This is a genomic window from Croceibacterium sp. TMG7-5b_MA50 (genome assembly GCF_039830145.1).
GTDB lineage: Bacteria > Pseudomonadota > Alphaproteobacteria > Sphingomonadales > Sphingomonadaceae > Croceibacterium.
Genome location: NZ_CP156082.1, coordinates 134,508 through 189,925 on the forward strand (window position 1 = coordinate 134,508; position 55,418 = coordinate 189,925).

Annotated in this window: 56 protein-coding genes and 1 tRNA gene (2 of these 57 cut by a window edge); 38 read left to right on the forward strand and 19 right to left on the reverse strand. The window is 68.2% G+C overall.

Going from position 1 to position 55,418, the window contains the following annotated elements:
• The 5 genes from V5740_RS00715 to V5740_RS00735 form a co-directional block, all read left to right on the forward strand.
• Positions 1-152, forward strand: the final stretch of a protein-coding gene (locus V5740_RS00715; protein ID WP_347303177.1) for a cytochrome c oxidase subunit 3. Its footprint begins 670 nt before the window's first position; 152 of the gene's 822 nt are visible here — the last part of the coding sequence; its start codon lies off the left edge, out of view; its stop codon occupies positions 150-152.
• Positions 152-760, forward strand: coding sequence for an SURF1 family protein (locus V5740_RS00720; RefSeq protein WP_347303178.1), 609 nt, complete (start codon positions 152-154; stop codon positions 758-760). The genes V5740_RS00715 and V5740_RS00720 overlap by 1 nt, the downstream gene beginning before the upstream one ends.
• Positions 761-773: 13 nt before the next feature.
• Positions 774-2,174 (forward strand): threonine synthase, encoded by a 1,401-nt coding sequence (gene thrC, locus V5740_RS00725; RefSeq protein ID WP_347303179.1) that lies wholly within the window; start codon positions 774-776, stop codon positions 2,172-2,174.
• A gap of 12 nt (positions 2,175-2,186) precedes the next feature.
• Entirely contained in the window at positions 2,187-3,071 is an 885-nt protein-coding gene (locus V5740_RS00730; RefSeq protein WP_347303180.1) for a class I SAM-dependent methyltransferase, read from the forward strand.
• A gap of 81 nt (positions 3,072-3,152) precedes the next feature.
• Complete coding sequence (locus tag V5740_RS00735) at positions 3,153-4,568, forward strand: glycoside hydrolase family 28 protein (RefSeq protein ID WP_347303181.1); 1,416 nt, start codon at positions 3,153-3,155, stop codon at positions 4,566-4,568.
• Here V5740_RS00735 and V5740_RS00740 read toward each other — a convergent pair.
• A complete protein-coding gene (locus V5740_RS00740; protein ID WP_347303182.1) occupies positions 4,547-5,623 on the reverse strand; it encodes an acyltransferase in 1,077 nt (358 codons plus the stop codon). The genes V5740_RS00735 and V5740_RS00740 overlap by 22 nt on opposite strands.
• A 97-nt stretch (positions 5,624-5,720) precedes the next feature.
• On the opposite strand from V5740_RS00740, the gene V5740_RS00745 reads away from it, so the two are divergent.
• Together V5740_RS00745 and V5740_RS00750 are read left to right on the forward strand one after the other, a co-directional pair.
• Positions 5,721-6,092, forward strand: coding sequence for a dihydroneopterin aldolase (locus V5740_RS00745; protein WP_347303183.1), 372 nt, complete (start codon positions 5,721-5,723; stop codon positions 6,090-6,092).
• Complete coding sequence (locus tag V5740_RS00750) at positions 6,092-6,412, forward strand: Rossmann fold domain-containing protein (RefSeq protein WP_347303184.1); 321 nt, start codon at positions 6,092-6,094, stop codon at positions 6,410-6,412. The genes V5740_RS00745 and V5740_RS00750 overlap by 1 nt, the downstream gene beginning before the upstream one ends.
• A 199-nt stretch (positions 6,413-6,611) precedes the next feature.
• Here V5740_RS00750 and V5740_RS00755 read toward each other — a convergent pair whose 3' ends face one another.
• The 6 genes from V5740_RS00755 to tsaD all read right to left on the reverse strand — a co-directional run bounded on the left by V5740_RS00755 (position 6,612) and on the right by tsaD (position 12,184).
• Entirely contained in the window at positions 6,612-7,436 is an 825-nt protein-coding gene (locus V5740_RS00755; protein WP_347303185.1) for a hypothetical protein, read from the reverse strand.
• Between the two features lie 60 nt (positions 7,437-7,496).
• Positions 7,497-7,880, reverse strand: a complete 384-nt coding sequence (locus tag V5740_RS00760) for a response regulator (RefSeq protein WP_347303186.1) — start codon at positions 7,878-7,880, stop codon at positions 7,497-7,499.
• Between the two features lie 94 nt (positions 7,881-7,974).
• On the reverse strand, positions 7,975-8,526 hold the full coding sequence (locus tag V5740_RS00765) for a hypothetical protein (RefSeq protein ID WP_347303187.1): 552 nt from the start codon (positions 8,524-8,526) through the stop codon (positions 7,975-7,977).
• Between the two features lie 39 nt (positions 8,527-8,565).
• Entirely contained in the window at positions 8,566-10,137 is a 1,572-nt protein-coding gene (locus tag V5740_RS00770; protein ID WP_347303188.1) for an oligosaccharide flippase family protein, read from the reverse strand.
• Positions 10,134-11,153 (reverse strand): NAD(P)H-dependent glycerol-3-phosphate dehydrogenase, encoded by a 1,020-nt coding sequence (locus tag V5740_RS00775; RefSeq protein WP_347303189.1) that lies wholly within the window; start codon positions 11,151-11,153, stop codon positions 10,134-10,136. The genes V5740_RS00770 and V5740_RS00775 overlap by 4 nt, the downstream gene beginning before the upstream one ends.
• Positions 11,150-12,184, reverse strand: a complete 1,035-nt coding sequence (gene tsaD, locus V5740_RS00780; RefSeq protein ID WP_347303190.1) for a tRNA (adenosine(37)-N6)-threonylcarbamoyltransferase complex transferase subunit TsaD — start codon at positions 12,182-12,184, stop codon at positions 11,150-11,152. The genes V5740_RS00775 and tsaD overlap by 4 nt, the downstream gene beginning before the upstream one ends.
• A 50-nt stretch (positions 12,185-12,234) precedes the next feature.
• On the opposite strand from tsaD, the gene hemC reads away from it, so the two are divergent.
• From hemC to V5740_RS00795, 3 genes are read left to right on the forward strand one after another with little or no spacing between them, the layout of a single operon-like run.
• Positions 12,235-13,131 (forward strand): hydroxymethylbilane synthase, encoded by an 897-nt coding sequence (gene hemC / locus V5740_RS00785; protein ID WP_347303191.1) that lies wholly within the window; start codon positions 12,235-12,237, stop codon positions 13,129-13,131.
• Positions 13,128-13,805 carry a uroporphyrinogen-III synthase gene (locus V5740_RS00790; protein WP_347303192.1) on the forward strand — a complete coding sequence of 226 codons (678 nt, stop codon included), beginning with the start codon at positions 13,128-13,130 and terminating at the stop codon, positions 13,803-13,805. The genes hemC and V5740_RS00790 overlap by 4 nt, the downstream gene beginning before the upstream one ends.
• Positions 13,805-14,698, forward strand: coding sequence for a hypothetical protein (locus V5740_RS00795; RefSeq protein ID WP_347303193.1), 894 nt, complete (start codon positions 13,805-13,807; stop codon positions 14,696-14,698). The genes V5740_RS00790 and V5740_RS00795 overlap by 1 nt, the downstream gene beginning before the upstream one ends.
• Here the strand turns inward: V5740_RS00795 and V5740_RS00800 are convergent.
• Positions 14,684-15,898, reverse strand: coding sequence for an FAD-dependent monooxygenase (locus tag V5740_RS00800; RefSeq protein ID WP_347303194.1), 1,215 nt, complete (start codon positions 15,896-15,898; stop codon positions 14,684-14,686). The two genes, V5740_RS00795 and V5740_RS00800, sit on opposite strands and share 15 nt — an antisense overlap.
• A gap of 25 nt (positions 15,899-15,923) precedes the next feature.
• Between V5740_RS00800 and V5740_RS00805 the strand changes: the two genes are divergently transcribed.
• Entirely contained in the window at positions 15,924-17,948 is a 2,025-nt protein-coding gene (locus V5740_RS00805) for a protein-disulfide reductase DsbD domain-containing protein (RefSeq protein WP_347303195.1), read from the forward strand.
• Between the two features lie 41 nt (positions 17,949-17,989).
• On the opposite strand, the gene V5740_RS00810 is transcribed toward V5740_RS00805, so the two are convergent.
• Entirely contained in the window at positions 17,990-18,574 is a 585-nt protein-coding gene (locus tag V5740_RS00810) for a hypothetical protein (RefSeq protein WP_347303196.1), read from the reverse strand.
• A gap of 75 nt (positions 18,575-18,649) precedes the next feature.
• On the opposite strand from V5740_RS00810, the gene V5740_RS00815 reads away from it, so the two are divergent.
• Both V5740_RS00815 and V5740_RS00820 read left to right on the forward strand, forming a co-directional pair.
• Positions 18,650-19,663 carry an alpha/beta hydrolase gene (locus V5740_RS00815; RefSeq protein ID WP_347303197.1) on the forward strand — a complete coding sequence of 338 codons (1,014 nt, stop codon included), beginning with the start codon at positions 18,650-18,652 and terminating at the stop codon, positions 19,661-19,663.
• 10 nt (positions 19,664-19,673) lie between these two features.
• Positions 19,674-20,114, forward strand: coding sequence for a c-type cytochrome (locus tag V5740_RS00820; RefSeq protein ID WP_347303198.1), 441 nt, complete (start codon positions 19,674-19,676; stop codon positions 20,112-20,114).
• Positions 20,115-20,127: 13 nt separating this feature from the next.
• Here the strand turns inward: V5740_RS00820 and uvrB are convergent, their stop codons facing one another.
• A complete protein-coding gene (gene uvrB, locus V5740_RS00825) occupies positions 20,128-22,314 on the reverse strand; it encodes an excinuclease ABC subunit UvrB (RefSeq protein ID WP_347303199.1) in 2,187 nt (728 codons plus the stop codon).
• Between the two features lie 117 nt (positions 22,315-22,431).
• Here uvrB and V5740_RS00830 point away from each other — a divergent pair, with 117 nt between their 5' ends.
• The 6 genes from V5740_RS00830 (at position 22,432) to V5740_RS00855 (ending at position 28,248) form a co-directional block, all read left to right on the forward strand.
• Complete coding sequence (locus tag V5740_RS00830) at positions 22,432-23,214, forward strand: alpha/beta fold hydrolase (protein ID WP_347303200.1); 783 nt, start codon at positions 22,432-22,434, stop codon at positions 23,212-23,214.
• Between the two features lie 79 nt (positions 23,215-23,293).
• Positions 23,294-24,724, forward strand: coding sequence for a circularly permuted type 2 ATP-grasp protein (locus tag V5740_RS00835; protein WP_347303201.1), 1,431 nt, complete (start codon positions 23,294-23,296; stop codon positions 24,722-24,724).
• A gap of 61 nt (positions 24,725-24,785) precedes the next feature.
• Entirely contained in the window at positions 24,786-25,730 is a 945-nt protein-coding gene (locus tag V5740_RS00840; RefSeq protein WP_347304412.1) for an alpha-E domain-containing protein, read from the forward strand.
• A gap of 15 nt (positions 25,731-25,745) precedes the next feature.
• The gene (locus tag V5740_RS00845) at positions 25,746-26,567 is read left to right on the forward strand and encodes a transglutaminase family protein (RefSeq protein ID WP_347303202.1); all 822 of its coding nucleotides are present in this window, start codon (positions 25,746-25,748) and stop codon (positions 26,565-26,567) included.
• A 13-nt stretch (positions 26,568-26,580) separates the two neighbouring features.
• A complete protein-coding gene (locus V5740_RS00850) occupies positions 26,581-27,333 on the forward strand; it encodes a proteasome-type protease (RefSeq protein ID WP_347303203.1) in 753 nt (250 codons plus the stop codon).
• Positions 27,334-27,525: 192 nt separating this feature from the next.
• On the forward strand, positions 27,526-28,248 hold the full coding sequence (locus tag V5740_RS00855; protein ID WP_347303204.1) for a LuxR C-terminal-related transcriptional regulator: 723 nt from the start codon (positions 27,526-27,528) through the stop codon (positions 28,246-28,248).
• On the opposite strand, the gene V5740_RS00860 is transcribed toward V5740_RS00855, so the two are convergent.
• Positions 28,245-28,919: an extensin family protein gene (locus tag V5740_RS00860; protein ID WP_347303205.1), complete on the reverse strand. Its 675-nt coding sequence runs from the start codon at positions 28,917-28,919 to the stop codon at positions 28,245-28,247. The two genes, V5740_RS00855 and V5740_RS00860, sit on opposite strands and share 4 nt — an antisense overlap.
• A 132-nt stretch (positions 28,920-29,051) precedes the next feature.
• Here V5740_RS00860 and V5740_RS00865 point away from each other — a divergent pair, with 132 nt between their 5' ends.
• The 3 genes from V5740_RS00865 to V5740_RS00875 all read left to right on the forward strand — a co-directional run bounded on the left by V5740_RS00865 (position 29,052) and on the right by V5740_RS00875 (position 33,057).
• Positions 29,052-30,203 (forward strand): phosphoserine transaminase, encoded by a 1,152-nt coding sequence (locus tag V5740_RS00865; RefSeq protein WP_347303206.1) that lies wholly within the window; start codon positions 29,052-29,054, stop codon positions 30,201-30,203.
• 94 nt (positions 30,204-30,297) lie between these two features.
• Positions 30,298-31,881: a phosphoglycerate dehydrogenase gene (serA, locus tag V5740_RS00870; protein ID WP_347303207.1), complete on the forward strand. Its 1,584-nt coding sequence runs from the start codon at positions 30,298-30,300 to the stop codon at positions 31,879-31,881.
• Positions 31,882-31,950: 69 nt separating this feature from the next.
• Entirely contained in the window at positions 31,951-33,057 is a 1,107-nt protein-coding gene (locus V5740_RS00875; RefSeq protein WP_347303208.1) for an ATP phosphoribosyltransferase regulatory subunit, read from the forward strand.
• Here V5740_RS00875 and V5740_RS00880 read toward each other — a convergent pair.
• The gene (locus V5740_RS00880; protein WP_347303209.1) at positions 33,052-33,441 is read right to left on the reverse strand and encodes a response regulator; all 390 of its coding nucleotides are present in this window, start codon (positions 33,439-33,441) and stop codon (positions 33,052-33,054) included. The two genes, V5740_RS00875 and V5740_RS00880, sit on opposite strands and share 6 nt — an antisense overlap.
• Complete coding sequence (locus tag V5740_RS00885) at positions 33,438-34,517, reverse strand: PAS domain-containing protein (protein ID WP_347303210.1); 1,080 nt, start codon at positions 34,515-34,517, stop codon at positions 33,438-33,440. The genes V5740_RS00880 and V5740_RS00885 overlap by 4 nt, the downstream gene beginning before the upstream one ends.
• Before the next feature lie 140 nt (positions 34,518-34,657).
• Between V5740_RS00885 and V5740_RS00890 the strand changes: the two genes are divergently transcribed.
• Complete coding sequence (locus tag V5740_RS00890) at positions 34,658-35,950, forward strand: adenylosuccinate synthase (RefSeq protein ID WP_347303211.1); 1,293 nt, start codon at positions 34,658-34,660, stop codon at positions 35,948-35,950.
• A gap of 46 nt (positions 35,951-35,996) precedes the next feature.
• Positions 35,997-36,072 (forward strand) — tRNA-Val (locus tag V5740_RS00895).
• Positions 36,073-36,126: 54 nt separating this feature from the next.
• On the opposite strand, the gene V5740_RS00900 is transcribed toward V5740_RS00895, so the two are convergent.
• The 3 genes from V5740_RS00900 to V5740_RS00910 all read right to left on the reverse strand — a co-directional run bounded on the left by V5740_RS00900 (position 36,127) and on the right by V5740_RS00910 (position 38,004).
• A complete protein-coding gene (locus V5740_RS00900) occupies positions 36,127-36,684 on the reverse strand; it encodes a DUF4142 domain-containing protein (protein ID WP_347303212.1) in 558 nt (185 codons plus the stop codon).
• Between the two features lie 141 nt (positions 36,685-36,825).
• Positions 36,826-37,392 carry a twin-arginine translocation pathway signal protein gene (locus tag V5740_RS00905; RefSeq protein WP_347303213.1) on the reverse strand — a complete coding sequence of 189 codons (567 nt, stop codon included), beginning with the start codon at positions 37,390-37,392 and terminating at the stop codon, positions 36,826-36,828.
• Positions 37,393-38,004, reverse strand: coding sequence for a TlpA disulfide reductase family protein (locus tag V5740_RS00910; RefSeq protein WP_347303214.1), 612 nt, complete (start codon positions 38,002-38,004; stop codon positions 37,393-37,395).
• Positions 38,005-38,023: 19 nt separating this feature from the next.
• Here V5740_RS00910 and argH point away from each other — a divergent pair, with 19 nt between their 5' ends.
• The 9 genes from argH to V5740_RS00955 all read left to right on the forward strand — a co-directional run bounded on the left by argH (position 38,024) and on the right by V5740_RS00955 (position 47,294).
• Positions 38,024-39,400 carry an argininosuccinate lyase gene (gene argH, locus V5740_RS00915; RefSeq protein ID WP_347304413.1) on the forward strand — a complete coding sequence of 459 codons (1,377 nt, stop codon included), beginning with the start codon at positions 38,024-38,026 and terminating at the stop codon, positions 39,398-39,400.
• Positions 39,397-39,642, forward strand: coding sequence for a hypothetical protein (locus V5740_RS00920; protein WP_347303215.1), 246 nt, complete (start codon positions 39,397-39,399; stop codon positions 39,640-39,642). Before argH ends, V5740_RS00920 begins: the two co-directional genes overlap by 4 nt.
• A gap of 6 nt (positions 39,643-39,648) precedes the next feature.
• The gene (gene lysA / locus V5740_RS00925) at positions 39,649-40,911 is read left to right on the forward strand and encodes a diaminopimelate decarboxylase (protein ID WP_347303216.1); all 1,263 of its coding nucleotides are present in this window, start codon (positions 39,649-39,651) and stop codon (positions 40,909-40,911) included.
• Positions 40,912-41,697 carry an NAD(P)-dependent oxidoreductase gene (locus tag V5740_RS00930; RefSeq protein WP_347303217.1) on the forward strand — a complete coding sequence of 262 codons (786 nt, stop codon included), beginning with the start codon at positions 40,912-40,914 and terminating at the stop codon, positions 41,695-41,697. It abuts the gene before it with no gap.
• A 122-nt stretch (positions 41,698-41,819) separates the two neighbouring features.
• Entirely contained in the window at positions 41,820-41,960 is a 141-nt protein-coding gene (locus tag V5740_RS00935) for a hypothetical protein (RefSeq protein ID WP_347303218.1), read from the forward strand.
• Between the two features lie 32 nt (positions 41,961-41,992).
• On the forward strand, positions 41,993-42,961 hold the full coding sequence (locus tag V5740_RS00940; protein ID WP_347303219.1) for a hypothetical protein: 969 nt from the start codon (positions 41,993-41,995) through the stop codon (positions 42,959-42,961).
• A complete protein-coding gene (locus tag V5740_RS00945) occupies positions 42,949-43,881 on the forward strand; it encodes a transposase (protein WP_347303220.1) in 933 nt (310 codons plus the stop codon). Before V5740_RS00940 ends, V5740_RS00945 begins: the two co-directional genes overlap by 13 nt.
• A 112-nt stretch (positions 43,882-43,993) precedes the next feature.
• Positions 43,994-44,851 (forward strand): manganese catalase family protein, encoded by an 858-nt coding sequence (locus V5740_RS00950; RefSeq protein ID WP_347303221.1) that lies wholly within the window; start codon positions 43,994-43,996, stop codon positions 44,849-44,851.
• Between the two features lie 184 nt (positions 44,852-45,035).
• Complete coding sequence (locus V5740_RS00955; RefSeq protein WP_347303222.1) at positions 45,036-47,294, forward strand: FepA family TonB-dependent siderophore receptor; 2,259 nt, start codon at positions 45,036-45,038, stop codon at positions 47,292-47,294.
• A gap of 50 nt (positions 47,295-47,344) precedes the next feature.
• On the opposite strand, the gene V5740_RS00960 is transcribed toward V5740_RS00955, so the two are convergent.
• Entirely contained in the window at positions 47,345-47,626 is a 282-nt protein-coding gene (locus V5740_RS00960; protein ID WP_347303223.1) for a BolA family protein, read from the reverse strand.
• Between the two features lie 56 nt (positions 47,627-47,682).
• On the opposite strand from V5740_RS00960, the gene V5740_RS00965 reads away from it, so the two are divergent.
• The 3 genes from V5740_RS00965 to V5740_RS00975 are packed head-to-tail and all read left to right on the forward strand — an operon-like array spanning position 47,683 to position 52,477.
• Positions 47,683-48,267 (forward strand): J domain-containing protein, encoded by a 585-nt coding sequence (locus tag V5740_RS00965; protein ID WP_347303224.1) that lies wholly within the window; start codon positions 47,683-47,685, stop codon positions 48,265-48,267.
• 30 nt (positions 48,268-48,297) lie between these two features.
• A complete protein-coding gene (locus V5740_RS00970) occupies positions 48,298-51,147 on the forward strand; it encodes a pitrilysin family protein (RefSeq protein WP_347303225.1) in 2,850 nt (949 codons plus the stop codon).
• 40 nt (positions 51,148-51,187) lie between these two features.
• The gene (locus tag V5740_RS00975) at positions 51,188-52,477 is read left to right on the forward strand and encodes a cation:proton antiporter (RefSeq protein ID WP_347303226.1); all 1,290 of its coding nucleotides are present in this window, start codon (positions 51,188-51,190) and stop codon (positions 52,475-52,477) included.
• On the opposite strand, the gene V5740_RS00980 is transcribed toward V5740_RS00975, so the two are convergent.
• On the reverse strand, positions 52,471-53,931 hold the full coding sequence (locus V5740_RS00980) for a S41 family peptidase (RefSeq protein ID WP_347303227.1): 1,461 nt from the start codon (positions 53,929-53,931) through the stop codon (positions 52,471-52,473). The two genes, V5740_RS00975 and V5740_RS00980, sit on opposite strands and share 7 nt — an antisense overlap.
• Before the next feature lie 155 nt (positions 53,932-54,086).
• Between V5740_RS00980 and V5740_RS00985 the strand changes: the two genes are divergently transcribed.
• Both V5740_RS00985 and V5740_RS00990 read left to right on the forward strand, forming a co-directional pair.
• Positions 54,087-54,689 carry a YbhB/YbcL family Raf kinase inhibitor-like protein gene (locus V5740_RS00985; RefSeq protein ID WP_347303228.1) on the forward strand — a complete coding sequence of 201 codons (603 nt, stop codon included), beginning with the start codon at positions 54,087-54,089 and terminating at the stop codon, positions 54,687-54,689.
• Positions 54,690-54,764: 75 nt separating this feature from the next.
• The gene (locus V5740_RS00990; RefSeq protein ID WP_347303229.1) at positions 54,765-55,016 is read left to right on the forward strand and encodes an SWIB/MDM2 domain-containing protein; all 252 of its coding nucleotides are present in this window, start codon (positions 54,765-54,767) and stop codon (positions 55,014-55,016) included.
• A 3-nt stretch (positions 55,017-55,019) separates the two neighbouring features.
• Here V5740_RS00990 and V5740_RS00995 read toward each other — a convergent pair whose 3' ends face one another.
• Positions 55,020-55,418, reverse strand: partial view of a DoxX family protein gene (locus V5740_RS00995; RefSeq protein WP_347303230.1) — the 3' portion only. The gene runs 3 nt beyond the window's last position; the window shows 399 of its 402 coding nt (coding positions 4-402); the start codon falls outside the window, past its right edge; the stop codon is at positions 55,020-55,022.

Sequence of the window (55,418 nt, forward strand, 5' to 3'; positions counted from 1 at the left end):
GCCTGCGCCGGACCTATCTCGGCCACTTCACCCCGCGCCAGCATTTCGGGTTCGAGGCGGCGGCCTGGTACTGGCACTTCGTGGACGTGGTATGGCTGTTCCTGTTTATCACCGTCTATGTCTGGGGCGGCTGGGGCGCCGAATACCATTGATGCCGGCCGGGCGGCACCTGCCGCTGCTGCCGACGGTGCTGGTGCTGGCGGCGGTCGCCGCCATGCTGGCGCTGGGCGTGTGGCAATTGCGCCGTGCGGAGTGGAAGGAGGCACTGATCGCCCGCTACGCCGGTGCGGAACGCCTGCCGCCAGTGGCCTGGCCGCGCGATGCGGCGGCGGCCGAGGCGGCGCTGTACCGGCCCGGCGGCTTCACCTGCGCGCAAGTGCTCGCCATTCGCGAAACCGCCGGCCGCTCCGCCAAGGGGCAGTCCGGCTGGGCGCATGTCGCCCGCTGCCGTCTGGACGAGGGCGGAGAGGCGGAGGTTGCGTTGGGCTGGTCGGCGGAACCCACGCCGCCCGTATGGACCGGGGGCACCGTCAGCGGCACGATCGCTCCGGCAGGGAATGGCGCCCGACTGGTGGCCGATCCGGCTGAGGCCGGGTTGCAACCCCTCGCCCGGCCGGACCCGCGCGCGCTGCCGAACAACCACCTGGCCTATGCCGGGCAATGGTTCTTCTTCGCCGCCACGGCGTTGGTCATCTATGCGCTGGCGCTGCGCCGCCGACGCGCGCCGGCGGCGCTTGCCACCCTTGCCCCTCGCGGCTAGGCGCGCGGGCACGATGGACTACATCTCCACCCGCGGCGCCGCGCCCGCGCTCGACTTCGAACAGGTCACGCTGACCGGCCTTGCCGCTGACGGCGGGCTGTACCTGCCGCGGGAATGGCCACGCTTCACCGCGGCGCAGATCGCCGCGATGCGGGGGCTGCCCTATGCGGAGCTGGCGGTCAGGGTCATGCAGCCCTTCGTCGGCAATAGCCTCACCGAAGACAAGCTGCGCGACCTGTGCACCCGCGCTTATGGCCGGTTTGACCACAAGGCCGTCACCCCGCTGCGCCAGCTGGACGAGCAGCATTGGCTGCTGGAACTGTTCCACGGCCCCACACTGGCGTTCAAGGACGTGGCGCTGCAATTGCTGGGCCGCCTGTTCGAGGAGTTCCTGAGCCGCCACGAAGGTCGCCTGACCATCGTCGGCGCGACCAGCGGCGATACCGGCAGCGCCGCGATCGACGCGGTGGCGGGCCGCGACAATGTCGAGATCTTCATGCTCCACCCGCAGGGCCGCGTCAGCGACGTGCAGCGGCGACAGATGACCACGGTGCTGGCGCCCAACGTCCACAACATCGCCATCGACGGCAGCTTCGACGATGCGCAGGCGATGGTGAAGCGGATGTTCGGCGATGCGGCGGTCAACGGCCCGCTGCGGCTGGGCGCGGTGAACTCCATCAACTGGGCCCGGCTGATGGCGCAGGTGGTGTACTACTTCTACGCCGCGCTGCAGCTTGGCGCGCCGGACCGCGCCGTCGCCTTCAGCGTGCCGACCGGCAATTTCGGCGACGTGTTCGCCGGCCACGTGGCGGAGCGTATGGGCCTGCCGGTCGCCCGGCTGATCGTCGCCACCAACGTCAATGACATCCTGCACCGCGCGCTCAGCGCCGGCGATTACTCGGCGGGCCTCGTCACCGCCACTGCCGCCCCCAGCATGGATATCCAGGTGTCGAGCAATTTCGAACGCCTGCTGTTCGATTGCGGCGGGCGCGACGGCGCGCTGCTGGCGGAACAGATGCGTAGTTTTGAAAGTAGCCGCGCCATGCGCCTCACCAATGCACAGATCGAAGGCGCCGCGAAAGGCTTCGCGAGCTGCCGTGCGGACGAGATCGAGATGGCGCAGGCGATGGCCTGGGCCAAGGACCAATGCGGGGAACTGATCGACCCGCACACCGCGATCGGCCTCCATGCGGCGCTCGCTGCCGACCTGCCGGCACAAGTGCCGGTGGTGACGCTGGCGACCGCGCACCCCGCCAAGTTCCGCGATGCGGTGGAGCGGGCGACCGGCCAGCGGCCCAGCCTGCCCAATCGCCTGGGTGACCTGTTCCAGCGGGAAGAGCGCTATACCGAGCTGCCCGGCACTTACGAGGCGGTCAGCGCCTACATCCTGCAGCACGCGCATCCGCACGGCTGAGGTCGTGGGCTGATGGAGGATCTTCGTGAACAGCCGCTGTTGCTGGCCGGCGCCGGCTGGGACGATTACGCGCTGATCGACAGCGGCGGCGGGCGCAAGCTGGAACGCTACGGCCCGCATCGCTTCGTCCGTCCCGAAGGACAGGCCCTGTGGCCACCCCGACACACGGACTGGCAGGCCGATGGGGAGTTCATCCCCGGATCGGATGAGGACGGCGGCGGGCGCTGGCAGTTCGCACGGGCCGTGCCGGCCAATGGCTGGCCGCTGTCGCGCGGTGACGTGCGCTTCACCGCGCAATGCACCCCATTCCGCCACCTCGCCTTCTTCCCCGACATGGCCCCGGTATGGGACTGGATGGATGGCCAGCTTGCCGGGCTTGACGCGGCGGAGACGCTTAACCTGTTCGGCTATACCGGTGTCGGCACCCTGTCGCTGTCCGCTCGTGGACCGGTGACGCATGTCGATGCCAGCAAGAAATCGGTCGCGCAGGCGCGCGCCAATGCGGCGCTGTCCGGCATGGAGGACAGGCCCATCCGCTGGCTGGTGGACGATGCCGCCAAATTTGCCGCGCGGGAAGTGCGCCGTGGGCGGCGCTATGACGGCATCATCCTCGATCCCCCCAAATTCGGGCGCGGCCCGGGTGGGGAGGTCTGGCGGCTGGAGGAGCATCTGCCGCCATTGCTGGCCGATTGCCGCCGGCTGCTGGATGCCGATAGCCGCTTCCTGTTCCTGACCGTCTACGCCGTGCGCATGTCCAGCCTGGCGTTAGGCGGCCTGCTGCACGGCCTGTTCGCCGACCTGCCCGGTATGGTGGAACATGGCGACCTCGCCATGCGGGAGGCGGGGGAGGGCGGCCGTCTGCTGCCGACTGCCATCTTTGCGAGGTGGTCGCGCTAGGGCACGCCAGGTTCGTCTTGCCTGGTGCGGCAAATACTCTCATTATGTGGTCTGATAATTCAGAACATGGGAGAGCACGGGATGCTCACGTTCGACCGGCGCACGATGGTCAGTCTGTCTTGCCTGCTGCCGCTGGGCGGATGTGCCACGTTGGCGCGGCCGAGTGGCGGCACCGTGCAGTTGCGCCGGATAGCGGTGGAGGCGCCCTTCGCCATGCCGCCTGTCACCGCGCCGGATTTTGGCGCCTGCCCCCTATTCTCCATCACCGATCACGGCGCCAGTCAGCAGGACCAGCGCCGTACGCAGGCTGCGCTCGCCGCGGCCATCGCCGCAGCCAGCCGGGCCGGCGGCGGCACCGTGATCGTGCCGCCGGGCACCTGGCCGACCGGACCGGTCCATCTGCTAAGCAACGTGAACCTGCATCTGGCGGATGGCGCGGTGCTGCTGTTCTCGGACGATCCCGCCGATTACCTGCCGGCGGTGCAGACCTCATGGGAGGGGATCGAATGCTTCAACTACTCGCCGCTGGTCTATGCCTTCGAAGCCGAGAACGTGGGCGTCACCGGCACGGGCACGCTGCAGGCGCGGCTCGATCGGTGGAGCGAATGGTACGATCGCCCACCCGCGCACATGCAGGCGCTGGTCGAGCTCTACACCATGGCGCGTACCGGCGTGCCGGTGGATCAGCGGCAAATGGCGGTCGGGCAGAACCATCTGCGTCCCCATTTCATCCAGTTCAATCGCTGCCGCAACGTGCTGCTGGAAGGCATCAGGATCGAAGGCAGCCCGTTCTGGACGGTCCACCCGCTGTTATGCCGCGACGTCACGATCCGGGGGATCAGCATACGCGCACATGGCCACAACAATGATGGTGTCGATCCTGAAATGAGCGAGAACGTCCTGATCGAGGATTGCATCTTCGATCAGGGCGACGATGCCATCTCGGTCAAGTCGGGCCGCGACATGGATGCTTGGCGGCTGGCCGCGCCGTGCCGCAACGTGGTGGTGCGCAATTGCACGATCCGTAACGGCCACCAGCTGATGGCGATCGGCAGCGAGCTGTCCGCCGGGATCGAGAACGTGCTGGTCGACAATTGCCATTTCACCGGCGACGGAAAGGGCGCGGATGGCTGGGCGGTGCCGATCAACAACCTGCTTTACGTGAAGACCAACGAACGGCGCGGCGGCTTTGTCCGCAACATCCACATGCGCCGGGTCAGCGCGACCACCATCCAGGGATCGGTGCTGGGTGTCGAAACCGACGTGCTGTACCAGTGGCGCACGCTGCTGCCGACATATGAGCGGCGGCTGACGCCCATCGAAGAGCTGCATGTCAGCGACGTCACCGTGCAGCAGGCCGGCCACGTTGTCCGTATCCTGGCGAAGGCGGAGCAGCCCGTCCGGGATGTGCGGCTGACCCGGGTAGAGGTCGCGCAGGTGGCCGGCGAACCGGCGATCCTGCAAAACGTGAACGGCTACGCCGCCGCCGCTGCCTGAAGGCGATATGGGAACAGGCGCTTCAGCCGGTTGCATGGCCGTTCCACCAGATGCCACGATGCGGCGCCAAACGCGATCGCCACCGGCGTGGTGATCAGGAACACGCGGAAGCCGGGATCGAGCAGGGTCGGATCGATATGGCTGACCAGCACCCAAGCGAACAGGTGCCAGATATACAGGCCGTAACTGACCCGCCCGACATATCGCACCGGCCCGCTGCCGAGCACCGCGCCTGCCGGTCCGGGCAGGCCATGCCGCGCCGCCAGCACCAGGAAGGCCATGGGGATCACGCGCAGAAAGTCGTTCACCGCATAGGGCAGCGGATGGAACACGTATTGGGCGCTAAGCACCGCAAGCGCGATCAGGCTGGCACCGCCAAGCCATTGCAGCAGATGCTGCCGCCCCCCATCGCCCGGTCGGTCGCGGACTGCCAGCGCCACCAGGCCGCCCAGCGCCAGCGCGTCCATCATGGCCGGCGTCAGCACGTCCTGCGGCGGCATGTCGGGCCAGATCAGCTCCATGAGGTGGCGGAACAGCAGGGCGGCCACGATCGTCGCCAGCATTGCCGCGCGCAGCCAGCGGCGCGGCAGCAGCAGGATCAGCAGCGGCCAACCTAGATAGAACTGCTCCTCCACCGCCAGCGTCCAGAGATGCACGGTGGCCCACGGCTCCCAATCGGGTTGGCGCGCGTACCACAGGTTGGACAGGAAGGTGGCGTGATACCAGATGGTTTCGCGCACCCCTTCCACCCTGAACGCCAGCCCCACGGCCAGCATCAGGTAATAGGTCGGGAACAGCCGCAGCACGCGTCGGGCATAGAACGCCGCCAGTGATGCGCCGATCCGGGCCGGGCGGCCCTCCGCATGCTCGTCCAGCAGGATGCCGGTGATCAGGAAGCCGCTCAGCACGAAGAACAGGCGGACGCCCAGGTGCCCGAACCATGACGATTGCAGCCAGTAATGCGTGATGAGGACACCCAGCACCGCGAAGCAGCGCAGCCCGTCCAGCTGCGGATAATGGGCCCGCGCATCCTGGTCTGCTGTCATTGTTCGCATGGGCCCCTGCATCCTGGTGTCAGCTTGTCGGGCAAGCGGCTGTCCGGTGCAACCATGCGGGTGGACAGGGGCCGCGCGCTGCGCCATCGCGCGCACCATGGCCGACCGACTGACGCTGGAGATCGCGGACTTCGTGCACGACGTGCACACCGGCATCTATTCGGAAGAGACGGGCAAGCCGCAACCGCTGCGCTTCACCGTCAGCGTGGAGATGGTGCCCGCACCCCGGTACGAGCCGGATACCCCGCTGTCGGCCAGCAAGAACTACATGGACCTGAAATTCGCCGCCTCCGCCGCATTGCCGGCGGGCGTGCACTTCACGCTGATCGAATCAGTCGCCGATCATGTGGCGGAAACACTGTTCGTCGCCGATGAGCGGGTGGCGGCGGTGACGGTCAAGATCGTCAAGCTGGCGCTGAGCGAGGCGGGCGAGCAGATCGGCATCACGCTGCACCGGGAACGGCGCTGATGGGGCAGGTCGTGCTGGTGGCGACCGGCCTGCCGTCGTCGGCGCTCGATGCCGCGGCCGCCTTCCATGCCGAATACCTACCGCAGGCCCGCGCACTGCTGGCGAGCGGCGCGGACATCGCCATCCGGTTCGATCCAGCCGACCACCCCCATGGTGCCTGGCGCCTCGCCGCAGTGCAGGAACTGGCGCGGGAGGCCGCGCCGCTGCGGGTCAACGGCGTTGTGGGCGATGGTGGCGCCGGGACGGAGCAGGTCCTGGCCTGGTTCGCCGACGCGACGGCGATCACCGGGCAGATCCTGGCAGTGGAGATCCCGTCTTAGCGAGTGCCTGAGCGGGCGGGGTTTGCGCTGGAAGTTGACACTAAGTTGACACCTCCCTTGGTCCAACACAGCGGGTCGGCGACACGCTGAACGGTCGGACGGAACGGGGCAGCGGGAGGGGCTGGCGAGGCATGGGCGTGCGATGGCAAATACGTCCGGTGTAGGACAGCGCCACCTTAGAAAACGCCCAGGTTAAGGATTACCGTGGCGGCCGTGCCCCGGTCGAATACTGGATCCGGATCCGTACCCATTCGCCGACCTGTTCCTTGCCACCGATGCGTGGCGGGCGGACGCGGAACTGCCAGGCGGCGGCGAGCACCGCGCGCAACAGGTTCGATCCCGGTGGCTGTTCGGACAGGCCGACGCAATCCTCGACCCGATACCCCGCCACGGTGCGGCAGGTGATGAGGCCGTAGCCCGGACCGCTCGCAGTGGAGAGATATCCCGCCAACTCACTATCCGTCGGCTCCCGATACCAGCGCGCGGCGTACATCGGTTCGCCGTTTGGTGTGCTGCCGACCCGTTCGCTGTCGCCCGGCATGCCGTTGCCGGGGGGTGGCGCCGGCGGACCATAGACGGGGCCGGCGGGTGCGGCGGGTGCCCGAGGGCGCGGCGGCGCCGGCGGCTGCGGCGAGGGCAGGCGGAACGTGTCCGAACGCGGGATGATCAGCGCCGGCGGTGTAGGGGCAGGGCTGTCGAGGATCTCCGGCCGGGGCTGCACGTCCGGTGGGGTTGGCTGCGGCTGGGTTGCCGCTGCCTGCTGCGTTGGCTGGGGCTGGGGCTGGGTCTCCGGCGCCTGTTCAGGCTCGTCAACGGCTGGCTCCGGGCTCACGTCGAAGGAGGTAATCGCCGGTCCGTCCGGATCGCCCGGGCGGGTGATGCCGGTGCCGAGCGTCAGCAGGACGAGCAACAGCAGGAGCTCGATCCCCATCGCCACGCCGATGCCGATCGCGCGATCGCCCAGCCGGGCGCGCAGCGCGGCAAGCCGGCTGCGGGGTTGGGCGATGTCGGGGGATGCGACCATTGCCGCGGGTCTTAGCGGCGGGTGGCGATGAAACCAATCGCCGCCGCCACCGGATGCAAATCAATGTGCGGCGTGCTGCTCCACCGCTTCCCGCAGAAGGTCGATCAGGTGATCGGGCGGGCACGGCTTAGTGCAGGCCAGCGCTCGCGGATAGCGCTGGTGGACCTCGCCCGGTGTGACATGACCGGAATGGAAGATGATCGGCACGCCCGCCTTGGTCAGCGCATCGGCGAGCGGAAACACTTCGCCATCGGCGGTGTAGACGTCGAGGATCGCCGCATCGGGCAGTTCCTGATCGATCGCCACGAAGGCGTGCTCCTTGTCAGCGAACGGCCCTTCCAGTTCGAAGCCGAGATCCCGGACCGTCTCCGACAGGTCCAGCGCGATAATGAACTCGTCTTCGACCACCAGAACCTTGGGCCGATCGCCATGCAACGTCGCCATGTTCGTTCTCCTGAGAGCCGTGATGGGCCCTTGTACTTGGGAAACGAACCGGGCGGGCGGGGCAATGGTTCCCCATTGTTAGCCCGCTAGGCAATCACACGCGGCCGAACCGTTCCTCGTATCCGGTGATATTCCCGGCGGCGAGCAGGCGCGCCTGCGCCGGCCAGTCATCGCGCCGGATGCGACCCTGAAACCGGCCGAGCTGCGCATCCACGCGGTCGATCTCCGCATCGTCCCAAGCGGCGATCTGGTCCAGCCGGGTGATGCCAAGCGCGTGCAGCTGATCGACCAGCTTGGGGCCGAGGCCCTTGATGCGCAGCAGCTCGCTTTCAGTCGCAGGCGCCTCCACGGCTGTGGGGATCATGTCGGGCGGCGGCGGGGTGATGGCTGCGCCGGCGATCACCGCCTCTCCGACGCCGGCCATGCCAGCGGGCGCGGCGGGGGGCAGCTCGCTCATCGCGGCGGCGGCGGGGGGCGCATCGATCAGCGCCTGGTTGCGGCGGGCGGGAGCCTCCGCCTCCGCCGGGTCACGCGCCAGGTCCACCCGCGTGCGGCGGTTGGCGGCACGGATCCACAGCAGCACCAGCACGGCCACGACCAGTGCGATGACGACGAGCAGCCAATTGGCTTCGATCCATTGGGTCATGGCATGATCCTCTACGCCGGGCGCCGCCAAGCTGACAAGCTACAGCGGATCGGCCGGCCCGCGCAGGGGTTGGGGGCCGGGGGCATCGCTTGTCTCGCCCACATCTTCCTTGGCCAGCTTGCGGGTGAACAGCACCCGATCTTCCGGTCCGAAGCCGTAGCGCCAGATAACCAACCCGTAGGCGCCCAGGATCGCGGGGATGCCGAACACCAACTCCGCCCATTCGGGCAGACGGATGGCGATCTGCCCGGCGGCCACCGCCGCCAGCGCGGCCCACACCAGCGCCCAGCGCCAATTGTTGACCATGTGCCCCAGGATGCGGCCGAGCAGCACCGCCTTCGCCAGCGATGCCGCCCCCAGCGCCACCATCAGGCACGCCGCCGCCAACGCCGCCTGCCAGCTGGGCGGCAGGTTGTAGCGTTGCGCCACGATCATGGCGCCGACCGTCAGCACCCCCTGCAGCACGATGGTGGCGATCGACAGCCACAGATTGCGCAGCCGCGCCACGTAGACGAGCGCGCTTTCCGCCACCACCGCCGTCGCCGCGACCACCTCGGCCAGCAGCAGGAAACCCAACGCGCCGTTGCCGCCGACAAAGCCGGGGCCGACGATGCCCATGATCGCTTCGCCCGGAATCCCCAGCGCGAGCGCCACGCCGGCCTGCGCGGCGGTGATCCAGAACCCGACCTGGCAGACCTGCCGGGCGATCGCGGCATAGTCCCGCTCCGCCAGCTTGCGGGTCAGCACAGGACCCAGGATCGGTTCGAAACTGGTCTTCAGCTTCTGTGGCAGGCTGGCGACCTGCTGCGCCACGTAATACACGCCCACGGCGGACGGGGCGGCGAACAGGCCGAGGACGAAGATGTCGAGCCGCCGCGTGCCCCATTCGATCGCGTCCGCCGCCGCCAGCGGGCTGCCGCGCGCGAGCAATCGGCGGCTGCGCGTCAGCGACGGGCGCCAGCCATGCGCCCGGCCATAGGTGCGCGCATAGGGGATCATAGCGGTCAGCAGCGCGGCATAGATGCTGACCAGATAGGCCAGCGCGAGGCCCGAGTCGGGCGTCACCAGCCAGAACAGGCCCGCCATGATGGAGATCGTCCACGGCTCCACAATGGCGCGCGCGCGTACGGTGGCCGCGATGTCGAAGCGGTAGGCCTGCGCCGCCAGCACGATCTCCGTCAGCGCGAGCGCCGGAACGGCCAGCACCAGCAGCCGGTCCCATTGCGTGTATTCGCCACTCGGGAACATGGGTGCGGGCACCAGCCACAAAGCGAGCGCGACCAGCACGCCGGCGATCGTCGCCAGCAGCAGCCCGTCGGCGATCACCGCCTCCTGCGCGCGGCCGCCATCCTCCGGCGCGGGCTCTTCCGCCAGGCGCTGCGCCAGTCCGCGCTTCTCGCCGACGGTGCACAGCATGGCTGCCAGTTCGACGATGATGATGGCGGAGGCGAAGCGGCCCAGTTCGGCCGCGCCGTACAGCCGCCCGCCGATGAACAGGAACGGCAGGCGCGCGGCCAGCCGCAGCATGAAGCCGACCAGATTGGTGCGCCCGCCCTTGGCCAGCGCCGCCATGTCCCCGCTGCTGGAGCGGGCGGGTTCCGGCGTGCTCATCCGGCCCGCCCTTCGATCCTTGGCCCTTCGATCCTCGGCCCTTCGGCGACGAGCGGGCGGGCGAGCAGCGCATCGGCGATGGCGCGCGCCGGGGCGCCCAGCAGCAGCCGGTGGACGGCATCTGAGATCGGCATGGCGACGCCGCGTTTCCCAGCCAGTTCGGCCAGCACCGGCGCGGTATGCGCGCCTTCGGCCACGGTGCGCCGGTCGGTCAGCAGCGCGGCGGGCGCCTGCCCCTCGCCAAGTGCCTTGCCGAGGGAGAAGTTGCGGCTGTTGGTGGACGAACAGGTCAGCACCAGATCGCCCAACCCGCACAGGCCGGCCAGCGTTTCCGCCCGGCCACCCAGCGCCGTGCCGAAGCGCAGCAATTCGGCATAGCCGCGGCTGATCAGCGCGGCGCGGGCATTGAGGCCGAGGCCCAGCCCCTCCACCACGCCGCAGGCGATGGCGAGCACGTTCTTGACCGCGCCGCCCACCTCGGCCCCGGTCACGTCGTCGGTGTAGTACGGGCGAAAGGTGCGGCGGGCGATCGCCGGGGCCAGCCGGTCCCATTGCGCCTGCCCACCGCCGCAGGCCAGCGTGACGGCGGTCGGCAGCCCGGCGGCGACCTCGTGCGCGAAGGTCGGGCCGGACAGGACGGCGATCTCCGCCTCCGGCGCATGGGCGCGGGCGACCTGATGCAGCAGCCTCAGCGATCCCGCCTCGATCCCCTTGGCGCACAGCACCAGATCGCGCGGCACGGCCGGCATCGCGGCCAGCACCGTGCCCAGATGCTGCGCCGGCGTCACCAGCAGGGCGATGTCGGCCGTGCCGGCTTCAGCCAGATCGCTGGTCGCCCGGATGGTCGGCGCCAGTGCCGCGCCGGGCAGATAGGGCTGGTTGCCCGCGCCGCGGTTGATCGCCTCGGCCAGGCCGGCCTCGCGCGCCCACAGGGTGACGGGGGTGCCTTCCGCCGACAGCATCTGCGCCAGCGCGGTGCCCCACGCACCCGCCCCGATGACCGAAATGGTGCTCACGCCTTGTACCCCGCGCCGCGCACGGCCTCCGCCGCCGGGTCCAGCGGCCAGCGCGGGCGCGCGGCCACGTCCAGCGGATCGGCGGCGAAGCCCGCCTGCAACCGCTCGATCCCCGCCCAGGCGATCATTGCCGCATTGTCCGTACACAAGGCCGGCGGCGGCGCGATGAAGGGCAAGGCGTGTGCAGCCGCCAGCGCCTCCAGCGCCTCGCGCACGGCAGCGTTACGGGCGACGCCGCCCGCCACCACCATCGCGGTCACATCGGCCATCCGGGCCAGCCCGCGCCGCGTGCGGTCGAGCAGGCAGTCGATGGCCGCGCGCTGGAAGCTGGCGGCGATGTCGGCGCTATCGTGCTGGCCGCTGTCATGGGCGCGCAGAACCGCGCTCTTCAAGCCGGCAAAGCTGAAATGCGGCTCGGCACTGCCCAGCAGCGGACGGGGCAGGGGCACGGCGGCGGAGTTCCCGTGGGCCGCATGCCGCTCCACCGCCGGGCCGCCGGGAAAGCCAAGGCCAAGGATCTTGGCGGTCTTGTCGAACGCCTCGCCCAGCGCGTCGTCGATGGTGGTGGCGATGCGGGTGTAACGGCCGACACCCTCCACCCGCAGCAACTGGCAATGCCCACCCGACACCAGCAGCAGGGCATAGGGGAACTGCAGCGCCGGATCGGCGAGGCGCGGGCTCAGCGCGTGGCCTTCCAGGTGGTTGACCGCCAGCAGCGGCTTGTCGCCCGCCATGGCCAGCGCCTTGGCGGTGACGAGGCCGACCATCACCCCGCCGATCAGCCCCGGCCCGGCCGTGGCGGCGATCGCGTCGCAATCGGCCAGCGTCACGCCGCCATCGGCCAGCACTTGGCTGATCATCGGGGCCAGCCGTTCCGCATGGGCGCGCGCGGCGATTTCCGGCACCACGCCGCCGAACGGGCGATGCGCGTCGTCTTGGCTGGCGATCGCCTCGGCCACGATCGTGCGATCGGCGGTGACCAGCGCGGCCGCCGTCTCGTCGCAGCTGCTTTCGATACCCAGGACCAGCATGGTGCCGCCCCCCTTGGCGAAAGTGCGGCTTTGGGGCAAGCGGACCCGCAATGCCCCATCCTATTCTCCGCCTCGGTACACGTCGTTCCCCCCTTGCCATGGTGCAGGCGGAGGAGACGCAGAGGCGACTGGCGGCGGCGCATGGTCTGGCACCGGACCTGATCGAGCTGGTGCCGGTGATCGCCAGCGGCGACAAGGTGCAGGACCGCCCGCTGGCGGAGATCGGCGGCAAGGCGCTATGGACGCGGGAGCTGGATGGCTGGCTGCATGACGGCCGGATCGACGCGGCGGTGCATTCGCTGAAGGACGTGGAGACGATCCGGCCCGCCTCGCTGGTGATCGGCGCCGTGCTGCCGCGCGCTGACCGGCGGGACCGGCTGCTGGGCGCCGCCAGCATCGCCGCTTTGCCGCAAGAATCGGTGGTGGGCACCAGCGCGCCGCGCCGGGCCGCGCAATTGCTGCACCTCAGGCCCGATTGCCGGGTGGTCACCTTCCGCGGCAATGTGGCGACGCGCATGGCAAAGCTCGCGGCGGGGGAGGCAGATGCCACGTTCCTCGCGGCCGCCGGGCTGGAGCGGCTGGGGGAGGATGGCGTCGGCCACCCGCTCGATCCGCAGGAATGGCTCCCCGCGCCATCGCAAGGCGCGATCGGGATCGAATGCCGGGCAGGCGATGCCCGCATACTGGACCTGCTCGCGGCGATCGACCACGCGCCCAGCCGGGTGGAGGTAATGGCGGAACGGGCCCTGCTGGCGGCGCTCGGCGGCAATTGCCACAGCCCGATCGCCGCGCTCAGCGAAGGCGGCCGGCTGACGGCTGCCCTGTTCAGCCCCGACGGTGCAGAGAAGGTGTGGGGGCAGGGCGATGATCCCGCGGCGCTCGCCGCCGACCTGCTCGCCCGTGCGACGCCCGGCATCGCGGTGCATTTCAGCGGCCCGACGGCTTGATTCCGGTCGTCGTGTTGCGGCCCGAGCCGGGCAATGCCGCCACGATGCGAGCGGGCCGGCTGCTGGGCCTGCCGATGGTTGCAGCACCTGTGTTCCGGGTGGACCCGCTCGCCTGGGTGGCGCCTCCGGAATGCGAGTTCGATGCCCTGCTGCTCGGCAGCGCGAACGCGGTGCGTCATGCGGGGCCGCAATTGTCGGCCTATCGCGGCAAGCCGGCCTTGTGCGTGGGCGCCACTACGGCGGAGGCGGCCGAGGCCGCTGGCCTCGCTGTGATAGCCTGCGGTAGCGGCGGCTTGCAGGATCTGCTCGACAGCCGCGCCGACTGGCCCGCGCGGCTGCTGCGGCTGGGCGGGGAGAGCCATGTCTCGCTCGTGCCGCCGGCCGGAGTGACCATCGACCTGCGCGCCGTCTACCGGGTGGTGGCGGAACCGCTCGACCATGCGCCGGTGCGCGGCCCGTGCGTGCTGCTGCTGCACTCCGCCGACGCCGCCGCCCATGTCGCGGACGAGTTCGTCCGCCTGTCCCTGCCGCGCGGGCAGGTCCGCGTGGCCGCGTTGGGGGCGCGGATCGCGGCGGCGGCGGGGCAGGGCTGGGGCATGCTCGCCCCGGCCGAGCGGCCGAATGATGCCGCGCTGCTGGCCCTGGCAGCCCAATTGTGCCAAGACCCGGCCTGATGGATCGGTTCGCAGAGGAAGGCGGGCGCGGCGCCGGACGGGTGCGCGCACTGGTTGGCGTGGCGCTGGGCGCGTTTCTGCTGGGCGCGGCGGCGATCTACTTCGTCGATCATCGCGACCAGATCGCCGCCGGTACCCTGTTCCAGCCGGAGCCTGCGCCAGTTCCCGCGCCGCAACCGGCACCCGCGCCTGTGCCGGTGGCCGCCCCCGCCGTGCCGACTGACCCGGTCGAGGTGCGGATCGATGCGCTGGAACAGCGGCTCGCCCGGCTGGACCTGAGGGCAGAGGCGGCATCGGGCAACGCCGCCCGCGCCGAAGGGCTGCTGATCGCCTTTGCCGCGCGCCGGGCGCTCGATCGTGGGGCGCCGCTCGGCTATCTGGCGGACCAGTTGCGGCTGCGCTTCGCCGATGGGCACCCCAACGCTGTCACGACGATCATCGACGCCGCGCGCAATCCTGTGACGGTCGACGGCCTCGTCGCCCGGCTGGACGGGCTGCACACCAAATTGGCCGGCGGCCCGGATGACGAGGGCACCTGGGCCTGGCTGCGGCGGGAATTCAGCCAGCTGGCGGTGATCCGGCGAGAGGATACGCCTTCCCCCGCGGCGGAGCAGCGGCTGGCCCGCGCGCGGATGTTCCTGCAGAGCGGCCGGATCGACGCCGCCGTGGCGGAGGTGGAGCTGCTGCCCAACGCCGCCAGCGCGGCCATCTGGCTGCGCGATGCCCGCCGCGTGTCCGCCGCGCAGCAGGCGCTGGACCTGCTGGAAACGACCGCCATCCTGGATGCGCGCACCCTGCGCGATGGCAGCGGTACGGCGGTCGAACAGCTCAGCCCGGCGGCCGAACCGCCGCCCCAATCGCCGACGCCGACCGAAGAATCAGCCCCGCAATAACGCCGGCAGGTCGCCGGAGACGCCGCGCGCCTCGTCCATGAACCAGCGCTTCAGCGCCGGGGTTCGCTGGACCACGCCCATGCCGAGACGCCGGGCGGCGCTGGGTAGGCGGCCGGGGATGCCGAATAGGCGGGTCAGGCTGTCCGTCGCCAGCGCCACGCTGAACGTGTCCAGCCCGCGCCACTGCTCGTACCGGGCGAGCAATTGCGCATCACCAAGGTCGAGCCCGATCCGGCGACCTTCCACCAGCACCTCCACCAGCGCGCCCACGTCGCGCAGTCCCAGGTTGAAGCCCTGCCCGGCGATGGGGTGGATGCCGTGGCCCGCATCGCCGACCAGCGCGAGCCGATCGGCGGTGATCCGCACGGTGTGGTGGAAGCCCAGCGGCCAGCCGGCACGCGGGCCGTTCAGTTCCAGCGCGCCGAACATGCCGCCCATCCGCTTGCTCACTTCCGCCAGGAAGGCACGCGGCGACAGGGCCAGCACGCCTGCCGCGTCACCTTCGTCCACGGTCCACACCAGCGCGCTGCGATGCCGCCCTTCCGCGTCGTCCTGCAACGGCAGCAGCGCGAAGGGACCGGCTGAATAGAAGATCTCCCACGCCACGCCACCATGCGGCCGCTCATGGTGGAGGCCGGCGATGATTGCGCGATGGCGATAATCCCACCGGGCGACAGCGATGCCCGCTTCCTCGCGCGTGGGCGAACCGCGCCCTTCGGCGCCGACCATCAGCGCCGCTTCCAGCATTGTGCCGTCGGCCAGCGTCGCCGCGACGCCATGCTCGCCGCGATGCCGCTCCACCACCTGCGCCTTCTGGTGCCAGCGGATCAGCGGCTCGGCCTCCGCCGCGCGGAACAGCGCCAAGCGCAGGTCGCGATTGGCGAACATGCGGCCCAACGTCCCCTCGTGCGGTTCCGGCGTGAAGTCGATCCGGCCCGGCCGCATCGCGTCGGTCACCGCGATGGAGGTGATCGGGCAGCCCAGCGGCTCCAGCCCGTCGGCGATGCCCAGATTGGTGAACAGGTTCCAGCTCGCCGTGCTGATCGCGCTGGCCCGCCCGTCGAACCCGTCGGCGGTCAGTTCCGCCATGTCGGCCCGGTCGACCACATGGCTGGAGATGCCGTTGCGGGCCGCCGCCAGCGCCAGGGTCATGCCGACCAGGCCACCGCCCAGGATCAGGAGTTCGCGCTTGTCCGCCATGGGGCCGAGCCGTAGAGCGTGTGGCATGGTGGGCGCAAGGCTGATGCCGTTCTGGACATGGCTGCTGGCGCTGCTGCTGGCCCCCGCCGCGTTGGCGCAAGGGGTTTCGCCGACTCACATCGCCGCCGAACTCGCCGCGGAAGGTGCCGCCGTGCCAGGGCAGGAGGTCACGCTGGCGCTGGCCTTCCGCCCGGATGCGGGCTGGCATGGCTATTGGTCCAATCCCGGCGATGCTGGATACGGCATGCGGCTGGAATGGACGCTGCCCGATGGGTGGAGCGTGGGGGCGCCGCTGTATCCGGTGCCGCAACGGCTGCGCATCGGCGGGCTGATGAACCATGTGTACGAAGGGCCCTACGCCGTGCTGGTGCCCCTGCGCGTGGGGGCCGATGCGGCGGGGATCGCGCCCATCAGCGTGCGGGCCGAATGGCTTGCGTGCACCGATCAGGTCTGCGTGCCGGAAAGCGCCACGCTGACGCTGCGGCTCGCGGTCAGTGGATCGGGCCTGCCGACGCCAACGCGCGACACCCGGTTCGACGGTTGGCGTGCTGCGCTGCCGCCGCTGCTGGACCAGCCCGCCCGGTTCGAGCTGACACCGGCGCAGCTGCGCGTCGCCGTGCCGCTGCCCGCCGACGCGGCGGTGGACCAGCCGCATCTGTTCCTGGGGACGGAACGGCTGGTGGATTACGGGGCGGAGCAGCGCTTCTACCGCAATGGCGACCTGCTGGTGGTGGAGATACCACGCGCCGGCCCCGCGGGCTCCGCCGCCGGGATCGAAGGCATCCTGACGTTGGGGGGCAGCCGCGGCATCCGCTTTGCCGGGGTGCCGGGTTCGGTGCCCGTCGGGGGCGACCGGTTGAGCGGCGCGGGGGTGGACGCGGCGCCGTTCTGGGTCCTGCTGGGCGGTGCGCTGCTGGGCGGGCTGATCCTGAACCTGATGCCGTGCGTGTTTCCGATCCTCAGCCTCAAGGCGTTGACGCTGGCCCGCGCGGGGGAAAGCGCGGCGGGCGCACGGCGGGAGGCCGTCGCCTACACCGCCGGCGTCGTGCTCGCCTGCCTGGCGCTGGGCGCGCTGCTGCTGCTGCTGCGAGCCGGCGGTGCGCAAGTCGGCTGGGCATTCCAGTTGCAGAGCCCGGCAGTGGTGGCCGCCCTGCTGGTGCTGGCGGTGGCGATCGCCGCCAACCTGGCCGGGCTCTACGAGCTGCCATCGGTGTCGGTCACGCGGACGGGCGGTCGCACCAGCGCCTTTGCCACCGGATTGCTGGCGGCCTTCGTGGCGACGCCATGCACCGGGCCGTTCATGGCGGCGGCGATGGGCGCGGCGCTGTTGCTGCCGGCATGGCAGGGGTTGGTGCTGTTCGCCGCGCTGGGGCTGGGGCTGGCGCTGCCGTTCCTCCTGCTCGGATTCGTGCCCGCGCTGCGCCGGCTGCTGCCCCGGCCCGGGGCATGGATGGAACGGCTGCGGCGTGTCCTGGCGGTGCCCATGGCGCTCACGGCACTGGCTCTCGCCTGGCTTGCCTGGCGGCTGGGCGGCGCGACCTTCGCGGTGCTGGCGGTGCTGCTGTCGTTGCTGGTCGTCGCGCTGCTGGTCGCGTGGCGGCAAGGCCGCCGGCCGCTCGCCGCGGCGATGCTGCTGGGCAGCGTCGCAATCATCGTCCCCATGCCCGGTGCCGTGGCCACCCGCCAAAGCGGCGCCGATACAGGCCTGCTGGACGCACAACCCTTCAGCGAGGCTGCATTGGCACAGGCGCGCGCCGCCGGCCGTCCCGCCTTTGTGTACTTCACCGCCGATTGGTGCCTGACCTGCAAGGTCAATGAAGGCGCCGCGATCGAGCGGGAGGCGACCCGCGCAGCGTTCGAGCGCGCCGGTGTGGTCGTTCTGCGCGGCGACTGGACCCGCAGCGACCCCGCGATCACCCGCTTCCTCACCGCCCATGGCGCGGCCGGGGTGCCGCTCTATCTGTGGTATGCGCCTGGCGCTGACGAACAGGTGCTGCCGCAGGTGCTGGGCCCCGGCACCTTGCCGGAACTCGCCGGCAGCATCGGCTGACAGGTTCCTTCCGGCGCGTGCTGGAACGGGTGCGCCTGACCCTAGTTGCCGGTTTCCAGCGCTTCGACCGCCTGCTCGACCCGTTGCGCGCGCTGCAGCGCGCCGCCGGCGCGGCACCAGCGGACGAATTCGGCGGGAATGCGGCTGGCGCCCAGCAGCAGGGAGCCGCCACCGGGCAGCGTCGCCTCGACCGTGCGCGGCCCGGCAAAGACGTTGAGCTGCGGATCGGCCGCGGGCACCGCGCCCTGCCAGCGCCACTTGCCGTTCACCAGCGCGGCATCGACCTTGAAGCGGGAGATCGATCCGTTGCCGATCACCGGGAACAGCGCCTGCTGCCCGGGCCGGGCGGGCACATGGCGCACGATGGCGATGCTCGGCGGATCGTCGCGCAGGCGGCAGGTCAGCGTCAGGAACGGCTCGGCCCCTTGGTCGCCGAAGGTGATCGACTGGCCGCTCCCGCTGACCGACCAGATTGCCCGCGACGTGTCGGGGCTCGGCAGCACGGGATCGCTGTTGCCGTGCGTCTGCTCGCGGGTGAAGCGGCGGCTCTCGCCCTCCGATTGGCCGCAGGCGGCGGGCAGCAGCAGGCAGAACGGCAGCAGGTGGCGGAAGGCGGGGCGAACCATGCGGCCCCATGGCGGGCGGGGGGCGGCGATGCAAGCGGGCGCGAAACAATGACTTGGCGACGGGGTTGAAGGGACATGATCCGCTATGCCGCCATGCTCGCCTGCCTCGCCCTCCCGTCCGCCGCGCTTGCGCAGGCGACCGCACCGCTGGGGCAGGATCTCGAGGACTTCGATTACGGCGCGCCGGTCAAATGGTTCGAGGCGGAGGCGCAGGGCGCGCCGGTGCGCATGGCCTGGCTCGACTTCGCCCCTGCCGGTAAGGCGCGGGACGAGACGATCGTGCTGCTCCACGGCAAAAATTTCTGCGCCGCCACCTGGGTCGACACGGCTCGCGCCCTGGCGGCGAAGGGCTGGCGGGTGATCGTTCCGGACCAGGTGGGCTTCTGCAAATCGTCAAAGCCGGCCGGCTTCCAGTACAGCTTCGCCCAGTTGGCTGGCCTAACGCGCGACCTGCTGGCTGAGGCAGGGGTGGAGCGTCCCGTGCTGGTCGGGCACTCGACCGGCGGCATGCTGGCGCTGCACTGGGCCTTGCTGTGGCCTGACGGGGTCAGCCGGCTGGTGCTGGTCAACCCGCTCGGGTTGAATGACCCGATTGCGGAAGGCGCGCCCTACGCGCCGCTCACGCAATTGCTGGCGGAGGAGGCGAAGACCGATGCGGACAGCATCCGCGCCTATCAGCAGCGGGTATATTACGGTGGCGACTGGCAACCCGGCTACCAGCGCTGGGTCGACATGCTGGCGGGCCAGTACGCGACCGGCGATGGCGCCAGCGTTCGGCAGGCGCAGGCCCGCCTGTCGGACATGATCCAGACCCAGCCCACCGCGCATCAGCTGGACGAGGTGCGGGTGCCGGTGACGCTGCTGATCGGGCAGGAAGACCTGACCACCTTCCGCGGCAACACGGCGCCGAAGGGGGTGAAGATCGGCACCGTACCCCAGGCGGCGGAGGTGGCGGTAGCGCAGTTGCCCGATGCTACGCTGGTGCGGCTGGAGGGTCTGGGGCACTCGCCGATGGTGCAGGACCCGGAGGTGTTCCAGCGGGTGCTGGTGGAAGCGTTGGCCCCGCCGTCGGGCGACCGGCAGGATTGAGCGCCGGATCATGAGAGGCGTCGCGTTCCTGCTGGCGATCGCTGTGGCGGGTCTTGCCGGATGCGCGGACGACCGGCGCGAAGAACGCCTCCGCGCGGCGGGTGAGAACCCCGACCTAACGGCCCTGCTCCGCGTGGCCGATGCGTCCGCGGGGCGGCGTCAGTTCGGCCGCTGCGCTGCCTGCCACACGATCGCCGCGGGTGGACCGAACCTCGCCGGCCCGAACCTATCCGGCATCTATGGGAAGCGATTTGCGACCGGCAACCAGCGCTTCGGCTACACCGCCGCCCTGCGCGCCTCGGGCCAGGCTGGCCGACGCTGGGATGCGGCCGCGCTGGATGCATGGCTCGCCAACCCGCAGGCGATCGTGCCGGGCACCTCCATGCGCTTCGCCGGCATTCCGGATCCGCTGGATCGGGCTGACATCATCGCCTTGCTCCAGGAATCCTGATGGCGGAGCGCGGCTACTTCCCCCACTTCTTCTGCGTGCGCCCGTAACGCATCTTGCGCGTGCCCGGCTTGCCCTCGTTGCTCCGCCCCACCAGCGGTGCCTTCTTCTCGCTGTCAGGCAGGCCTAGCTCGTCGTTCTCCAGTCGCCTGATCTCGTCGCGCAGGCGTCCGGCCTCCTCGAACTCCAGATTGGCGGCGGCGTTGCGCATCCGCTTCTCCAAGTCTTCGATGTAGCTGCGCAGATTATGGCCGACGAGGTTGTTGCGCTCGTCATCGCCGGTATCGACCAGCACGCCGTCCTGCGCGGCGGTGTGCGCGACGATGTCGGCGATCTGGCGGCGGATGGTCTGCGGCGTGATGCCGTGTTCCTCGTTGTATTCGCGCTGCTTCTCCCGCCGGCGTTCCGTCTCCGCCATGGCGCGTTCCATGCTGCCGGTGATGCGGTCGGCATAGAGGATCACGCGCCCGTCCACGTTGCGCGCCGCGCGGCCGATGGTCTGGATCAGCGACGTCTCCGACCGGAGGAAGCCTTCCTTGTCCGCATCCAGGATGCAGACGAGCCCGCATTCAGGGATGTCCAGCCCTTCGCGCAGCAGGTTGATGCCGATCAGCACATCATAAACGCCGAGGCGCAGGTCGCGGATCAGCTCGATCCGCTCCAGCGTCTCCACGTCGGAATGCATGTAGCGGACGCGCACGCCCTGCTCGTGCATGAACTCGGTCAGGTCCTCCGCCATGCGCTTGGTCAGGGTGGTCACCAACGTGCGATAGCCGAGCTTGGCGGTCGCCTTGCACTCCGCGATGCAGTCCTGCACCTGATCCTCGACCGGCTTGATCTCCACCGGCGGGTCGATCAGGCCGGTGGGCCGGATGACCTGTTCGGCGAAGACGCCCCCGGTCTGGTCCATCTCCCACCCGCCCGGCGTCGCCGACACGGCGATGGTCTGCGGGCGCATCGCGTCCCATTCGTTGAAGCGCAAAGGGCGGTTGTCGATGCAGGACGGCAGGCGGAAGCCGTATTCGGCCAGCGTGATCTTGCGCCGGTGGTCGCCCCGCGCCATCGCGCCGACCTGCGGCACCGTCTGGTGGCTCTCGTCCACGAACAGCAGCGCGTTTTCCGGCAGGTATTCGAACAGGGTCGGCGGCGGTTCGCCCGGCAGGCGGCCGGTCAGGAAGCGGCTGTAGTTCTCGATCCCGTTGCAACTGCCGGTGGCGGCGATCATTTCTAGGTCGAAATTGGTCCGCTGTTCCAGCCGCTGGGCTTCCAGCAGGCGGCCTTCGGCGTGCAGTTCCTTCAGCCGCTCCTCCAGCTCGAACCGGATCGCCTGGGCGGCCTGCTGCATGGTCGGGCCGGGAGTGACGTAGTGCGAATTGGCGAAGACCCGCACGCTCTTCAGCACTTGGCCCTTGGCGCCGGTCAGCGGATCGAACTCCGCGATCTCCTCGATCTCGTCGCCGAAGAAGCTGATGCGCCAGGCGGTGTCTTCCAGGTGGCTGGGAAACAGTTCGAGGTTGTCGCCGCGCACGCGGAACGACCCGCGCGCGAAGTTCACGTCGTTGCGCTTGTATTGCAGCGCCACCAGCTTGCGGATGATCTCCCGCTGGTCCTGCGTCTCGCCTGCCTTCAGGTCGAAGATCATCGCCGAATAGGTCTCGACCGAGCCGATGCCGTAAAGGCACGAGACGGAGGCGACGATGATCACATCGTCGCGTTCCAGCAGCGCACGGGTGGCCGAGTGGCGCATCCTGTCGATCGCCTCGTTCACCGAGCTTTCCTTCTCGATGTAGGTGTCGGACCGGGGGACGTAGGCTTCGGGCTGGTAATAGTCGTAATAGCTGACGAAGTATTCGACGGCGTTATTGGGGAAGAAGCTCTTGAACTCCCCATAAAGCTGCGCCGCCAGGATCTTGTTGGGCGCCAGGATCAGCGCCGGGCGCTGCAATTCCTCGATCACCTTGGCCATGGTAAAGGTCTTGCCGCTGCCGGTGACGCCCAGCAGCACCTGCGTCTGCTCGCCGTCCCGGGCTGCATCGACCAACTCGCCGATGGCGCGCGGCTGATCGCCGCTGGGGCTGTATTCGCTGATCAGGTGGAAGCGCTTGCCAGCTTCGGTCTTTTCCGGCCGGTTCGGCTTGTGAGGAACGAAATTGCCGGAAGTGTCGGGTTCTTCCAGTCCGCGGCGGATGACGAGTTCGGCCATGCGCGGCAATATGGAGCCGCGATGGCACAGGTGCAATCTTGCACCACCCGCGTGCTGCAACCAGCCGGCCCGACAATCGTTCATGCGCCAATAAGTCATTTCTGTTACAGCGGGCGCATGGCAAGTCTTCCTCTTTCCTCCTTCCCGGCACCGGCCGCCCTGCTGGCCGAGGCGAGCCGCCGGGCCGCGCTGGCGAGCGTGCCGCGCCCGCCTGAGGCGCGCGGGCCGGCCGCGCGGCTGCTGCTGGGCGAGCTGGCGACCTTTGCCGCGCCGGTGGTGCGTCCGCTGCGTCAATCATTTGCCCTGCCGCACACCGAAAATCCCCAGATCGTGATGCTGTTGCCCGGCCTCGGCACGCATCCCGTCCGGATGCGGTTCATGGCGGAGAAGCTGGAAGAGGCGGGGCACCGGACCAAGCGCTGGGGCCTGGGCTTCAATCTGGGGCCGAGCGAGGAGAACTTCGCCGCCCTGCGTGGACGGCTGGCGCAGCTGCATGCGCGATACGATCGGCGCGTGGTGCTGGTCGGCTGGAGCCTGGGCGGCATCTTCGCGCGCGAGATCGCCAAGCACCAGCCGGAGCATGTCGCCAAGGTGGTGACGATGGGCAGCCCGTTTTCCGGCACGCCTTACGCCAACAATGCCTGGCGGTTGTACCAGTTGCTTGCCGGACATGCCGTCGATCGCCCGCCGGTGGAGGCGCAGCTGTCGATCAAGCCACCGGTGGAGACGGTCGCGCTGTGGAGCCCGCGCGATGGCATCATCGCCCCGCGCAGCGCGGCGGGGCATCCGGGCGAACGTGACCGCGCCGTAGCGCTGCGCTGCACCCATATCGGCTTCAGCAACTCGCCCGAGGCGATCCGCGCGGTGGCGGAGGAACTGGAACGTACCCGGCCGGGTTGATGCAGGTGAACTAGCGCATCTTGGCGGCTGGCATTCCCCGTGCCATGGTGCAGCGCAACCAGCAGCAGCAAAGGATGCCATGGACGCGCCGACCTCCGCCACATTCGACGAGATGCTGGCCCCCGACGGCTCGGTGCGCGAGGCCTATCGGCAATATCACGAGTGGCTGTCGCAACAGGACAGCGCCGGGATGCGGCGCAAGAATTTCGAGGCGGAGAGCTTCTTCCGGCGCACCGGCATCACCTTCAACGTCTATGGCGAGGATGATGCGGAAGAACGGTTGATCCCGTTCGACATGGTGCCGCGCATCATCACCGCGGCCGAATGGCGCAAGCTGTCCCGCGGGATCGAGCAGCGGGTGAAGGCCCTGAACGCCTTCATGCACGATTTGTACCATCGTCAGGACATCATCCGGTCCGGCCGCCTGCCCGAACGGCTGTTCCGCAACAATGCCGCGTGGCTGCCGCAGATGGTGGGGCTGAGACCGCCAGGCGGGATCTACACCCACATCACCGGCATCGACCTCGTCCGCACGGGACCGGACGAGTTCCTGGTGCTGGAGGACAATGCCCGGACGCCGAGCGGGGTCAGCTACATGCTGGAAAACCGCGAGACGATGATGGCGATGTTCCCCGAACTGTTCACGCGGGTGAAGGTCCAGCCGGTCAGCAATTATCCCCGCCGTCTGGCGAAGAGCCTGTCGGCCTGCGCGCCCGATTGCGCGGCGGCAAACCCGACGGTCGCGGTGCTGACACCCGGCATCTACAATTCCGCGTATTTCGAGCATGCCTTCCTGGCCGACCAGATGGGGGCGGAACTGGTGGAAGGCACCGATCTGCGGGTGATCGGCGGCCGGGTGCAGATGCGCACCACGCAAGGGTACAAGCCGATCGACGTGCTGTATCGCCGGGTGGACGACGAGTTCCTGGATCCGCTGACCTTCAACCCAGACAGCGTGCTGGGCGTGCCGGGCATCATGGACGTGTACCGCGCCGGGCGCATCACCATCGCCAATGCGCCGGGCACCGGGGTCGCCGACGACAAGGCGATCTATTCCTTCATGCCCGACATCGTGGAGTTCTACACCGGCGAGAAGCCGCTGCTGAACAACGTGCAGACCTGGCGCTGCGCCGATCCGGACAGCTTGGCCTACGTGCTCGACAATCTGGCGGAGCTGGTGGTGAAGGAGGTTCATGGTTCGGGCGGGTACGGCATGCTGATCGGCCCGACGGCCAGTCGCAAAGACATCGCCACCTTCCGCGCCAAGCTGGAGGCGAACCCGGAAAACTACATTGCGCAACCGACGCTGGCGCTGTCCACCTGCCCGATCTTCACCCGCAACGGCCTGGCGCCGCGGCATGTCGATCTGCGGCCGTTCGTGCTCCTCTCCCCGGAAGGGGTCGAGATCACCCCGGGTGGCCTCACCCGCGTGGCGCTGAAGAAGGGATCGCTGGTGGTCAATTCCAGCCAGGGTGGCGGGACCAAGGATAGCTGGGTGCTGGATGAGTAGGCAGGTCCCCACCTATGAAGGCCGCGGCTTCGCCATGGTGCAGGACCGTGGGGAGGTGCCCGTGCTGGGACGCGTCGCCAACGGCATGTTCTGGATGTACCGCTACCTCGAACGGGCGGAAAACACCGCGCGGTTGCTGGCGGCGGGCCATCGCATGGCGATCACGCGGGGGGAGGACGTGGCGAGCGAGGAATGGCGTTCCGTCCTGACCACGCTGGGCCAGCTTACCGCCTACAGGGCGCAGTATGACGACTTCACCGGCTCGCATGTGTGTGACTTCGTGCTCCGGGCGAAGAACAACCCGCAAAGCGTGCTGTCGATGTTCGAACGCGCGCGCACCAATGCGCGCACCTGCCGATCCGCCATTACGGCGGAGGTATGGGAGGCGGTGAACGAGGGCTGGATGAGCTTGCGCGACCTGCTGGCCCGGCCGGTGCGGGAGACCAGCCTCAACATGGCGCTGGCCGCGATCCGGCGCGAGTCCACGCTGGCGCGCGGCGCGACGCATGGCTCCATGATGCGCAACGAGGTCTATTCTTTCGTGCGCGCGGGCACTTTCGTCGAGCGGGCGGACAACACCGCGCGCATCCTGGACGTGAAATACTACCTGTTGCTGCCCTCGCTCTCCTACGTCGGCACGCCCCTCGATACTGGGCAGTGGGACAATGTGCTGCGCAGCCTGTCGGGGGAGCGGGCCTATCGCTGGTTGAACGCCGGGCGGATGGAGGCGCGTAGCATCGCGGAACTGCTGATCCTGGACGGCCGGTTTCCGCGCAGCCTGACCTTCTGCTACGCCGCGCTGCGGGAGAACCTGGATGCGCTCGCCCGCCTGCATGGCCGCGAAGGTCCCGCGCAGCAGCTGATGAACGAGGCGGAGGAGCGGCTGGCCGGACGCACGGTGGAAGCCATCTTCGACCAGGGGCTGCACCAATTCCTGGTGGAATTCATCGGCCGCAACCAGGCAGTGGCGAACGCCATTTCCGACCAGTACCGTTTCAACGAATAGGCCGGACGACCGCCCATGCGCCTCGCCATCCGCCATACCACCCGGTTCCGGTTCAACAGCCCGGTCAAGCACGGGCTGCACCGCCTGCGCCTGATCCCCAAGGAGACGCAGGGGCAGCGGATCGTCGACTGGGGCATGACCTATGTCGGCGCGACGGAGGAGCTGGTGTATGACGACCAGAACCATAACCGCGTCATCCTGATCAGCGTCGTCGAAGGGGCGGAGGAGTTGGTGATCACCGCCGCCGGGCAGGTCGACACGGTCGATCATGCCGGCGTGCTTGGCGCACATTCGGGTCACATGCCGCTCTGGTCGTTCATGGGGCAGACCGCGCTGACGAAGACCGGCCCGCAACTGCGCCGACTGCTGGCGCAGCTGGAACGCAGCCCCGACGGCGTGCTGCCGACGCTGCACCATCTATCCGCGCTGATCCTGGACCGCGTGCCGTATCGCAAGGGGCGCACCAGCGTCGCCACCACGGCGGAGGAGGCGGTTACCGGCGGGCAGGGCGTGTGCCAGGATCATGCGCACATCTTCCTCGCCGCAGCGCGCGCGCTGGATATACCGGCGCGCTATGTCAGCGGCTACCTGAAGCTGGACGACCGGCCCGATCAGGACGCAACCCATGCCTGGGCGGAAGCCTGGGTGGAGGGGCTGGGCTGGGTCGGCTTCGATGTCAGCAACGGCATCTGCCCCGACCAGCGCTACGTCCGGGTGGCGACTGGCCGCGACTATCGCGATGCCGCGCCGATCACCGGCGTCGGCTTCGGTACTGTTACGCAGGACCTGACTGTGGACCTGGCAGTGGAACAGCAGGTAGGGGGCCAGCAGCAGTGAGCAGGATGTAAGCATGACCTATTGCGTGGGAATGGTGCTGGACCGCGGACTGGTGCTGATGAGCGATACCCGCACCAATTCGGGCGTCGACAACATCAGCGTGTTCCGCAAGATGTTCCGGTGGAGCGTGCCGGGCGACCGGACGCTGGCATTGATGACGGCGGGCAATCTCGCCACCACGCAAGCGGTCATCAGCCGGCTGGAGGAGCGGACCAAGGCGCCCGCCGACCGGCACAATTCGCTGCTGGAACTGCCCACCATGTTCCAGGTCGCCGTCGAAGTGGGCAAGCTGCTGCGCGAGACGATCCAGGAAACGCAGAGTGAGAATGGCGCCAACGGTAAAGGGCGCTTCACCGCCAGCCTGATCCTGGCCGGCCAGATCAAGGGCATGGAGCCGCGCCTGTTCCTGGTCTATCCCGAAGGCAATTTCATCGAGGCGAGCTTCGATACGCCGTTCTTCCAGATCGGGGAGACCAAGTACGGCCGACCGATCCTGATCCGTGGTTACGAGCGGACGATGAGCTTCGAGGATGCGGTGAAGCTGATGATGGTCAGCTTCGATTCCACGCTGAAGGCGAACCTGTCGGTCGGTATGCCGCTGGACCTGCTGGTGCTGGAACGCGACAATTTCGAACCGTTGCACGACCGCCGGATCGAGAGCACCAATCCGTTCTTCGAGCAGATCAGCAATTCCTGGGGCGACGCGCTGCGCAACGCCTTCCACTCGCTGCCCGGTTACAGCTTCAAGCAGAAGCAGGACGGCTGATTCGGCCACGGTGCGGGTAGGGGTTCGCGGCTAGGCAATCGCCCGGATTGCCGCGCGATCCGGAATGGCTCCGAAATGGAGCAATCGGCCAAGGCGAAAACGGGGGTCAGGGGCGGTGGGGTCCGTTCTATCGCTCCACTGTGGCGGGACATCGACGTGCAGGATGACGGCGCGGCCGACATCCTCCGGGACATGGAACGCACACACCTTCACATCCTCGGCGGCACCAGCCGCTCCCGCGCCGAACAGGCCCGCATCGCCTTCGCCCTGGGCCACCATGCAGAGGTCTATGGCAGCCTGGAGGAGTTCTTCGAACGTCCGCCGGTCGAAGGGATCATCCTCGCCGCGCAGGACACGGTCACCGGCGGCACGGCCGGGCTGGTCCGCCGCCTGGGCGAGGCCGGCGTGTGGCTGCCGCTGGTGATGACGGGCGAGGATTTCGCCATCGACCAGGTGGTGGACGCGATCGGTGACGGGGCGATCGATTGTCTGGCCCTGCCGCTGGAGATGGGCACGCTGGCCCGCCGCCTGCAGCGTATCCTGATCGCCGCCGGTCCCATCGTGGAGGTCCGCCGCCGCCAGATCGAATCGCGCACCCGCATCGGCCAGTTGAGCCGGCGCGAGCGGGAGGTGCTGGAATGCCTTGCCGCCGGCCGATCGAACAAGCTGATCGCCCGCGATCTTGGGATCAGCCCACGCACGGTCGAGATCCACCGCGCCAACATGATGACCAAGCTGGGCGCTGGTCATGCTGCCGATGCTGTCCGTTTGTGGATGGATGCGCAGGGTAACTCCGCCCCCGTGTCCGCCGCCCCACTGGTGCCCGCCCGTGTCGCCGAGCCGGTCAGCATCCTGCGTCCGCCGGCAGAACCGCTGGCGCCCGTGGTCGATTTCCCGCTGCTGCGCCGGGCCTAGCGGCAGAAAGCGCGTCCGCCGCCGCTGACCCCTTCCAGGTGCAGGTGGTCGCGGTGGGCGGCGTTGTATTCGGGACTGAGCACGGTGGAGAAGCGGCGGCATGCGCTGCGCTGCACAGTGCGCAGGAATTCCTGTTCGGCCGGGCTGCCGCCGTTCCAACCGGCCAGAACGGTAATCCGCCGCCCGTCCTGCAGCACGAAGGCGCCGATATCGACCGCCGCAGCGGTCCCGTGAGCCGACAGGCGACTGGTGCCCGCGACGTTGCGACAATTGTAGCTGCCCATCGTTTCGACGGAACGCAGCGGGGAGCCAAGCAGCTCACGCGCCGCCCGGTCCGCGCCGAAGCGGACCCATCCAGCAAAGGCGGTGCTGACAGAACAGGTCAGCGCGCCGATGTTGCCGACCATCACCGTGCCGCTGTCGGATGCCAGGCTGGAGATCTGCACGGTATTGACGTTGCTGCAACCGGGCGCGGGATAGCGGTCCGGCAGCATGGAGAAGCGGGCATTCGCGCCCGTGAGTCCGACCAGGCACTGCCGCCCCTCCGGGGTCTCCGCCACAGGTACGGAGGTAGTGCGAGGCGGCGTGTCCGCCTGCCGGACGCCGCCATCGGCGCAGCCGGCCAGCAAACCGACGGCAAGCAGGACTGATATCGTTCTTGGCGCGGCCACGGGCGCAGCAATCCCCGGCAATGGTCGCCGATGCAACCGCTATCTGCTTGACTTGGTGAGCCCCGCCACTAGTCCCGGCGCCGGGCCACGCGGTCCCAACGCCGCGCGAGCTCTCTGCAAGGAGAGACAGACATGACTGATACCAATACCCTGGCGGGCGACGTGCGTCCGCAGCCTGACACGCTTCCCGCCCGCCCGTTCTTTTCCTCGGGCCCCTGCGCCAAGCCGCCGGGCTGGGATGCGGCGAAGCTCCCCACCGACTCTCTCGGCCGCTCGCACCGCTCGAAGCTGGGCAAGTCGCGCCTCGCCACCTGCCTCGACCTGATCCGCGAAGTGCTGGAGGTGCCGGCGACGCACCGCATCGGCATCGTGCCCGGTTCCGACACCGGCGCGGTCGAGATGGCTATGTGGACCATGCTGGGCGCGCGGCCTGTCACCACCATCGCCTGGGAAAGCTTCGGCGAAGGCTGGGTGACCGACGCGCTGAAGCAGCTGAAGCTCGATCCCACGGTGATCCGCGCGGATTACGGTCAGCTGCCGGACCTGGGCGCCGTCGACTGGAACAGCGACGTGATCTTCACCTGGAACGGCACCACCAGCGGCGTGCGTGTGCCGAACGGCGACTGGATCGCCGCCGACCGCCAGGGCCTCGCCATCGCGGATGCCACCAGTGCCGTGTTCGCGCAGGATATCGCTTGGGACAAGTGCGACATCGTCACCTTCTCCTTCCAGAAGGCGCTGGGCGGGGAAGGCGCGCATGGCGTGCTGATCCTGGGGCCGCGCGCGGTTGAACGGCTGGAAAGCTACACCCCCGCATGGCCGCTGCCCAAGGTGTTCCGCCTCACCAAGGGCGGAAAGCTGGTGGAAGGCGTGTTCAAGGGGGAGACGATCAACACCCCCTCCATGCTGGTGATCGAGGATACGATCGCCTGCCTGGAATGGGGCAAGTCGATCGGCGGCCTTGCCGCCATGCAGGCGCGCGCCGACGCCAATGCCGCCGCGCTGGACGCGCTGGTGCAGGACCGCGACTGGCTGGGTCACCTCGCCACCGATCCGGCGAGCCGCTCCAACACCTCCGTCTGCCTGACGGTGGCCGGCGCGGACGAGGCGTTCATCAAGCGGTTCGCCAAGCTGCTGGAAGATGCAGGCGCGGCCTACGACATCGCGGGTTATCGCGACGCCCCGCCGGGTCTGCGCATCTGGTGCGGCGCCACGGTGGATGCGGCCGACATCACCGCACTCGGCCCCTGGCTCGACTGGGCCTACGCCCAGGCGAACGGCTGACCCCTTCCAAATCCTGACAAATTCTGCCGGGTCCCCGCGCACGAACGGCGCGCACCTGGCTGCCTCCCCCACGCAGGGGAGAAGGAGCAATGACATGACCAAGCCCAAGGTTCTGATTTCGGACAAGATGGACAGCAACGCCGCGCGTATCTTCCAGGAGAACGGCTGCGACGTTGACGTGAAGACCGGCATGACGCCGGACGAGCTGAAGGCGGTGATCGGCCAGTATGACGGCCTCGCCATCCGCTCCTCCACCAGGGTGACGGCCGATATCCTGGATGCTGCCACCAACCTGAAGGTCATCGGCCGCGCCGGAATTGGCGTGGACAATGTCGATATTCCGGCCGCATCCGCGCGCGGTGTGGTTGTGATGAACACGCCGTTCGGAAATTCGATCACCACCGCCGAACATGCGATCGCCATGATCTTCGCGCTGGCCCGCCAGCTGCCGGAAGCCGACGCCAGCACGCAGGCGGGCAAGTGGGAAAAGAACCGCTTCATGGGGGTGGAGGTCACGGGCAAGATCCTGGGCCTGATCGGCGCGGGCAATATCGGCGCCATCGTCGCCAGCCGCGCGCTTGGGCTGAAGATGAAGGTCGTTGCCTATGACCCGTTCCTGACCCCCGACCGCGCGGTGGAGCTGGGGATCGAGAAGGTCGATCTGGAGACGCTGCTGCAGCGGGCCGACTTCATCACGCTGCACACGCCACTGACGGACGAGACGCGCAACATTCTCAGCCGTGAGCGGCTGGAGAAGGCCAAGAAGGGCGTGCGCATCGTCAATTGCGCGCGCGGCGGCCTGGTGGACGAGGCGGCGCTGAAGGACCTGCTGGAAAGCGGCCACATCGCCGGCGCGGCGCTGGACGTGTTCGTGGAGGAACCGGCCAAGCAGAACCCGCTGTTCGGCACGCCCAACTTCATCTGCACCCCGCATCTGGGCGCCTCCACCACGGAGGCGCAGGTGAATGTCGCGCTGCAGGTGGCCGAGCAGATGGCCGATTACCTGGTGACTGGCGGCGTCACCAACGCGCTCAACATGCCCAGCCTCTCGGCGGAGGAAGCCCCCCGGCTGAAGCCCTACATGGCGCTGGCGGAAAAGCTCGGCAGCTTGGTGGGCCAGTTGGCCCATGGTGATCTGCCGCGCGTCAGTGTGGAGACGGAGGGCGCCGCGGCGCAGCTTAACCAGAAGCCTATCGTCGGCGCGGTGCTGGCCGGCCTGATGCAGCGCTTCAGCCAGAGCGTGAACATGGTCAACGCCCCCTTCCTGGCGCGCGAGCGTGGGATCGAGGTGCGCGAGATCCGCAACGAGCGCGAAGGCACCTACAGCACGCTGGTGCGCGTGACCGTATCGACCAGCCAGGGCGACCGGTCGGTAGCGGGTACGCTGTTCGGCCATGGCGGCCCGCGCCTGGTGGAGATCTTCGGCATCGGCATCGAGGCGGAGCTCGACGGCCACATGCTGTATATCGTGAACGAGGATGCGCCCGGCTTCATCGGCCGCATCGGTTCGCTGCTGGGCGAGGCGGGGATCAATATCGGGACCTTCCACCTGGGTCGCCGTGCGGCCGGGGGCGAGGCGGTGCTGCTGCTGTCCGTCGACCAGCCGATCACGCCCGATCTGGTGGCGCGCGCGCAGGCCTTGCAGGGCGTGAAGGTGGTGACGCCGCTCTCGTTCTGATCCCGCACGCGGGTGGGCGGGCAGGGGTGCTTCCCCTGCCTGCCACCCGCCGCTAAGGCCCACGGCATCATGATCGACCCTGCCGACCTGTTACCCGAGGGGCTGGAAGACCGCCTGCCCACCAGCGCCGCTGCCGCCACGCGGGTGGAGCGCGCCGTGCTCGACCTGCTGGACGCCCACGGCTACGACCGGGTGCGTCCGCCGCTGGTCGAGTTCGAGCGGGCGATGATGCGCCGCATGACCGGCATGCACACCCGCCACATGTTCCGCTTCGTCGATCCGGCGAGCTTGCGGATGCTGGCGCTGCGGTCCGACATGACGCCGCAGGTGGGACGGATCGCCGCCACCGGCCTCGCCGACCGGCAGCGCCCCTTGCGCCTGTGCTATGCCGGGCAGGTCGCGCGAATGGTGGGCGACATGCTCGATCCCCGACGCGAGAACCTGCAGGTCGGGGCCGAACTGATCGGCAGTGACGGCATCGCCGCCGCCGGGGAGATCGTGGAGCTGGCGATCGCCGCGCTGGAGGCGGCAGGCGCCGGCGGCATCTCGGTCGATTTTACCCTGCCCGACAGCGTGGACCTGCTGGCGGCGGAGCAACAACTTAGCGAGGAAACCGCGCAGGCGATCCGGCGGGAGCTGGACAGCAAGGATGCCGGCGCACTGGTCGCGGCGGGCGGCGGCGACTTTGTGCCGCTGCTCTATGCCAGCGGACCGTTCGATCATGCCATTGCCCGGCTGGCGGAGTTCGATCGTGCCGGCGTGCTCGCCAGCCGGATAGATGGGCTGCGGCAGGTTGCCGGACGCGTGGCGGGCCGTGCGCGACTGACGCTCGACCCGGCGGAGCGGCATGGCTTCGGCTATCAAAGCTGGTTCGGGTTTACGCTGTACGCAGAAGGCGTGCGTGGCCCGCTGGGACGGGGTGGCACCTACCAGATCGCCGGCACTGACGAGGCGGCGACCGGCTTTTCGCTGTATCCGGAGGAACTGGTCGAGTTGCTTAGGGATGCGGATACGCCGCGCTCGACGCTATTTCTCCCGGTCGGCCATGATCCCGCCGGCGCGGCTGCCGCGCGGGCGGATGGCTGGCGCGCTGTCGCAGCCCTGTCGGAGAAGGACGATGCGAAGGCGCTCGGCTGCACGCATGTGCTGGCCGAAGGCGCGATCCGGCAATTATGAGCTGACGGTGGCCTGCTTCTGACTGGCCATTGCACGGGCGATCACGTCACGCGCATTTGCCGGCTTCGCCACCAATGGTGCGCCCAGATTGCGGACGAGTTCGTCCTGCCGATCGAGATCGCCCGAATGCAGGATGAAGGGCACACCGCGGCGCCGCAGGATGGCCACCACCGGCAGGCACGTGTCTCCGCCGCCCAGATTGACGTCCAGCACCGCCGTATCGATCTCGGCATCCTCGGCAAATGCCAACGCTTCCGTAAGGCGCCGCGCTGACAGGTAGCCGCAGCCGACGTCCTCCGCCGCGATTTCCAAATCCATCAAGACGAGCGGCTCATCCTCGACCAGCAGGATGGTGCAGTGTTCGCCGTTGTCTGCGCCGCTCATCGCAGGGGGACCGTGATGCGGGCGGCGAGGCCATCTGCCCGCCAGTCGCGATGCATGGCACCGCCGTAAGTGCGGATGATCCGGTCCAGCAGCACCGTGCCCGTCCCGCTGCTCTCCGGCGGGCCGGACAGCGGTGGGCCTCCGCTCTCCTCCCAATCCATCACCAGCAATGTCTGTCCGTCATCCTGTTTCGTCTGATGCCAATTTACCGCGATCGTGCCGGTCTCGTTGGAGAAGGCACCGTACTTGATCGCGTTGGCGGCCAGTTCGTGCAACATCAGCCCGACCGCCGAGAGCAGCGAGAACGGAACGCTGAGCTCCTCCCCATCAATGGTGATGCGATCGGTGTCGCCGCGATATGTCGACAGGATGTTCCCGACCGCCGCATGCAGCGGAATTGCGTCGTCGCCGGTCGTATCCAGCGTGGTCTCGTATGCCCGGCCGAGCGCATGGATACGCTCGTTGATGGAGTGAGCGACATCGGCGGAGTTGTTCGAACGGCCCACGATGTTCACGATCGCCGAAATGACCGAGAACATGTTCTTCATCCGGTGGCTCAGCTCCCGGTTGACCATGCGGGCATGCTGCTCGTGCGCGCGCGCTGCATGGACATCGGTCACGTCCCACTGGCTGCCGAAATAATACAGCAGGTTGTCCTCGTGATCGTAGATCGGGCCGATATGGAGGGCGTTCCAGAATGTTTCGCCACCCTTGCGGTAGTTCAGCAGTTCCACGACCACCACATCTTCCCGCTGCAGCGCATCGCGGATGCGGGCAACCGCCGCCCGGCTGGTCTTGGGGCCTTGCAGAAAGCGGCAGTTTCGGCCCAGAATTTCTTCTTGCTCGTAACCGGTGAGGGTGCGGAAGGCGCGGTTGGCGAAGATGATCGGACAGTCGGGCTGCCGCGGGTCGGACAGGCAGATCGCCATGCGCGTCTGCGCCATCGCCTGCTCGAACAGGACGCCTGATGCGGCGGAGAACTGATCTTCCGGATGGTCGCGCAGAAAGGCGTTGGGCGCCTCGTCATACGCTTGGCCAATGCGCTGTCCGTCCGGCCCGCGCTCCTTGTCGTTCACCCGTTGTCCTCTGATCGATAGTGGACTTGTGAACGGTCCTATGCGCGATTGGTTGCAGCCGATGCAAGCTCTCCCGGTTGCTCTCGCGCGCCGGGTCCCCTACGGCCCGCCGCGCAATTGCAGCCAGCAGGAAGACACGCATGCCCAATGTCACGGTGATCGGCGCCCAGTGGGGGGACGAGGGCAAGGGCAAGATCGTCGACTGGCTGGCCGCACGCGCCGACGTCGTCGTCCGTTTCCAGGGCGGGCACAATGCTGGCCATACGCTGGTGGTCGGCGACACCACCTACAAGCTCAGCCTGCTACCGTCCGGCATCGTCACCGGCACGTTGTCGATCATCGGCAATGGCGTGGTGCTGGACCCATGGGCCCTGCGTGACGAGATCGGCCGGCTGGAAGGGCAGGGCGTCACGGTCACGCCCGACAATTTCGCCATCGCCGACAATTGCCCGCTGATCCTGCCGGTCCACCGCGATCTGGACGGAATGCGGGAGGCTGCCGCCGGCAAGGGCAAGATCGGCACGACCGGACGCGGCATCGGCCCCGCTTACGAGGACAAGGTCGGTCGCCGCGCCATCCGGGTGTGCGACCTTGCCCAGCTCGACGAGTTGGATCCGATGCTCGACCGACTGTGCGCCCATCACGATGCGCTGCGCGCCGGCTTTGGCGAGGCACCGGTGGATCGTGCCGCGCTGCTGGCGGAGTTGCGCACGATCGCCCCATTCGTGCTGCGTTTCTCCACCCCGGTGTGGAAACGGCTGCGCGATATTCGGGCGGAGGGCGCGCGCATCCTGTTCGAAGGCGCGCAGGGCGTGCTGCTGGATGTGGACCACGGCACCTATCCCTTCGTCACCAGCTCCAACACGGTCAGCGGCACGGTGGCGAGCGGCAGCGGCCTCGGGCCCAACGCGGCCGGCTTCGTGCTGGGCATCGTCAAGGCATACACCACCCGCGTCGGCTCCGGCCCGTTCCCGACTGAACTGACCGACGAGATCGGGCAGCGGCTGGGCGAGCGGGGGCATGAATTCGGCACGGTGACTGCGCGCAAGCGGCGCTGCGGCTGGTTCGATGCGGCGCTGGTGCGGCAGAGCTGCGCCATCAGCGGCGTCACCGGCATCGCGCTCACCAAGGTGGATGTGCTGGACGGGTTCGACACCATCCGCATCTGCACCGGCTATCGCCTGCGGGGCGAGGAGATCGACTACCTGCCGTCGAGCGCCGCCGATCAGGCGCTGCTTGAACCGATCTACGAGGAGATGGAAGGCTGGAGCGGCACCACCCGCGGTGCGCGCCGCTGGGCTGATCTGCCCGCGCAGGCGATCAAGTATATCCGCCGGATCGAGGAACTGATCGAAACGCCCGTGGCTTCGGTCTCCACCAGTCCGGAACGGGACGATACGATCCTGGTACGCAATCCCTTCGCCGATCGGTGAGTTGACTTGGGTGCGTTCGCGCTTCAAGCGCGAACGACCCACCTTGGGGCGATTAGCTCAGTTGGTAGAGCGCTTCCTTTACACGGAAGATGTCGGCGGTTCGAGCCCGTCATCGCCCACCAAGCCCCATTTCCATCGGGGTGACCGCCGCCAGGCAGCCATCATCCCAATGAGGGTCAGGACGCGGTCAGTGCCTGCGCCTGTTCCATGTGCTGCTGGATGATCGGCACCGCTGTCCGGGCGACCTCCTGCAATTGGGGCGTATCGCCGTCCTGCGCATATTCCTGGTGCAGGGCGAGCGCCATCTGATGCGCCTGGCGCTGCTGTTCCAGGTAGATCCGGTCGAAGTCGGCGCCGCTCGCCGCCTGCAATCCGGTCATGTTGTCGCGCTGCATGGATGTGAGTTGCGGGGCGGCCGGCGTCATCCCCGCCTCGCGCGCGGCGGTTGTCACCTGCTCGGTCGTCTTCCGGTGATGGTCGATCATCATCTGCGCGAATTCACGCACGCCTGCGTTCTGGCTCTTTTCCAGCGCCAGCTGTGACGACTGGATCTCGAACAGATCGCTTGCCCCCGCCATCGTGGCGTAGCTTTCGGCATCAGTCGCCGTTCCGTTGGATGTGGTCGGGCTGGTCTCGGCCATGCCGGTCGCGGCGGTCGGTGACGCCGCCGGTTCCTCTGCGGAGCCGCAGGCGGCGAGTGACAGCGCAGCAAGCGCTACGATCGGGGGACGCATATTACCTCTCCTTATGTTCCAGGCCCTGTCGCAAAACCTTGGGCGGCTGGGTGACACGAAGGGGAAAGGTCAGGAAAGCGGTGAGTTTCCGCTTTGATATAAAGCAGGAAAATACCTGACGCGGGCATCCGCCTGCGTGGTTTACCGAACAGGGCGGGCCACGTCGGGCAGTGCCGCCCATTCCTCCTGCGCGATGGTGCGACCGGGATAGCCGACATTCCGGAATGGCCATGCCGATGCCATCCATTGCTTCACCGCCGTTTCCAGCGCCTGGTCCGCCGGATCGCCGATCAGGCTTTCGCGCGCCCACAGGTTCACCTGCGCGTCGTAGCCCTGCTTCTGCGTGGGATAGACATAGACGCAGCCCAGCGACTTCGTGCCGTCGGGCGACAGGACGATGTAGGCGAAGGAATTGCGCCGGGCCCACTCGCCCTGATGCCAGCCGAGATCGGCCAGATCCTCCCCGATGGTCATGCCCTCTGGCCAGCTACCGCCATAGATCTGCTGCAATTGTGCCTTGCTGGCCATCACCGCATCGTAGTCGCGCACAACTTCGTCGATGGTCATCTTGCGCAACTGGAAGTCCGGCGTGACCAACCCTTCCGGCACGGCGAAGTCCCGCGGCACCAGCGGCCAGGACGACTGAGCCATTGCCGAGGTCGACGGCGCACATGCGCTCAGCAGCGCGATGGCGAACAATCCGCGCATCTATGCCTCCCGTCCGTTGGCGCTCAATGCTGCGTCGATCGCCGAGCGGGCGCGTGCACTATCCCAGTCGAAGCCGCCCATGACCCGCCAAACTTCCCGGCCTTCAGCATCGTACAGCACCGTCAGCGGCAGCGCCGCGCCGCCGCCGAACGCGACCGCCAAGTCATTCTTTTCATCCATCAGTTGCGGCAGGTTGGCGAGATCGCGTTCCTTGAAGAACGGCACCACCTTCTCCGCGCCCTGCAAGTCCTCGCTGACGGTCAGCACACGCAGTCGGCCATCGTAATCGGCAGCCAGCTGGTTCAACAGCGGCATCTCCGTCACGCAGGGCACGCACCAGGTGGCCCACAGGTTCAGCAACACCGGCTGACCCCGCGTGGTCGCCAGCGACAGGGTCGCGCCGTCCGGGAAGGTCAGGTCCGCAGCAGGCATGATGCGGCCGGCGAAGCTGCGGTCGATCGTGCCGGCGGCAGCCGGCGCGGCGGCAGGTTGCGCCTCTGGTGTGTCGGGCCTATCGCACCCGCTCAGGGCAAGGGTGCCGAAGACCAGAAGGGCGCCCGCAAAACCGAAGGTGATGCGCAGCGTGGACGGTAAGGGCGACAGCTTGGCCAAGGATGGCGGCTCCAATCAGATGTGGGGCGGCAGGTTCGCCGAAGGACCCACCAGCGTGATGCGGGAGATTAACGCCTCCATCCCGTTCGACAAGGCATTGTGGCGGCAGGACATTGCCGCCAGCAAGGCGCATGCCGCCATGCTGGGCGCGTGCGGGATCGTCATGGTGGAGGACGCCCTGACGATCGAACGCGGTCTCGACACCATTGCCGGCGAATATGCCGCGAACGGCGTGCCGGAGGACTGGGATCTTGAGGATATCCACATGGTCACCGAAAGCCGGCTGGCCAAACTGATCGGTCCGGCAGCGGGACGCCTGCACACGGCGCGCAGCCGCAACGACCAGGTGGCGACCGATTTCCGCCTGTGGGTCCGCGACGCTCTGGACGAAGTGGATGCCGCGTTAGCCGCGCTGCAAGGTGCGCTGGTCAGCCGCGCGGGCGAACATGCCGGCAGTATCATGCCCGGCTTCACGCATCTGCAGACCGCGCAGCCGGTGACTCTGGGCCATCATCTGATGGCTTATTACGAGATGTTCCGGCGCGACCGCTCCCGTATCGCCGATGCGCGCCGGCGGCTCAACGAGTGTCCGCTGGGCAGCGCCGCGCTGGCGGGAACCGGCTTCCCGATCGACAGGTCGATGACCGCGCAGGCGCTGGGCTTCGACCGGCCGACCGCCAACAGCCTGGACGCGGTATCCGACCGCGACTTCGCGCTCGACTACCTGCAGGCTGCCGCCCAATGCGCGCTGCATCTGTCACGGCTGGCGGAGGAGTTCATCCTGTGGGCCAGCCAGCCCTTCGGCTTCGTCCGCCTGCCCGATGCGCTCAGCACCGGCAGTTCGATCATGCCGCAGAAGAAGAACCCCGATGCGGCGGAGCTGGTACGTGGCCATGCTGGGCGGATCACCGGCTGCCTGGTGGCGCTGACCGTCACCATGAAGGGCCTGCCGCTCGCCTATTCCAAGGACATGCAGGACGACAAGCCGCCCGTGTTCGAGGCGCATGGCCTGCTCGGCCTAAGCCTTGCGGCGATGACAGGCATGGTGGCCGATGCGACGTTCCAGACCGCGCGCATGCGGCAGGCGGCGGAACTGGGCTACGCCACTGCGACCGACCTTGCCGACTGGCTGGTGCGGCAGGCGGATATTCCGTTCCGGCAGGCGCATCACATCACCGGTGCCGCCGTGAAGCTGGCAGAAAGCCGCGGCGTGGCGCTGGATGCCTTGTCGCTGGCGGACCTGCAGGCGATCGATGGTCGCATTACGGACGATGTCTTCGCTGCCCTTTCTGTCGAGGCATCGGTCGCCGCGCGCGCCAGCCATGGCGGCACCGCACCTGCCGAGGTGGCGAAGCGCGTGGCTGATGCGCGCGCCATGCTCGGGCTGGAGGAATGATGCGTCGTCTGCTCGCGATCTCGCCCCTGCTGCTCGCCGCGTGTGCGCAGCAGACCGATCTGCAGCCCGCCGCCGGGAAAAGCCTGCCACCGGCCCCCTACGGCCGGGTCGATCCGCCATCCCCCCGTGAACTGCTCGAACTCGACCCGCAGGCGGCACCGCCTCGGTCGGACGAGCTCCGCAGCCGGTCCGAGGAACGGGCCGACGATCCCTTCGACCTGCCTCCCCCCGATGGAGCCTGACTGACCTTGGACCACTTCCACATTCGTGACGGCGAGATGTTTGCCGAGGACGTGCCGCTGGCGGAGATCGCCGCTGCCGTGGGCACGCCCGTCTATGTATATTCCCGCGCCACGCTGGAGCGGCATGCGCGAGTCTTCCGCGAAGCTGTCGCCCCGGCCGGCCGCGTACACACCGCTTTCGCGGTCAAATCCAATCCCAACCTCGCCGTGCTGCGTGTGATGCAGCGGGAGGGCTTCGGCGCCGACGTAGTGTCCGGTGGTGAGATGCTGCGTGCCATCGCGGCCGGCATCGCGCCCGCCGACATCGTGTTCTCCGGCGTCGGCAAGCAGGACCGCGAACTGGTCGCCGCGCTCGATGCCGGGATCGGTCAGATCAACATTGAGTCGGAGGAGGAGGGCGTCGAGCTGTCCGCCATCGCCGCCGCGCGTGGCCTGCGGGCACCCTGCGCGCTGCGGGTGAACCCCGATATCGACGCCGGCACGCACGAGAAGATCTCCACTGGTAAGCGAGACAACAAGTTCGGCGTACCGATCGACCGGGCGACGGCGATGTATGCCCGCCTCGCCGGCCTGCCCGGCCTCGATATGCGGGGTCTGGCCGTGCATATCGGCAGCCAGCTATCCTCGCTCGACCCACTTGAGGCGGCGTTCGTGAAGCTGGGTGAGCTGATCGCCGAGCTGCGGGCCGGTGGCCACAGTGTAACGCAGGCGGATCTCGGCGGCGGACTGGGCGTCCCTTACAAGGCGGGCGAGGTGTTCCCATCGCCGGCGGAGTACGGCGCGATGGTGACGCGGGTGACGAAGGGGTGGGACGTGGGCCTGACCTTTGAGCCGGGGCGCGTAATCGCCGGCAATGCCGGCGTGCTGCTGACGCGCGTGATCCGGGTGAAGCGCAACGCCAATCGCGACCCATTCGTGATCGTCGATGCGGCCATGAACGACCTCGCGCGCCCGTCGCTCTACGGCGCATGGCACGATTTCGAAGCAGTGCGGCCCAACGGCACGCGGATGACCGCCAACATCGTGGGCCCCATCTGCGAAACCGGCGACACCTTCGCCACCGGGCGGGAGATCGATGCGGTGGCGGCGGGCGACCTTGCCGTGTTCCGTACCGCCGGTGCCTACGGCGCGACCATGGCGTCCAGCTACAACAGTCGCGGCTTCGTGGCGGAGGTGATGGTCGATGGCGACCGCTTTGCCACCGTGGCAGACCGGATCGCGCCGGAAACCATCAGCGCCGCGGAACGCGTGCCGGACTGGTTGCAATAGATGCGCTCCCTGCCGCTGTTCCACCGCATCGCCGGCCATCCGGTGATAGTGCTGGGGGACGGCGATGGGGCAGAACCCAAGCGGCGCCTGGTGGAGCGCGCCGGCGGGCAGGTGATCGCCGACATGGCGGCGGGCATCGCCGCCGGTGCCCGCCTGGCCTTTGTGGGACATGACGATGCCGCCCGGTGCGAGGCGGATGCTGAGCAGCTGCGCGCCGCCGGCCTGCTGGTGAATGTGGTCGACCGGCCGGAACTGTGCGATTTCACCACACCCAGCCTGCTCGACCGTGATCCCGTACTCATCGCCATCGGCAGCGACGGTACCTCCGCCGGGCTGGTGAAGCAGTTGCGCCTGCGGCTGGAGAGCTTGTTGCCAGCCGATTTGGGGCGGCTGGCCTTGGCATTGCACGCCGCGCGTGCCGCGCTGCGCGGCCGCTGGCCAGGCGCCGCAGAGCGGCGTCGGGCGATTGACGCGGCGCTGGCCGCGGGTGGGATCCTTGACCCGTTGCAGGACGCCGCTGCCGATCGCGTGCCTATCTGGCTCGGCGATGATGAAGCCGACGGGGCGGCAGCTACGTTGCTGGAACTGACCGTCCGGTCCGACGATCCGGATGAACTGACCATTCGGCAGGCGCGACTATTGGGCACGGCTGACGTGCTTCTGGTGCCTGCCGACTTCCCGCCCGCCATTCTTGCGCGCGCCAGGGCCGACGCCGTGCGGATGGACGACAGTCCAGACGTCGTCGCATCATCGGGCAGGCTGGTACTTCGACTTAGGCGCGCCTGATCATTCACTTGCGAGTGACACCGGTTACAGTCTTTTAACTTCAGTTAGTACCGCTTTTGCCAGCATCTGTGCGGCAGGGGCCGGCGCAGTGCCGCGACCCCGACACCACTCGGAGACGCACAATGCAGCTGCCCAAGATCGACCTGTCCGTTCTGCCCGACCTCGACACCCTGACCGGGATGTTCGGTTCGCTGGTGCAGAGCGCGCCCGGCCACGACGATTCGGTCGTGATCCTGGCCACCTACCTCTACGACGCGCTCTGAGGCGCTGAGGCCACAGGCAGGGTAGGGCTTCCATGCGGATAGATCCGGCCATCGCAGCACTCCGGTCCGACCGGTCGCTGCAGCAGCAGGCACAGGCGGCGATGGGCGCCACCTGTGCCGCCTGGCGCGCCGATCACGCCGTCGCCCCGGCGATCGAGGATCTCGATCGCTACGGCGCCGGCGCCCCGCTGGAAGCCTGCCCGGCGCTGGAGGCGCTGTTTACCGGCGAACAAGGCGCTGCGGACGCCTTCGCCGATGCGCTGCTGCGGCATCACCTGCCCGCATTGGCCGAACGGCCCTTCGCGCACCCGGCATTCCGCCACAGTCACGCAGGGGCGCTTTCCACCCTGCTGCTGGGCCGCGCGGGCCGCGCCTGCCTGACGATCCATGCCCGCGATCCCGGCCGGTTCGACTACGATCTGGCCGGATACAGCGATGCAGTGCGGTACGAGACCGTGCTTGCCGGAGAGGCGGAGGCGCGCATCGTGCGCTGCCACCGTGAACCTGACGGCAAGCCGCATCTGTTTATCGAAAACCTTCGGCTTACGTCCGGTGCCGCCGTGGCGCTGGACCTGAACAGCGAGACGCTGCAGGTCCTGGCCACCCCGATCCGTACCGTCACTCTGCGGCTGCAGCGGGAGGCGGCTGATCCGGCTCCCGCACGCGAACATGCCTTGGCCGACGGCCGGCTGCTGCGCCAGGCGAGCGGTTCGATCCGCTCCAGCCGGCAGGAGATGATGGTCGCGCTGCTTGGCCGGATGAAGCGTGGCGAGGCTGCACCCGTACTTGCCGAGATGGCGTGCGAACCTGCCGATCCTTCTCTGCGCTGGCAGGCGCTGCGCGAAAGCCTGGCGCTTGATACCGCCACCGGGTTCACCGCGCTGGTGCAGCTGTCGCGCCGTGCTGGTGACCCGCTTGCCCCTGCCGCCGGCGCCCTGCGCGCTCAGCTGGTAGAGGCGCATCCTCAATTGCTGGACCTGGAGGGCGCATGCCCCGCGTAATCGACCGGGCCGAATTGGCCACCCCGACCGCCGCCCCTTGCGCGTTGGACGAATGCATCGACGGCATGGAGGCGCAAGGCTTCGATCCCCAGGACGAAGGCAGCCTGCTGGGCGCCGCGCACTGGTTGGCGCGGCTTGGCGGCAATGGGGACTTCCTGGCGGAGGTGATGCTGGCCGAACTCGGCCGCCGGCACCGGAGCGAGGAGGCGCACCACACTTACGGCCCGCAGGTCATCATGCTGTCGCCGCTGGGTCGGCCGTTCTTCCTGCGTGCGGCGATCTGGCCTTCGGCGGACGAGCATATGTTTCGCGCCAGTGGCGGCGGCGCCTTCGTGTACGAACTGCCGCACGATCACAATTTCGACTTCCTGACCTACGGCTATTTCGGCCCGGGCTATGCGTCTGATTATTACGAGTACGACTACGAGGAGGTTGCGGGTGCGATCGGCGAGAAGGCTGGCCTCCGCTTTACGGAGCGGGCGCAGCTGACGCCGGGCAAGATCATGCACTATCGCGCGCACCGCGACGTACATTCGCAGCTGCCGCCGGCGGGCCTGTCCGTCTCGCTCAACATCATGCATGCGGGCGGCGCCCAAGGCTGGACGGACCAGTACCGCTTCAAGGTCGACGATGACGAGATCGACGGCATCCTCAGCCCCGGTAGCAGCGAGGTGTTCCTGCGCATCGCGGTCGGGCTGGGCGGCGGCGAAGCACTGGATCTGGCCGAACGCTTTGCCGCGCGGCATCCGAGCGACCGGATGCGGTTGACCGCATTGGAGGCACAGGCCGGCATGCTCGACCACATCGCGGCGGACGATCTTTGGCGTCGGGCGGAAGGTTCCGGCAGCAGGTTGGTCGCGCTGGAAGCCGTACGCCACCGCCGTGAACTGGCCGTCCGGCAGGCGTTGCCAGCGGTCTGAAAGCGCAGCCGGTGAAACAAATGTAAAAGGCGGAGCCCTTCCGCACCCGCTCCATTGACCAGGCGACCGCCGCGCGACCCGCGGGGTGGATGCATCAGGTTAGGAGCCACTCATGTACTACTTCGACAAGCGGCTGCAATATCCGGTCAAGGTGGACAAGCCCGATCCGCAATTCGCCCGCATGCTGCAGCAAGCGATCGGCGGCGTGGAGGGCGAGATCCGCGTCTGCATGCAGTATTTCTTCCAGGCGTGGGGCAATCGCGCACCGAGCACCAAATATCGCGATATGCTGCTGAACACCGCTACGGAGGAGATCGGCCATATCGAGATGCTGGCCACCGCGGTCGCGCTGAACCTCGAGAAGGCGCCGGTTTCCGAGCAGGAGGATGGCGTCAAGGACTCCATCGTCGGCACGGTGATGGGCGGCGGCAATGCCCGGCACACGATCGAAGGGATGTTGCACAAGCATATCCTGTCGACCGGTCTGGCGGCGCAGCCGGTCGATTCCGACGGTATCCCGTTCGACATGAGCCACATCTACGCCAGCGGCAACGTGGCAGCGGACATGTATTGCAACGTGGCGGCGGAAAGCACCGGCCGTGTGCTGGCTACACGGCTGTACAATGCCACGGCAGATCAGGGCATGAAGGACATGCTCCATTTCATGATTGCGCGCGACACGATGCACCAGCAGCAATGGCTGGCGGTGATCGAGGAACTGGGTGGACCTGAAGGCGTGCTGCCGATCCCCAATTCCTTCCCGCAGGAGCAGGAAGACCAGGCCAACAATTACAACTTCTATGGCCACGCTGCTGATGGCACGCCGCCGCCTGAAGGCCGCTGGACCAGCGGCCCGTCGCTGGATGGCAAGGGCACCTTCACGATGGTGCAGAGCGTGCCGCTGGGGCAGGAGCCGGTGCTTGGTCCAGCACGGCCGGACAGTGCAGCGCAGAAGGAACAGATGGGTTGATGTAACTTGCGGGCGGGGCCATCGGTCCCGCCCGCATCCCATGTAACTCAGGTCACATCGCGCTACAAAATAGCGAATTGCTCGCATTAGCGCTTGTATTCCGAAGCCCCCTCTTTCAAGGCCCTGTTACTGCGAGGCGTTTGCATACGCTTGCAGAGCTACGGGGTTACAAGGGGTCAGTATCATGCGTTTTCATGCCCGCACGCTGGTGTCCGCCAGCGCGATCTGCCTTGTCGCAGCTACGCCGGTCCTGGCGCAGGATGCCGCAGGCGGCGAGACGGCAGAAAACGACGAGATCGACGTCGCCGACAGCCAAGGCAGCGGCGATCCGCAGGACATTGTCGTCAGCGCTCAGGTGCAGGGGTTGCAGGCGCTGGGCGCCACCACCCTGACGGCGGAGGACATCGCCAAGCAGCCGCCGGTCAACGACCTGTCGGACCTGCTGCGCCGCCAGCCGGGCCTGAACCTGACGGGCGCGGGCAGTGCCGGAACCTACGGCAACAACCGGCAGATCGACATTCGCGGCATGGGTCCGGAAAACACCCTGATCCTGATCGATGGCAAGCCGGCGCAATCGCGCAATTCCGTCCGCATGGGCCGGGACGGCGAACGCAACACGCGCGGCGATACCAACTGGGTCCCGGCCGAGCAGATCGAGCGGGTGGAAATCCTGCGCGGTCCGGCCGCGGCCCGCTATGGCGCGGGTGCCGCGGGCGGCGTCATCAACATCATCACCAAGGGGCCTGCGACCGAGTTCGGCGGAACCGCCTCCACCTACATCCTGAAGCCCGAGAGCGATCTGGAAAGCATGACCTATCGCGGCAGTGCTTCCATCGACGGACCGATCACGGCCGGGCTGGGCTTCCGCGTCTACGGCAACTGGAGCAAGACGACGGGCGATGATCCGGCAATCAATGGCGATGCGTCGAACACGCCCGATGGCGTGACGCCGCCCGGCGGCCGCGAAGGCGTGGAGAACCGCGACATCAACGGCCTGTTGCGTTGGCAGCCTGCCGCCGGTCAGCGGCTGGACCTGACCGCGTCATACAGCCGGCAGGGTAACGAGTTCCAGGGCGAGTACCGGCTGCCCAGCGGCTCCACCAGCCCGATCGTGCAGAGCCTGATTGGGGAGGAGACCAACATCATGCGCCGGGTGACTGCCGGGGGCAGTTATAATGGCCGCTTTGCTTTTGGCACGTTCGAGGCGCTGGTCCAGTTCGAGGAGACGCAGAACCGCCGCCTGAACGAAGGGCTGGCCGGCGGCGGAGAGGGCACGATCAACACGGCCAGCCAGTTCTCCACCGCCACGCTGCGCAACTGGTACGCGCAAACATCGCTGAACCTGCCGTTCCAGACCGGGCCTGCCGATCATGTGCTGACGATCGGCGGCGAGTTCCGGCACGAATACCTGAACGACAGCTTCGCCGTGTCGCAGGGCACCACCGCGCCGATCCCCGGACTGGAGCCGGGCGCTGGTGGTGTGCGGAATCCGGAAGCTGACGCGACCACGCTGGCCTCCTTCGTGGAGGACAACATCACCTTCGGCATAGTGACGCTGACGCCCGGCATCCGGGTCGACAATCACAGCACGTTCGGCACCAATTGGTCGCCCAGCTTTTCCGCCAGCGTGGAGCCGTTTCCCGATTTCATGATCAAGGGCGGCATCGCGCGGGCCTTCGCCGCGCCCAACCTCTACCAGTCGAACCCGAACTACCTCTACTACACCGCAGGCTTCGGCTGCCCGTTCGCGTTCCCGAACCTGGGTGGCGGCTGCTACATTCAGGGCAACGACGAACTGGATGCGGAAACCAGCGTCAACAAGGAGATCGGCGTCGCCTACACGCCGGGCGGATGGAACATCACGGCGACCTACTTCCGCAACGATTACAAGAACAAGATCATCTCCAACAATGTGCCGATCGGCACCGCCCCGTTGAGCGATGGGCGCCGGGCCCAGATTTTCCAGTGGTACAATTCGGGCGACGCGATCGTTGAAGGGTTAGAGGGGAACCTGCTGATCCCGCTGCTGCCCACGCTGTCGCTGAACACCAACGTCACCTACATGATCCAGAACGAAAGCAAGGACACCGGCCGGCTGCTTTCCGTCGTGCCGGATTACACGATCAACACCACGCTGGACTGGCAGATTACCGACCAGTTCACCTTCGTTGGAACCTTCACCCGCTATGGCGAGCAGCAGCCGAACGGCGTACTCTACAGCGGCGGGGCGCCCACGGCGGAGCAGTTGCGCCCGCGCGAGCCATATAACCTCGTCAACCTGAACCTGCTGTTCCGCGCCAACGATTATTTCCGGATCAGCGCCGGCGTGAACAACCTGTTCGACGAGGCGCTCTTCCGTGAGAGCAGCAATAACGGGTCGGGCGCGAACAATTACAACGAGCCGGGCCGGGCGTTCTTCCTGACCACCAACTTCACGTTCTGACGCTTGGTCGCGAAGTCACACAGACTGCCTGTGTGACTTCGCAATGCCGTTCAGCGCACCGCCTCGCCCGGTGCATAGGCCCGGATGGCGAGGGCATGGACGCGGGTGCCGGGAATGTCGCCCAGCGCCCGGTTGACCATGCGCTGTCGCTCCAGCCGGCTGGTGCCGGCAAACGCCTCCGCCTCGATCACCAGCGTAAAGTGTGATTCCCCGCTGCCATCGTCGCCTGCATGGCCGTGGTGGCTGGCACTGTCGTTGATGACTTCCAGCCGGGCGGGCGCGAAGGCCGCGGTGAGGCGCTGTTCCATCTCGGTGGCGAGGGGACCGGGCATGTTTGTATCTTCCTTGGCGGTTTTCAATCCGGGCCGCCGTTACCATCTGTTGGCAGATGCGGCAGCAGCGATTTCACGGACGGCATGAGGGCAGGGGTCAGCGGTGCGAGGCACCAGGGTGTGACGAGCCGGGCGAGTTCCGCGCGCCCGGCAACCGGGGCAGCAGTTTCGATGGACCGGGGCACTGGCGCTGGTTCTGCCTGACCCATGTGCGCGAGTTCAACGCCGGATACGACTGGTTCGAGGGCATGAGCGCGGAGGAGATCCTGCAGGCGCAGTCGCCGATCGCCGGCTGGGCGCGGGAGACACGCGCCTTCCGCGCCGATGGCGGCACCGCAATGCCGAAATGGGCCGATTTCGACGATCCGCTCGAAGCGATCGGCGCGCGGGCGGCCGACATCCGGCGCAAGGCGGCCGGTCGCCATGTCACGCAGACCCGCTTCACCCCGCGCGAACGGGAGGCGCTGGGGGTGATGGGGCTGGACGGCCAGACGGACCGGGCAGGGCTGCGGCGGCGCTATTCCGATCTGGTGCGCCGTTACCATCCGGACCGCAATGGCGGCGACCGCGCGCACGAGGCCAAGCTGCAGCGGGTGGTCGAGGCGTACAACCTCCTGAGAGGCGCCGCCGCCTTCGCTTGATCGGCCATGTGGCGGTGCTATCCAGCGAGGGTGAAACCGCATCGCCTGCTCCGCACGAGCTTCGCCCTGGCCGCCCTTTGCGGGACGGTCCTGACCCCCATCAGCCTTCAGGCGCAGCAGGCGGTCGAGCCTGCACCGCTGAGCGAACTGGTCGCGGCGGTGGACATCCCGTATGAGACGTTCACACTGCCCAACGGATTGACGACGATCGTTCACACGGACCGAAAGGCACCGGTCGTAGGCGTCACCGTCTATTACCGCGTCGGCAGCAAGCACGAGCCACGCGGACGCACCGGCTTTGCCCACCTGTTCGAGCATCTGATGTTCACCGGCAGCGAGAACGTGCCGAACTTCGACATTCCGCTCGAGGCGGCGGGATCGACCGCGACCAACGGGTCGACCGACACGGATCGCACGAACTACGTGGAAACGGTCCCGACCGGCGCGCTGGACCTGGCGCTGTTCATGGAAAGCGACCGCATGGGCTACCTGCTGGGCGCGATCGACCAGGACAAGCTCGATAAGCAGCGCGGCGTGGTGCAGAACGAGAAGCGGCAGGGCGATAACCAGCCTTATGGCCTGCTCCGCTACAAGCTGAGCGATGGCCTGCTGCCGGTCGGGCATCCTTATCGCCATTCGGTGATCGGTTCGATGGCGGACCTCGATGCCGCCAGCCTCGCCGATGTGCGCAAGTGGTTCACCGACAATTACGGGCCCAACAACGTCGTCCTGGCGCTGACCGGCGACATCGACGCCGCCGCTGCGCGGCCGATGGTGGAACGCTGGTTCGGCTCCATCCCGCGCGGGCCTGACGTGGCGGAGGTCGCGGCGGAGCCGCTGACGCTGCAGGCGCCGGTGCGGGAGACCATGACCGACCAGGTGCCCAGCACGCTGATCATGCGCGCGTGGACCGGGCCTGCGCTGACGGAGGCGGACGCGGTGCCGCTGGCCGCCGGCATGGCGGTGCTGGGCGGTCTTGCCAGCAGCCGGCTCGACAATGTGCTGGTACGCGACGAGCAACTGGCCGTCAGCGTGTCCGCCAGCAGCGGCCAGGACGAGCAGCTGAGCTGGCTGGTGGCGCAGATGGAGGTGCGGCCGGGCGTGGAGGCGGCCGAGGCCGAGGCACGCTTCGATGCGGTGATCGCCGATCTCGTCGCCAATGGTCCCACGGCGGAGGAATTGCAGCGGGCCGCGACGCAGATCGTGTCGGGGCAGATCGGTGCGCTGGAACAGGTCGGTGGATTCGGCGGCAAGGGCTCCACGTTGGCCGAAGGGCAACTCTATGCCGGCGATCCGGCGCACTACAAGGCGGAGCTCGCCCGGCTCGCCAGCCTGACCCCGGCGGAGGTGCAGGCCGCCTTGCAACGCTGGCTGGGTCGCCCGTCCTATACGCTGGCGATCGTGCCGGGCGAACGGACGGAGGATGGCGCGCTGCTGGGCGGCTGGGGTGATGAGGGCACCGTACCTGCCCCCGCGCCCGCGCCGGAGGAGGCCGCGCCGCCGATCACCCCGACCCCGCGCGCCGCGCCCGAAGTGGCGCCCGTGGGCGAGTTGGATTTCCCGGAAGTGGAACGGGCCACCCTGTCCAACGGCATGGAAGTTGCGCTGGCGCGGCGGACCAGCGTGCCCAAGGTCAGCCTGGCCATGACGTTCGACGCCGGCACCGCGGCCGACGGGGCGGCCGCAGCGGGCACGCAATCGCTGATGATGGAGATGCTGGAGGAAGGCACCACCACGCGCAGCGCCGGCGACATCGCGGAGGAGCAGGAACTGCTGGGCGCGACGATCAGCACGGCGACCGGCATCGACACCTCCAGCGTCAGCATGAGCGCGCTGAGCGCCAATCTCGCGCCGTCGCTGGCGCTGATGGCCGATATTGTGCGCAATCCGGCCTTTGCGGCGGCGGAGGTGGCACGGGTCAAGAACCAGCGCCTCGCCGCCATCCAACAGGAACAGGCGAGCCCAGCGGGTCTTGCGCGCCGAGCGCTGGGGCCGCTGATCTTTGGTGACGGGCATCCCTATGGCGGCGTCGGTGCCAGCGGCAAGACGGCCGTGGTGGAGGCGTTGACGCCAGAGGCGCTCGCGGACGAGCACGATGAATGGCTGCGGCCGGACAATGCCGCGATCACCGTGGTGGGCGATGTCGCCATGGCCGAACTGGTGCCGGCGCTGGAACAGGCGTTCGGCGACTGGCAGGCACCGGCAGGGGCCAAGCCGGTCAAGGACCTGACCGCCGCTGTCCCGGCGGGCGGGGCCCGGCTGGTGGTGATCGACCGGCCCAACAGCCCGCAAAGCGTTCTCTTGCTCGGCCGGGTGCTGCCGCTGACGGGCAGGGACCAGGGCAAGGAATCGCTGGAGCTCGCCAATGAGGTGATCGGCGGCGGCTTCCTGAGCCGGCTGAACATGGACCTGCGGGAGGACAAGGGCTGGACCTACGGCATCGGCAGCTCCGTCGCGCAGCCTGTCGGCCCGCGCAGCTTCGTCGTATCCACACCGGTGCAGACCGATCGTACGGGCGATGCGATCCGCCTGATCCTGGACGATATCGGCGCCTTCGCCGGTGGGCAGGGCGTCACGCCGGAGGAATTGCAGCGCGTGACGGAGGGGAATGTGCGCGGCCTGCCCAACCGCTTTCAGACCAACGGGCAGGTCCTGGGCGCGCTGCTCGCCAACCGGGCGCTCGGCCGTCCGGACGATTATCAGGAGCGGCTGGCCACCATCTACCGCAACCTTGATGCGGGCGCGATCGACGCGGCGGCTGCGGAGTACCTGCAGCCGGGTGCGCTGGCGATCGTGGTGGTCGGTGATCGCAAGGCGATCGATGCGCAATTGTCGGGCATCGACCTCCCGGTCGAGTATCTCGACGCAGCAAATCTTTAGGTCGGACCCGGCGGGCATCGGCAGACGTTCTTAGCTGCCGATGCCCGACCAACCCTTCTATGGCCTGAGCTCCTACCACACCACGCTGATGGCGCTGGGGATGGGTATCATCCTCGCCTACTGGCTGCCGCGCTTCGTCACCGGGCGGGAGCCGGCGGCCTCTGCGCTGCTGATCGGCATCGGCGCCATCGCCTTCCACCTCATCCCCGACCTGCCCGGCGCGCTCGACCCCCGGGAGCAGAGCCGGTTCTGGGAGGTGCTGAGCGAAATCGCCGTCATCGTGGCGCTGTTCGGCACGGGCCTCCGCATCGACAATCTGCATTCGCTGACGCGCTGGACGCCAACCATCCGGCTGCTCGCGCTGGCGATGCCGCTGACGATCGGCGCCGTGGCGTTGCTCGGCTGGGCGTGGGGCGGGATGACGGCGGCGGGCGCGATCCTGTTGGGGGCGGTGCTGGCGCCGACCGATCCCGTTCTCGCCGGCGATGTGCAGGTCGGCCCGCCGACCGAAGGTGGCGAGCATCCGGTCCGCTTCGCCCTGACGACCGAGGCGGGCCTGAATGACGGGCTGTCCTTCCCCTTCGTCTACCTGGCGCTGTTTGTCGGCATGGCGGCATTCTCCTTCCCAGACCTGCTGGTGGAGTGGTTTCTGCTGGACGTCCTTTACCGCATTGCCATCGGTACGCTGGCGGGCGCGGCGATCGGCTGGGTGCTGGGGCGGGTGTTGTTCGTCATACCTCGCGGCAACGTGCTGGCGGATACAGGGTCCGGCCTCCTGGCCCTTGCCGGGGTGCTGCTGTGCTACGGCACGACCGAGCTGATCGAAGGGTACGGCTTCATCAGCTGCTTTGTCGCCGGGCTGGTGCTGCGGCGGGTGGAGGAAAAGCACACCTTCCATACGAAGCTGCACAGCTTCAACGAGGCGATCGAGCTTTCCTTGACCGCCATCCTGCTGGTCTTGGTCGGCGGCGTGCTGCCGTTGTTGTGGGAAGACCTGACCTGGACGCTGATGGGCATCGCGCTGGCGCTACTGCTGGTAATCCGTCCGCTGGCCGGCTGGTTGTCACTCGCCAGGACGGAGTTGCGACCGCGCGAACGTGCGGTGGTCGCGTTCTACGGCGTGCGCGGGATCGGCTCGGTGTATTACCTCGGCTTCGCCACTCATCATATGGAGTTGGTGAACGAGGGCGAATTGTGGGCGACGATCGCCTTCACCATCCTGCTTTCGACCATCATCCACGGCCTGACCGCCGGCATCGCGGTGGACCGGGTCGCCAAGCCCCGCCCGGACGGCGATGGACATGGCAACGCGGTGGTGGACGATCAGTAGGCGCCGGGCAGTTCGCGTTCCGCCGTGCTGCGCGGCACGGCCGGGGTCAGCAGGCGGCGGGTGGCAGGCGTGCCCGTGCGGGTCGTGCTGGCCGTGGCATTCGCACTGGCGGAGATGGGGGTGCAGCTGCCGCCATCCAGCCAGCGCAGCGCGGTGGCGATCATCCCCTCAGCCGGATCGCCGAGCTGGCGGGTGAGGTCGTCTGTCGCGGCGCAGGTGACCGGCACCGTGGTCGCGAGACCCCGGTAATAGTCGCCCTGACCTGCCGAGTTCACCGTGCGCAAGGCGACCACGCGCAGCCGGTCGTCGCAGGAAGGCTGGTCGATGGCGATCTGCCCGACCGGCTTGCCGTAGGTGTTGCTGCCGACCAGTGCCATGTTCCGGCCGAGATACGGGGTGAAGGCGTTGATCACCAGTTCGCTGGCCGACGCGGTGCTCTCCGTTCCGATGAAGGCGATGCGGGTGGGCGCAATCGCCTGCGCTGGCGGCTGGAAGTTGAACCGTTCGTTCTGCGCTGCCTTGGACGGCCGATAGGTGATCTCGCCGAACAGCTGCCCGCCGCGGTCCGCCGCCAGCAGGTTACCCAACGCCTGCGCCGTGCGGATCAGTCCGCCGCCATTGTAACGCAGATCGATGATGACCCGGCTGATCCCTTCCGCCCGGAATCGGGCAAAGGCAGCCGCCAAGTCCGGTTCGGCCGTATCGATGAAGGTGCGCAAGTTGATATAACCCGTGCGTGCGGCGCCGGTCCCCAGCACCTGCGCGCCGTAGCGATCCGATACGGGGTCGAGCGTGAAGTCCGCCTTGGCCAGCGTCACCGTCCGTGTCGCGCCCGCAGTGTCGCGGTAGGTCAGCGTGCGGCTGACGCCGGGGTCGGACGGGCCGAGCGCGGAGTAGACGGCGTTGGCGCCGCCGCTGGCGAACAGGGTGCTGACGCTTTGCCCGTTGATCGCGGTGATCTCCGCCCCGCGGTCGATGCCGGCGGCGAGGGCCGGCGTGTTCTCAAACGTCTCGCTGACGATCACGCGGCGATTGGCTTCGTCATAGACCAGGCGGAAGCCGAACCCGGCGCTGGAGCCGGAGGAGTAATAGGCGTTCTCCTCCGCGATGGAGGTGAGGTAGGTGAAATACCGGTCGCGGCCCAGCGCGCGTGCGGGGGCGACCAGCGCGTCGATGTAGTCGTCCACATTGCCGTAGGCGGTGGGCTGCACGCCGGCCGCGAGGTTTTCCGGAAACAGATACCATTCGTCGAGCGCGGTCTTGGCCCAGGCCTGGCGGCTGGCGAGGGCGCAGGTGCTGGCGACCGGTGCCGGAGTGGGTGAGGGCGTGGGCGCCGGGGCGCCGCCGCCGCCGGTGATCAATCCGCCGCCGCTGCCACCGCCATCACCGCCGCCGCAAGCCGACAGCAGCGCCGCCAGTGCGCACAGCCCGGTTCCAAACACCCTGCGTCGCATGTCGTCCCTCGATCCCCGATCTCATCGATTCTAGACAGGTACGTTTCCGGTCACAAGGAAGATGACGAGGGATCAACGGTTTGCGCCTGCCCTTGCCAAGGCGGGCGGGAGCGGGCAGGAGTCGCCCCCAAGTTGTGACGGGAGTTGTGCCACCGATGCTCGAACATGTGCCAGCCTGGCTCGGCCGTCTGCTCGGCGATGTACGCGCCGGCCACGGCAAGCTGGCGGTGGCCAGGCTGGGTGACGAAGGACTGGTCGGGACGGCCGGCTTCGCCCTCTCCTCCGCCGCCTTCGCCGATGGCGAGCCGCTGGATCCCAGCTTCACCGCGGACGAGGAAGACGCCGTCGCCCCGCCGCTGCATTGGACCCAGCCGCCCGCCGGCACGCAGGATCTGGTGCTGGTGGTGGAGGATCCCGACGCACCCGCGCCGCAGCCGTTCTGCCACTGGCTGGTCTGGGGCCTGCAGCCCGGCGCCGGCCAATTGCTGGAGGGCGAGACGCCGCCGCGGGTAGGCAAGAACGCCTATGGCAATTCCGAATGGTTGCTGCCCGACCCGCCGACCGGGCATGGTCCGCATGATTACGTGTTCCAGCTGTTCGCGCTGGACCTGCCGCTGACGCTGATGCCGGGCGCGAGCCGGGACGAATTGCTGGCGGCGATGGAAGGTCATGTGCTGGGCGTCGCGGTGCTGACCGGCACCTATGTCCGCAGCGAAGGCGACGATGACGACGCCTGGGACGAGGATGACGAGGGCTGATCCCGAACCGTTTTAGCGGGAACGGACAGCCACCGGCGTAGATTGAAGCCACCAAGGAAGGACAGGGAACACACAATGGCTGCCAAGAACAATGCGCTGAACAAGCCGGTGAACGTGTCGGACGACCTGGAGAAGGTCGTGGGCAAGGGCCCGATGACGCGCGCCGAAGTGACCAGCAAGGTGTGGGACTACATCAAGTCCAACAGCCTGCAGGACGAGAAGGACAAGCGTCAGATCAACCCGGACGACAAGCTGGGTGCGGTGATCGGCAAGGACCAGATCTCCATGTTCAAGATGACCGCCGCGGTGTCCAAGCACCTCAGCTAAGCGCTATCGGCGGCGCCACGGCCAGTCCGTGACGCCGCCGGTCCACAGGCCGGCCCAGATCAGCACGGGCTGCGCCAGCATCCGCGGGCTGTGATAGGCAGGGCCAAGCCCGCCATCAGCCCGGGCGAAATCCAGCAGCATGTGCTGCACGTTCGCCGGCCACACGCACAGCGCGTAAGCCGCCAACCCCCATCCACCGGCCCGCCGCAGACCTGCCGACCATGGCTGCGCCAGCGCCGCCGCGCCGGCCAGTTCGGCCCAGCCGGTCGCCTGCACCACCAGTTCGGGCGCGGGAACCCAGCGCGGCATGATCGACAGGAATGGCGCCGGCCGGGCGAGATGGAACACGCCCGCCGTGCCATAGAACAGCGCCAGCGCGGCGCCGGTGATGCGGCGCGCGAT

Coding starts and splice junctions, on each gene's coding strand:
- V5740_RS00730 (WP_347303180.1), top strand. CDS start 2,187: ATGGAGGATCTTCGTGAACAGCCGCTGTTGCTGGCCGGCGCCGGCTGG.
- V5740_RS00735 (WP_347303181.1), top strand. CDS start 3,153: ATGCTCACGTTCGACCGGCGCACGATGGTCAGTCTGTCTTGCCTGCTG.
- V5740_RS00830 (WP_347303200.1), top strand. CDS start 22,432: ATGGCAAGTCTTCCTCTTTCCTCCTTCCCGGCACCGGCCGCCCTGCTG.
- V5740_RS00805 (WP_347303195.1), top strand. CDS start 15,924: ATGGTGGGCGCAAGGCTGATGCCGTTCTGGACATGGCTGCTGGCGCTG.
- V5740_RS00955 (WP_347303222.1), top strand. CDS start 45,036: ATGCGTTTTCATGCCCGCACGCTGGTGTCCGCCAGCGCGATCTGCCTT.
- V5740_RS00770 (WP_347303188.1), bottom strand. CDS start 10,137: ATGAGCACGCCGGAACCCGCCCGCTCCAGCAGCGGGGACATGGCGGCG.
- V5740_RS00985 (WP_347303228.1), top strand. CDS start 54,087: ATGCTCGAACATGTGCCAGCCTGGCTCGGCCGTCTGCTCGGCGATGTA.
- argH (WP_347304413.1), top strand. CDS start 38,024: ATGTGGGGCGGCAGGTTCGCCGAAGGACCCACCAGCGTGATGCGGGAG.
- V5740_RS00815 (WP_347303197.1), top strand. CDS start 18,650: ATGATCCGCTATGCCGCCATGCTCGCCTGCCTCGCCCTCCCGTCCGCC.
- V5740_RS00950 (WP_347303221.1), top strand. CDS start 43,994: ATGTACTACTTCGACAAGCGGCTGCAATATCCGGTCAAGGTGGACAAG.
- V5740_RS00935 (WP_347303218.1), top strand. CDS start 41,820: ATGCAGCTGCCCAAGATCGACCTGTCCGTTCTGCCCGACCTCGACACC.
- V5740_RS00750 (WP_347303184.1), top strand. CDS start 6,092: ATGGGGCAGGTCGTGCTGGTGGCGACCGGCCTGCCGTCGTCGGCGCTC.
- V5740_RS00720 (WP_347303178.1), top strand. CDS start 152: ATGCCGGCCGGGCGGCACCTGCCGCTGCTGCCGACGGTGCTGGTGCTG.
- V5740_RS00905 (WP_347303213.1), bottom strand. CDS start 37,392: ATGCGCGGATTGTTCGCCATCGCGCTGCTGAGCGCATGTGCGCCGTCG.
- hemC (WP_347303191.1), top strand. CDS start 12,235: ATGCCCCATCCTATTCTCCGCCTCGGTACACGTCGTTCCCCCCTTGCC.
- thrC (WP_347303179.1), top strand. CDS start 774: ATGGACTACATCTCCACCCGCGGCGCCGCGCCCGCGCTCGACTTCGAA.
- V5740_RS00820 (WP_347303198.1), top strand. CDS start 19,674: ATGAGAGGCGTCGCGTTCCTGCTGGCGATCGCTGTGGCGGGTCTTGCC.
- V5740_RS00795 (WP_347303193.1), top strand. CDS start 13,805: ATGGATCGGTTCGCAGAGGAAGGCGGGCGCGGCGCCGGACGGGTGCGC.
- V5740_RS00800 (WP_347303194.1), bottom strand. CDS start 15,898: ATGGCGGACAAGCGCGAACTCCTGATCCTGGGCGGTGGCCTGGTCGGC.
- V5740_RS00740 (WP_347303182.1), bottom strand. CDS start 5,623: ATGCGAACAATGACAGCAGACCAGGATGCGCGGGCCCATTATCCGCAG.
- V5740_RS00975 (WP_347303226.1), top strand. CDS start 51,188: ATGCCCGACCAACCCTTCTATGGCCTGAGCTCCTACCACACCACGCTG.
- V5740_RS00835 (WP_347303201.1), top strand. CDS start 23,294: ATGGACGCGCCGACCTCCGCCACATTCGACGAGATGCTGGCCCCCGAC.
- V5740_RS00755 (WP_347303185.1), bottom strand. CDS start 7,436: ATGGTCGCATCCCCCGACATCGCCCAACCCCGCAGCCGGCTTGCCGCG.
- uvrB (WP_347303199.1), bottom strand. CDS start 22,314: ATGGCCGAACTCGTCATCCGCCGCGGACTGGAAGAACCCGACACTTCC.
- V5740_RS00745 (WP_347303183.1), top strand. CDS start 5,721: ATGGCCGACCGACTGACGCTGGAGATCGCGGACTTCGTGCACGACGTG.
- V5740_RS00930 (WP_347303217.1), top strand. CDS start 40,912: ATGCGCTCCCTGCCGCTGTTCCACCGCATCGCCGGCCATCCGGTGATA.
- V5740_RS00900 (WP_347303212.1), bottom strand. CDS start 36,684: ATGCGTCCCCCGATCGTAGCGCTTGCTGCGCTGTCACTCGCCGCCTGC.
- V5740_RS00760 (WP_347303186.1), bottom strand. CDS start 7,880: ATGGCGACGTTGCATGGCGATCGGCCCAAGGTTCTGGTGGTCGAAGAC.
- V5740_RS00965 (WP_347303224.1), top strand. CDS start 47,683: ATGCGGCAGCAGCGATTTCACGGACGGCATGAGGGCAGGGGTCAGCGG.
- serA (WP_347303207.1), top strand. CDS start 30,298: ATGACCAAGCCCAAGGTTCTGATTTCGGACAAGATGGACAGCAACGCC.
- tsaD (WP_347303190.1), bottom strand. CDS start 12,184: ATGCTGGTCCTGGGTATCGAAAGCAGCTGCGACGAGACGGCGGCCGCG.
- V5740_RS00865 (WP_347303206.1), top strand. CDS start 29,052: ATGACTGATACCAATACCCTGGCGGGCGACGTGCGTCCGCAGCCTGAC.
- V5740_RS00810 (WP_347303196.1), bottom strand. CDS start 18,574: ATGGTTCGCCCCGCCTTCCGCCACCTGCTGCCGTTCTGCCTGCTGCTG.
- V5740_RS00850 (WP_347303203.1), top strand. CDS start 26,581: ATGACCTATTGCGTGGGAATGGTGCTGGACCGCGGACTGGTGCTGATG.
- V5740_RS00980 (WP_347303227.1), bottom strand. CDS start 53,931: ATGCGACGCAGGGTGTTTGGAACCGGGCTGTGCGCACTGGCGGCGCTG.
- V5740_RS00875 (WP_347303208.1), top strand. CDS start 31,951: ATGATCGACCCTGCCGACCTGTTACCCGAGGGGCTGGAAGACCGCCTG.
- V5740_RS00890 (WP_347303211.1), top strand. CDS start 34,658: ATGCCCAATGTCACGGTGATCGGCGCCCAGTGGGGGGACGAGGGCAAG.
- V5740_RS00960 (WP_347303223.1), bottom strand. CDS start 47,626: ATGCCCGGTCCCCTCGCCACCGAGATGGAACAGCGCCTCACCGCGGCC.
- V5740_RS00765 (WP_347303187.1), bottom strand. CDS start 8,526: ATGACCCAATGGATCGAAGCCAATTGGCTGCTCGTCGTCATCGCACTG.
- V5740_RS00920 (WP_347303215.1), top strand. CDS start 39,397: ATGATGCGTCGTCTGCTCGCGATCTCGCCCCTGCTGCTCGCCGCGTGT.
- V5740_RS00990 (WP_347303229.1), top strand. CDS start 54,765: ATGGCTGCCAAGAACAATGCGCTGAACAAGCCGGTGAACGTGTCGGAC.
- V5740_RS00945 (WP_347303220.1), top strand. CDS start 42,949: ATGCCCCGCGTAATCGACCGGGCCGAATTGGCCACCCCGACCGCCGCC.
- V5740_RS00940 (WP_347303219.1), top strand. CDS start 41,993: ATGCGGATAGATCCGGCCATCGCAGCACTCCGGTCCGACCGGTCGCTG.
- V5740_RS00880 (WP_347303209.1), bottom strand. CDS start 33,441: ATGAGCGGCGCAGACAACGGCGAACACTGCACCATCCTGCTGGTCGAG.
- V5740_RS00845 (WP_347303202.1), top strand. CDS start 25,746: ATGCGCCTCGCCATCCGCCATACCACCCGGTTCCGGTTCAACAGCCCG.
- V5740_RS00855 (WP_347303204.1), top strand. CDS start 27,526: ATGGAACGCACACACCTTCACATCCTCGGCGGCACCAGCCGCTCCCGC.